The sequence below is a fragment of the Pseudoalteromonas sp. SWXJZ94C genome (assembly GCF_015864385.1).
Lineage (GTDB): Bacteria > Pseudomonadota > Gammaproteobacteria > Enterobacterales > Alteromonadaceae > Pseudoalteromonas.
Window position 1 is genome coordinate 1 of the sequence record NZ_JADYXF010000016.1, and the last position, 57,671, is coordinate 57,671.

Genomic DNA, 57,671 nt, shown 5'->3' on the forward strand with positions numbered 1-57,671 from the left:
AACTATCATTTTTTTGTCAAAATATGCACGAAGAGCGAACCCAAAAAGAGATAAAGAAAAAGGACGATTAAAATGCGGCCTGAATCCAATTATCTCTTAATGTCTAACCTATGAGCAACAGTTAAACAAGAAAGCCGCTAAAAAGCAGCTTTCTTGTTTAACTTAGTTATTACCTTATACACTGTGGTCTTGGCTCGAACTCGCTTGCTCTAAGTGGCAGCTGAATTACCTTACCGCATCCTGGCGGAGCTTGTTTACCCGTTTCTTCATTAACAAAAGCCCAGCGAATAGAAGGTGGTCGAGTATCAGCTATAGATTGCGGGTTAAGTGGCTTTAAATAACGAATATATGCTTCAAGCGCCCCTACACTCCCTGTTAGTCCTGTACTTTTGTTGTCATCTCTGCCTAACCAAGCCACTGTTACCGTATTTTGATCAAACCCTGCAAACCAGCTATCACGTAAATCATTACTAGTACCTGTTTTTCCAGCGAGTTGAATTGACGGAAAGTGTAAATTTAAACGCTTAGCAGTGCCGTCTTTCGTTACACGTTTCATGGCATATTTAGTCATGTAAACAGCACCTTTATCAAAACGTGGTTCTGACTTTACAGTATGTTTATAAAGAACTTTACCCACTGAGTCGGTTAATGCTGAAATAGCTGTAAGCTCTCTGTATTCACCGTCAGCAGCGATAGTGGTATATAACTGTGCAACTTCGTAACTCGACATTTCTAGAGCACCTAAAAGCAGCGAAGGATATTCATTTATCGCGCCTTTAGCACCTAAACCTTTTAATGTATTTGCTACTTGATCTACACCTACATCAAGCCCTAAATTTACTGCGGGAATGTTTATGCTACGGCTAAATGCTTTATAAAGCGGGATAGCACCTCGATACTGATGATCAAAGTTTTCTGGCTCCCATACTTTTCCCTCTTCATTCGTTACTTGTAATGGCGAGTCATCTAGTAACGTCGCTAAGTTATAATGAGGAAGTTGTAAAGCAGTTAAATATACTGAAGGCTTAACTAAAGAACCTATATTACGTTTTGTATCTAAAACGCGATTAAAACCAGAGTAACGAACATCACGCCCTGCGACTAATGCCGATACACCGCCTTTTTCTACATTAACAGAGATCATTGCCGCTTCTAGCTTTTCGGTTTTAGGTCTATTTTCTAAATACGGTAAGCTTTTTTCAATCGACTCTTCCATCGCCGTTTGTTTTTGCAAATCAAAATAAGTAAATACTCTTACACCTGCATCAAGTGTTTGCTGATCAGGTAATAACTTATTTAGCTCACGGTTTACTAACTCTAAATAACCTGGGTACGATTTTTGTAAACTTGCTTTCATTGGTGCAATATCGATAGGTCTATTTAACGATGCTCTATATTCTTTTGTATTTAATAGTTTATTTTCAACCATTAAACGAAGTACCAAGTCACGACGCTCCATAGTACGTTCTTTATAACGACGAGGATTGTAGTAAGACGGTCCTTTAACCATAGCCACCAGCAATGCTATTTGGTCGTATTCAAGTTCATCTATAGGTTTTGAAAAATAAAAATCAGAAGCTAAGCCCATACCATGTACGCCTTGGTTATAAGACTGACCAAGGTAGACTTCATTTAAGTAGGCTTCTAAAATTTGATCTTTTGAATAACGATAATCCAAAATAAGCGCTATAAAAGCCTCATTTACTTTTCGTAAAAGTGATCGCTCGCGCGTTAAATAAATATTTTTAGCTAATTGTTGCGTAAGTGTACTACCACCTTGAACGGTGCGCCCTGCACGTATATTGCTATAAAGTGCACGTAAAATAGAAAATACTGACACCCCGTGATGCTCATAAAAATTACGATCTTCTACAACAAGTAACGTATCTTTTAACATTGCAGGAAACTTATCAAGCGGCACAAACTCTCTATCTTGTTTTGAGTCGTTACCAATTCGCGCTATTTGTACGGGCTCTAATCTGGCGTTATTTAAGCGTCTACCAAATTTATCTTTTATGGTTGCTACTTTTTGTCCTGCAAAACGAAGTTCAATAACATGAGACTCCTCAAGCCCATCATAAAATTCAAAGTCACGACGATAAATTTTGATGCTATCAGCAGATTGAACAAATTGCCCTGTACGGCTTAGCTTATTTACCGACGTGTAATTTAATCGCTCAAGTTCCCATATTACTTCTTGGCTTGATAAAAACTGTCCTGGGTAAAACTCCATAGAACGCGCATAAACTTGTGCAGGTAATTGCCACTTATTGCCTTCAAATTGACGAGTGATTTTTGAGTCTAAATAAATGAAGTACATCGCCATCGCTATAATTACAGCTAAGCTAAACTTCCAAAACACAGACCATGTTTTTCTAACAAACGAGCGTTTAGCAACAACAGCAGTTGTTTTTTTAGCTTTTTTAGAAGCACCTTTTTGTGGCGTACTCGATGATTTACTCGCACGTTTAGTTGGAGACTTACTGGTAGGTGTTTTTTTATTATCAGCCATTTAAGTGTAATTTATTCCAAAGGTTATTTGCAAAGTGGATCTTAGCATATAGCCCATAACCCTAACACCTCAAAAGTTAACCTTCCCTGAAACCAAAAAAAGCCCTACCGAAGTAGAGCTTTGAGTGAACACACTATAAATTTACAAAACTATATTTTAGCCATTACGAACTGATACAAACTCAGGGTATGCTTCAATACCACAGTCATGTTGATCCATACCATTTAGCTCTTCTTCTTCTGTAACGCGTATTCCCACTGTTTTGTTAAGTACAGTCCAAACAATAAACGACGTGATAAAAACAAATCCAGTGATACAAAGAAGACCAATTAACTGAGTAACAAAGCTAGCTTCGCCATTGGTAAGTGGTACTAATATAATACCTAACGCACCACACGAACCATGAACAGAGATAGCGCCAACTGGATCATCAATTTTAATTTTATCGAGCGCTATAATACTAAATATAACAAGCGCACCGCCAAGTAAACCAAGTAAACAAGCCATTAACGGAGATGGTGATAATGGGTCTGCAGTTATAACAACTAAGCCTGCTAATGCACCATTTAAAACCATTGTTAAATCTGATTTACCCCAAAGTACTTTACATACGAACAGTGCTGAAATTGCACCCATTGCAGCAGCTGCATTGGTATTAAGCAGTATTTGACCAACCGCAGTTGCATTTTCTTTATCAGAAAGTAGTAATTGCGAACCACCGTTAAAACCAAACCAACCCATCCACAAAATAAATGTACCTAGCGTGGCAAGTGGTAAGTTAGAACCTGGAATAGGATATATTTCGCCATTTTTTCCGTATTTACCTTTACGAGCACCTAGAATTAGTACGCCAGCTAATGCTGCTGCTGCGCCTGCACCATGCACAATTGCTGAACCAGCAAAATCAACAAAACCCATTGTATGTAAAAACCCTCCACCCCATTTCCAGTAACCTTCAATTGGGTAAATAAATCCCGTAAGCACAACAGCAAAACCTAAGAAAGCCCATAGTTTCATACGTTCAGCAACAGCGCCCGATACAATCGACATAGCTGTAGCAACAAACACTACTTGGAAGAAAAAGTCAGACTCTAAAGAGTGACTAGCATCAGCCGCTTGCGTGCCAATTAAAGCGCCTATTGATGGAATAATCCCACCCTCTTCATTGCCTACATACATAATGTTGTAGCCAACAAGTAAAAACATCGTACAAGCGATTGAGTATAATGCGACATTTTTAGTTAAAATTTCTGCTGTGTTTTTAGAGCGAACTAAACCCGCTTCTAACATGGCAAAACCTGCCGCCATCCACATTACTAATATACCTGAGATTAAAAAATAAAAGGTATCGAGTGAAAATTTTAGTTCTATTATTGTATTTTCCATGATGCCTCCTTAAAGCGCTTCTTCGTCAAGTTCACCAGTACGAATACGAACAATTTGATCTAAGTCGTATACAAAAATTTTACCATCACCAATTTTACCCGTTGAAGCAATTTTAGTAATTGCTTCTACAACGCGTTGACAGTTTTCAGTACGTGTTGCAATTTCAAGTTTAATTTTAGGAATAAAATCAACCTGGTATTCTGCACCACGATATAACTCTGTATGACCTCGTTGACGGCCGAAACCTTTAACGTCGACTACAGTCATCCCCTCAATACCTAAATCAGCAAGTGCTTCTCGCACATCGTCTAATTTAAATGGTTTTATTATTGCACTAATCATTTTCATAGTGGCCCCCTTTGGACGCTTATTGTTATTCTGTTTGATAGATACAATCCAACCTTTGTGCCACTATTTTATATAAATTAAAAACAATAACTTAAGTTCAAAAGCAAAATAAAAGACAAAAAAAACGCACCATCTAGGTGCGTTAATTTAACAAGTTAGCTACATTGGTGCATTGAGTGTTTTATTCTTCTTTAAAAGCGACTAAAAACCTTAAATCAGACAACGCTTTGTTTTCTATACAATACAGTTACGACCTCTACTTTTAGCTTCATACAAAGCTGTATCGGCAACGCGCATTGCATCAGTAAGACTGGTATTTTGAAAATCTGCGACACCTATACTTGTTGTGATGGTTAATGGCTTATCTGTAATAGAAAAATCATAACTTGCCATTTTCTTTCTAAATGCTTCTAAATATTCACGCCCTCGGGCAAGCTCTATATCAGGTAAGATAATCGCAAACTCTTCACCGCCTACTCGTGCAACCGTAAAGTTTGAAAACGTAGAGCGCATTAATGAACCGACTTGTTTTAAAGCCTGATCGCCACCTTCATGCCCAAATGTGTCATTAATTTTTTTGAAAAAATCAATATCAAGCAATGCGAGCGTGTTTTTTTGATTTTTATTTTTTAATAGTTTTTCTGCATATTGATAAAAGTAACGGCGATTATAAAGCCCTGTTAAATGATCTCTAAAGGCACTTTCTTTTATGTCGGCTATTAAAGAAAGCTGCTCCATTGTTTGTAATACTCGACAATGAAACTCTTCATTCATAAATGGTTTTGTTAAAAAATCATTTGCACCATATTTAATAAATCGTGCAGACAAACCATGCTTGCCGGCACCTGATAAACCAATAATGGCCAAATCGTCGCGACCTCTAAAATTTCTCACTGCTTTAACAAGCTCAAAGCCATCCATTGTAGGCATTGCATAATCGGTCATTAATAATTTTATATCTGGATTAGCTTTTAATATATCAAGGGCTTGCTGACCGTCGTGAGCGTCTGTTACATCAAATAGCTGTTTTTGAAGCATTTGCTTCATCAAAGAACGGCTCAGCATTGAATCATCTGCTATAAGTGCCTTACAGCCTTGGTTTCTTAATAGCTGAGCAACTAGCTTAACGGCGTAATGATACGAATCACGATTATCTTTAATAACATAATCAACAACACCGAGTTCGAGCATTTGCTGGCGTTTATATTCATCAATTTTAGATGTTAGAACAACTGTTGGTATTTTTTTAGTTAAAGTGTACTGCGCAACTTCACCGTGTGGTGCATCGGGTAAAGTTAAATCAACTAAGGCGAGTGAATAATTATGTTTTTCAACATATGTTTTGCATTCAGCTAAGGACCATGCAAAATCAATTGCAACATCAAGGTACTGCGCAGTTAAGTGGCGTAGAACCTGTTGCACTACTTTACTGTCTTCTACCACTAATACTCTTTGCATAGACCTTCTCTTTACTTCTGATTAATTTTTATAGCCGTAACTACAAATAAAAAATAATAAAACTATATTTTTGCAGCTTTAAACTACAAAAAAGAGTAAATAAAACATCCGGTAAGTATTGTTGTAATGTGCTTTAAATATTAAAGCGTATTCCATTAGATTTATTGAATGAGCTTGTATACAAAAAAGATACAAACTAGGACGCAAATATACCGGATTTTTGTAATTAGCTAAATAAATAAACATAAAATAGTGTTAATAAGGTGCATTACACAGCTCTTTAACACTTATTATTTTTACTTAACCAGTATTATCGGCCACTAGTCTCAATACCTTTGTTATTTATCTCATTTTTATCTTTAATAGCGTATCAACAATAATAAGGATACTCCATGAAGCTTAGTCGTATTATCGGTTTACCGGTAACTGTTATTGCATTAATACTCAGCACTGCCTCATTTGCAGATAATCAACGTCGTATAGATGTTGATAGTAAAGTTGTAACTCAGCATAAAGCTAAAATAAATGGTCAGCGCTTTACTTATACTGTAGCGACTGGCACACAGCCTGTTTGGGATGATAAAGGGGATGCCGTAGCCACATTGCAATACACTTACTACACACGCGATAAGGTAGACGATAGAACAACTCGTCCATTATTAATTTCGTTTAATGGCGGACCTGGCTCAGCCTCTGTATGGATGCATCTTGCATATACGGGTCCTCGCGTATTAAAAATTGATGACGAAGGCTACCCTATTCAACCATATGGTGTAAAAGATAACCCTTACTCCGTACTCGATATCGCCGATATTGTGTATGTAAACCCCGTTAATACTGGTTACTCTCGTGTACTTGAAAACGATAAAGGTGAAATTTTATCTAAAGCAGAACAAAAGAAAATGTTTTTTGGTGTAAATGCCGATATTAAATACCTTGCAGAGTGGCTTAATACTTTTGTAAATAGAGCTGAGCGCTGGCGCTCTCCTAAATTCTTAATTGGCGAGAGCTACGGCACAACACGTGTATCTGGTCTTGCTCATGAGCTACAAAACAGTCAATGGATGTATATAAACGGTGTTGTACTTGTATCACCTACCGATATTGGTATTAAACGCGACGGCCCAATTAAAGCAGCTAACCGCCTACCTTACTTTGCAGCAACAGCTTGGTACCACAAAGCGCTTAAAGCCGACTTACAAGCCAAAGACCTAGATGAGTTATTACCTGAAGTAGAGCTGTTTACTGTAAACGAATTAATTCCAGCACTTGCTAAAGGTGGTTTTATTAATGCTGACGAAAAACGTCGAGTTATTACAAAGATGGCGCACTACGCTGGTTTATCAGAAAAGTTTGTTGAGCAAAATAACTTAGATATCCCTACTCAATTCTTTTGGAAAGAGTTGCTACGAGAACGAGGACAAACTGTTGGTCGTCTCGATTCTCGCTATTTAGGAATGGATAAACGCGATGCTGGAGAATCTCCTGACTACTGGGCAGAACTTACGTCTTGGTTACACTCATTCACACCTGCTATTAATCACTATTTACGCGAAGAGCTAAACTATAAAACAGATGTAAAATATAACTTATTTGGCAACGTACATCCGTGGGATAGAACTGGTAACAATACAGGTGAGAATTTACGCTTGGCAATGGCGCAAAACCCTTACTTAAACGTAATGATTCAGTCTGGCTATTTTGATGGCGCAACCAATTACTTTGACGCTAAATATACATTATGGCAATTAGATCCAAGCGGAAAAATGAAAGATCGTTTGAGTTTCAAAGGCTATAGAAGTGGACACATGATGTACCTTCGCCATGCCGATTTAGAAAGTTCTAATAACGACTTACGCGACTTTATTGAGCAAGCTTTACCAAAAGAAGGGCAAGCTGCAAAATACTAAAAAACACTCATAAAAAAATGGCTCTTTATGAGCCATTTTTTATGTGTGCTTTTCATGTCGCAAACAATAGCTTTTAAGTTGAGTTATTACATCGTTAAAACATAACTCTAAATCACTTATTATTTCGCTTTTAACAGCTTTCTTTTCTGCAAGCAATTCAACGTGCTCGCATAATTGGGCAAGTTTTAAAGCAGCGACTGATTTGGATGAAGACTTTAAACCATGCGCCTGAAACGCTAAGTCAGTGTAGTTTTCGCTTATCGCGTAAGCATTTATTAGTTTTACTTGCTCACCTGCTGTTTGTAAAAATGCGTTAAATATCATGCAGTGAATAGCTGGATCATCGCCTAACATCGCTTTTAATAGTGTAATATCTAATTGATCAAAGCTATCTGAAACTATATCTTTAATATCTTGTTTTTCTATACTTGTATTTACCAATGCTTTCGAGTGCTTCATTAGTAGCATCTTTAATTTAACAAGTTCTATTGGTTTTGTTAAAAAGTCATTCATCCCACTGTTATAACAATTATCTATATTACTTTTAGTAATATTTGCAGTAATTGCTATTATAATAAGTTCGTTAAAAGAGCTATGTTCACGTATTTTTTTTGCTAAGCCTAATCCGTCAAGTAAAGGCATTTGAATATCAGTTAATAAAATATCAAAGTTATTACTTTGCAGGATTTGCCACGCTTGTTCTCCATTACTTACAAAAGTAGAGCTAACTCCTAACATGGTTAGTTGTTGCTTTAAAACTTGTTGATTTGTTACCTGATCCTCAGCAACTAAAACTTCAAGAGTAGGCAATGTTACTGCATCTAAATTTTGCTTTGTTACTTCTGGTATTTGTGCTTGTGCAGGTAAATGCGCTTGTTCAAAACCATTAAAAGTTAAGGTAAAGCATGAGCCTTGTTCTTGCTTGCTGTGCACACTAAGCGAGCCTTGCATACGCTCTACTAACTCTTTGGTAATCACTAAGCCTATACCTGTGCCATTCACTTTGCTGGTTTCTGCGCCTAAACGGTCAAAGGGTTTAAATAAACGAGAAATATCATCAGGAGCAAAGCCACAACCTGTATCTATTACATCTATTTCACACTGCTTTGTACTTAAAACTCTGCAGTTAACATTAATGCTGCCATTTGGCTTATTGTATTTTATTGCATTAGACAGCAAGTTAAGCATTACTTGTTTAAATCGGCGTTGATCAATATAAATACTCAACCCCTCAAGTGCTTCAAAGCCTTGGGTTGTAAGTGTAATCGATTGCTCATTAACCAGTTCTGTTACTAATTCTACTGACTCTTCTAATATATTTTTAACTGGAACGTAAGAAAAATTAAATTGCATATTACCCGACTCAATCGAAGTTAAATCAAGCACATCGTCTATAAGTAATAATAAATGCTCACCTGCTTGGTAAATACTTTTCGCATTTTCTTTATGAACTTTATTTGCTTGTTCATCATACTCATATAATTGAGACAAACCTAAAATTGCATTTAGAGGTGTTCTTAATTCATGGCTCATACTTGCCATAAAATCAGACTTTGCCTTGCTTGCTGATTCAGCTTGTATACGCAATACATTTAGCTTTTGATGGTTATTAGCAACTTCATCAACCATGTTATTAAATGCACTAATAACACTGCCAACTTCGTTTTTTTGTTGTTTATTAATGTGGCAATCAAAATCACCTTTCGCTAGCTGTGCAAAAGCAAATTTAAGCGTTCTTAAAGGCGATGTAACCCTATAATCCACCAGCCAAGCTACACCAATAAAAACTATAACTAAAATTATAAATTGTATATATATTAGCGTGTAATGAAGCTTTGATGATTCATTTATTTCATTTGTAAAATTAACAACCAAGCTAATATTGGCAAGTGATTTATCTAAAAATTCAACCTGTTGAAATAACAACATATCACCATTCTCATTAGCCCCTACCCATGTTTCGAGAGGGTACAACTGGTTTCCTGTTTCAGAATCAACAATTTTTATGCTTTTCCAATTAGGACGGGTTTGCAACTGGCTGTCTATTTCTTCATAAAGCTCTGCATATTGCCTTGTTAATAATGGTGTAGTAAGCGAGGTAGATAATTGAACTAAAGAACGCTGAGCTGCTTTTGACAAACCATCATTTACCCAGCGTGCTTGTTCAGGTAATGCGTAAAATATAAAAAGAAAAGCCATTAGTAGCCCACAAAGCAATACCACAATAAAGCTTTGCGCTCTTAAGCTACGAAACCCTTTAATTTTCAACATAAAATGAGCGTAAGCCCCATTGGGTTAACTGTTGGTATTCAGCTAATGTTGCAATACTCGGCTTAATAATTGGGATCTCTTCAAGCAAATATTTAAATTCTGGATCTTGTCCAATACTTAAAATAGCCTGCTGTACTTTTAGCTGTATTGCAGGGTCAACCCTTGGATGAGCAACAATTGGATGACGGCTTATTTCACGTGTTTTATAAAGTATATCAAGCTTATTCTGTAAGTTTTCTGGTTGTTGCTTAAACGTCCCCATTACGCCACCGCCAGCCATAGTTGAGCGCAATGCTACATTTAAATAGACCGATGGATGGGTTTGAACATAAACCGGTTTAATAGTTATTCCATATAATAAAGCTAAGTCGGCTCTCATTAGTAATGAAGCACCTAATGCATTTGGTGCTGGAAATGCAATCTCAGCCCCTTCAAGTTGGCTTAACTTAGTAATACCGCTGTCTTTATTTACAACTAAAATACCTTGAAGTTTACGCCCTGCATCTTTTATTAACGGTAAATATCCTTGTTTTTCATGTGCTATAACACTATGCCAAGGATTCATATAAGCAAAATCGTATTCACCATTAGCAAAAGCTTGTTCAAATACAGGGATCGATTCAACCGTAATTAACTTAATCGTCACTCCGGTCTGTTTACTTACTTGTTTAAGCAAAGGCTGCCAAATTGCATTTAGCTTTTGTGGCTCATACTGTGGTACAACACCAAAGGTATACTCTTGAGCAAATAATAGTAAACTGTGCATTAAACATAATATAGCCACTAAATACTTCATTAAATCTCCAAATAATAGCGCGTAATTATTATTAGCTTAGTTAAATACTGAGAAACCCACCATAAAATTATTATTTATTCGGTATTTAACACTGACCAGCTTTAATAATAGGCGGTTTTGCTTGATATTCTTTGCTAATAAGTATGTTGCGTAAATTTACGAGGGTTTTATGAGTACTTTTAAGTCCCACTTTATTATTAAGCCATGTAGGAATAGAGCCGCCTGGTAAAGCATAAACCTGATAGGCAATATTTAAATCGTCACCTTGTTTGGTCAACAACCAGTGTGCATTTAAAGTAATAACCCTTACAACCCCTTTGGCACGAGGTAGCGAGTCGGCTCTAGCCTTAACTACTAACTGACTTTGAGTTGGTGTTAATTGTGAGTAGCAGGAATAAGTAATTACATCTCTATTAGCAACAGGCCAAGGAGAGTCAAAGTAACTATATACAAGGTTTTCGGATGGGCTTAAATGCTTAATAACATTTACTTTTGAGGCGTTTTCTATCCATTGGGGTGCGGTGTTTGTATCGCTAAGCAATTCTAAAAAATCATTAGCATTTACATTACTTACTGTAACTACCCCTCTTACTTCAAATGTATTATCACTGTGGCTTTGATAATACACACTTACTCCATCTTTGTTATTATACAATTGCCATTTTGGCTCAGAGTGAGCGTTAAAACATTGAACTAAAAATAAAATACTAATGCACCTTTGTAAAAAATTAACGTTACAAAAATGCATTGTTGTTATTGCCAATAAGGTTTTATATCAAAAGAAGCTAGTCGGCTTTGCTCCATAGCACTTATTAAATATTCAGATTTTTGATCAAGCCAAGATTGAATTTTTGCTAAATGTTCATCCTCTTGACCCGCACATAGTTGCTTTAAATACTCCAAAGTACTCAGCTCATACATACCATGAGAAATATCTAACCAAGGTAACCTAAACTCTAACCGTTCTTCTTTATCAAATAAAGTACCGAGGCAATTACCACTTAGTAGACTATTTTCAAGCTGCGAACGTAAATCAAGATAACCAACAACATCCATTGTTTGTTCTTTTGGTAATAGTTGATGTAAGTTTTTCCAGTCTTTATTAAAAAGTCTATTAGCAATTGACGATACAGGTTTCTCTGCAGCTTGAAGCTCTACTTGTCCCCAATCTTTACGCCATTGCTTATCAATCAACCAAGTTGTTAGTGACAGTAATAAGCGGTTATAACGTGCGCTATGAAACAATGCGTTAATATCATCAATACTCGGTTGTAGTTCTTTTAAATCGCCGATAACTTGCGCCAACGCGGGAGCTGCATTTATTTTTTTATAAAAAGCATGGCGTTTAGATGTATATGTTTTTAACTGAATTGCATTTTCTACCCATGCTAATTCACTTAATAGCCACTTAAGTTCTGTACGTAAATGATCTGTACTCTCTTTAGACACAATATCGTCGTATAACCAAAAAGTATGGCGGATTAAACTAATGCCATCGGTTACTCTTTTTAGTGTTTTTAAGCTCGGCTTGTCAAAATAGCATTGCTCATGTTTTTGCACAAAACGAATACCAAAGTTCATTGCTGCTGTTAACGCACTTTCTTGACTTGCGTTACTTGGCAATTGAACAAAGCCTATAGACTTGCTTGGTTTTAATGGTTTTTCATCTGCAAGGCGATAACCACGAGCAGCTTTAGAATATAATCCTAAACGAATACAGTTTTGGCTAACCAATAGGTCTGCAAAAGCAAACAACTCACTACGGCTTCCCTCAACAAGTTCAATTTCTAACTCGCTAATAATCTCAACTTTGCCCGCAGCTGCAACTTCACCTTTATCTAAAACAACTTCAATTTTGCCACCTGTTTCGGTTTCGATTAACCAAGTACGGCGAATAAAGTTAGTACTAAATATAGGATATAGGTTTTTAGAAACGCTACTCACCTGCATGCCATGCGGCCAAATATTGGCATTAAAAGCCATTAAATTAGGACGATTTGACTCAATAGGTAAATTGTACTCAGGTCGTTGATGCAAACCGCCAACAACTTCACCGGCAAGCTTTATAGTTTGCTCGCATTGGGTATCGGCACAACGTGTCCTAAAGCCAATATCAAGCGCTCTAAGCTCACGGCTTGGCGTATCATAATAAGCATTTTGTAAACTACGCGATGGCTTATTAATAACTGTTTTTGCAAATTGAGTAATTAATGAGGGGATCAGTGGAATAACGGCATCTGACACCAAAAACTTCAGTTCTATCTCAGTATCCATTCGGTTTGCGGATTACCTTTAAAATAAATAAGTGCTCAAAATAAACAAAGCGCATCCACAATGCAAATTTTTTAACCTTATTTATCCATCAAAACCAGAGCTGAGTTACAATATCAGTCTTGCTATTACGTTATTTAATCCATACTATCTAACTACTTATGTGAAATAAAAATCATGTTCATAACGGACGCAGTTAGATCAACAAGGTAGATAAATGCTAAAACATTGTTTATTAGGGCTACTTTTAACAGCCACCACATTTATGAGTTATGCAGAAGAAGCGCAAGTAACCAACTCATCTGATGCAAAAACCGCTTATATTATCGATAATTTATATACATTTATGCGCTCTGGTGCGAGTAAAAATTATCGACTACTCGGCTCTGTAGATGCTGGAACAAAGTTAACCTTGTTATCTGCTGAAGAAAACGGCTTTATTAAAATTAAAGATGATAAAGATCGAGAAGGTTGGATAGAATCTAAGTTTGTTACTAAAACAGCAGGATTACATCAGCAATATAAAACGCTTAGTAGCGAAATGAGCACGATGCAAGAAAACCTTCGCCAAGCTCAAATAGAACTTCCGCAACTGCAAGAACAAAATCAAACTTTAACTGATCAAAACTTACAATTATCTGATCAGATCACTAAATTAAAAACAACGCTTGAACAAGAGCGCACTCAAAAAGAAGCAGCAAGCTCTAAAGAGAAACGCCAATTGCTAACTTACGGTGGTGCTATCGCATTTTTGGGTCTGTTTTTAGGTATTATTTTAACAATAGTGTTGTCGCGTCGTAAACGCTACGAAGGTTGGGCGTAAAACTAAAAACGCTTAACACTAAAAACAAAGCCGCTTTAAAGCGGCTTTGTTTTATCTGTATTTTCATGAAGCTCGAGTTTAGGTGCACTCATTCCCTTCAATAATCGACCAAATATATCTGCGCCAGTAATAATGCGCTTCTCATCACTCCACACTAATACTACATCGTGATCAATTGCTCCATCAAACGATTTATCGAGTGAATGATTAGCACGTATTTTTAAAATAACTTCACTTAAACGCATAGTCTCATCGGCCACTATGATAGGTCGATGGCAGTAATGGTATGGATCAAACGTTTCTGGTTCAAACAATGCAGAACGTAAAAAACCATCAGCATCAACAACCAATAACGGCCAGCCATCTTCGTTAGTAATAATTACCCAGTTGTAACCCGACTTATGTAACTTACGTAAAAATTCATTATCAGCGGTTAAAGTAAGCTCTGGAAAAATAGGCAAATCAAGTTTGGTTGGTAACGATATAATGGAATCTGGGTCAATTACCTCCCCTTCTTTGGTTACGCTTATTTCATCTAAACTAAAAAAGTTAAGCGCACCTATACCCTCTACATGCTGAACATCAGCCTCTTCAGCCTCTATGTGTTTACGAATAATGCCTCTAAGCTCGCTTTCAGCAAAGTAGGTAATACCTTCTTTACCTAGCCATGCATCAAGTATTAAGGCTGTTGGCTTAGCCACTATATAAAACAGTATTTGATAAAACTTGATAAGTGGTGAGAGCATACTCGCCATTTTTAATGCATTACGCGAAAAATAAGCTTGTGGCGTTATTTCACCAATAATTGTAATTGCTATTGTTGAAAACAAAAACGAACTTGCGCCCATTAATACCGAATCAGAAAGAAGCGTAAGCAGTACGTTAATACCTACATTACCCCATAAAATAGTCGATAGTAAAAAGTTAGAATCGTTTCGAAGCGCCATCACTTTTATAGCTGCTTCGTTGCCTTTTGTGCTTTCCATTTCGAGCTGTAACCGGCTTAGCGAAAAAAACGCTAAGTTTAAGCCCGAAAATATTGCAGATTGTGAAATACACAACGCAATAGCACACCAAATCATGACTTCAAAGGTCATTATATTTTCCTGTTAAAAAGGCTTATAAAAGCAATAAACTGCCTAAACCTAAAAAGGTAACAAACCCAACAATATCAGTAACGGTCGTTAAAATAACCGAACCCGATAAGGCAGGATCAATTTTCATTTTGTCTAAAATAGACGGAATAACAACGCCAGCAAGTGATGCGGCTACTAAATTTAATAATATTGCAACGGTAATGGTAATACTGAGCATTAAGTCGTTAAACCATAAGAAAGTAAGCAAACCAATTACAAATGCCCACACTAACCCGTTAACAGCACCAACTCGTAACTCTTTTTTAAGCAACGCGCTACGGTTTGAATCTGTAACCTGACCTAACGCTAAACCACGCACAATAACGGTTAGTGTTTGGCTTCCTGCAATACCCCCCATAGAAGCAACTACAGGCATTAATACAGCCAGTGCTACAACTTGTTCTATAGTTGCACCAAACAAACCTATAAACCACGACGCTAAAAATGCCGTTGCCAAATTAATGCCTAACCATATGCCACGGTTTTTAGCACTTTTTCGCACACTTGCGAACAGGTCTTCGTCTTCTCTCAAACCACCGGCTTTAGCAGCAGCTTCATCTGCTATTTCTTGACGTAGTTCGTAAGCCGAGGCAATTGTTAATCGACCCAATAATTTGTTATCAGCATTAACCACTGGTAGCGCCATTTTTTCACTGTGGATCACCACTTCGGCGGCTTCATATAAATCGTCATCGGCATGCAACGATGAAAAGTCATGATTAGCCAATGTCATTAAGTTATCGCCATCACCCGCTTTAATTAAATCATTAACCGCAACCTCGCCTATTAAGCTGCCTTTACGGCTTACTAAATAAATGACCTCACTGTATTGCGGTAAACCTTTATGCAGTAACTTTTTAGCACCACCCGCAGTTAATTTTTCTGACACTTTTAAAAAGTCAAAACCTAACCAGTGACCAAGCTGCTCTGGCGGATATTGTTGAGCTAAATCGTATTGCTTAGTTTGTGCTTCATCGAGTTGTTTTTTTGCATATTCAACAAAACGTTCTGGTATAACTTCTTCAAGCTCTAGCAGTTCTTCTACGTTTACCTCGTCAAGAAGTTTAAATGCATCAACGTCTTCTAGTGTTTGCAATAACCATAAACAGCTATCTTCACTTAAATTAACGAAAATTTCGTGTTGCGTGTCTTCGTCAAGCAACTGCCAAATTTCAAGTCGTTGCTCTTTTGGAATTGCTTCAAAAAGTAAAGACAAATGCTCAGTAGAGAGCGTTAACTGTGCATCAGCTAATAATTTGTTTTTGCGCTCTGTTGTATCGCACTGCAGCAAATCATTTATAAGTTGTGGAAGTTGATCAACTGGATACTCAATCATCTTAAAGCCTTAAAAAATCATTATGTTATGTAAAGAGTGTACCTTAGCTATAAATAAATGCTGGTAATATTTACGGTTATAAAACATTAACTACTTATTTTTGCGCATTGTATGTGTAAAAAATAAAGAGCCCTAATGTTTATTTTAAATTTATAAAAAAGCAGAATAATGACCTATATTTTATAGTTCACAGCACTGAGGAATACTACAAATAGCGTACTTTAAAGCTGATATTAAAATAGCAGGCATAAAAAAAGCCCACGATAAAATGAACTCATGGGCTTTAAAAAACATGTTAAAAACTAAAGGCGCTCTGTAATACTGCGTACTATGTCAGAATTTAAAAACTGAGCAAAAATACCAGCCCCCCATGCGTAAGTTCTTTGTATTGGATAACCTTTAAATATCCAACGTTTACGAACATGATTAAAGCGTACTAAATAGTCTTGCTTAGCTTGTGGTAAAGGCTCTACTGAAAGCTTATTCCATGCTTTATAAACGCCCGACATATCAGTGCCACGCATAAACCGCTGCAACCATCTAGGAAAGCGCGCAAAGCTAATCGTTGACTGAAAATCTATAAAATAAGGTTTTCCATCAGTGCCACATAAAATATTTCCCATATTACGTAAATCTAAATGGACGATACCTTTGCGATGCATTTTTGCGACTTGACGCTCAAGTTCGCTAAAAAAATTAACTGGTAGGGTTTTATCTTCATGGATTAATGAACGCAGTGGCGTACCTTCAATGTAATCATAAGCGACCGCTATGGGTGATAAACGGCAAAAGTTATTTGCTACAGCATTTAAATCAGCTAAACGACTCAGACCTTTATATTCTTGATTAACCGAAATACGTGCAAACGATTTACGAATAAACCATGGACTTTGACTAAAGTCTTTAACAATCAAATCAAATTTGTCATCTTTATATCGATACACAATTGCATTAGCAAAACGTCCTTTATGAACAACGCTTAAATATTGTTGCTCAAATATATGCTTTGGAAACTTGTGTTGTAATTGTGCTAACAAATCGTTTTTAATCATAACAAACCCAACATAATAATAACTTTAATTGCCTAGGCAACTATATTACCAAAGTTGTATTTCACACACAATAATAGTGAGTAGTTAGCTTGCTAACTTTTTTATGTTAGATAGAACAATTCTGAATAAGAGACTACGATATAAAAGTTTAGGTTAAGCATCCAAGTTATTAATGGCTCTAAATAATAAGCCTGCAATCTGATCTTTTTCGTTATCAGTAAAACCATTCAGCGCTTGCTTATATACATCGTTTATTATTGGTAAAATTTCGGGGTACAACACTTTACCTTTTTCACTTAAGCATAAAATGGTAGAGCGTTTATCAAATTCACATTGTGTTTTGGCTATTAAACCTTTTTCAAGTAAACGATTGAGTAACCGACTCATTGCGCCACGGTCATAAACCATGTGTTCGCATAACTCAGCCAAAGTGCTAACGCTGCCTTTAGCAAGCAATACAACAACAATATATTGAGCGGACGTTAAATCCATAGGTGCTAACTTAAGGTCTATGTGTGCAACCAATCTAGAACGTAAAAACGACACCAGCCGCCCTAAATCTAGCTCAAGGTCTAATTCTTCATTATTACAGCTTTTGATTGAAGGTATTTTTGACATGTTCAACTCACTACTTAACATATTAATTTGCAAGCAATAGACTTTAGCTACAATAAAAAATTCAATAATTTTATAAAAAACAAAAATAAAAGCCGTAACAAAAAATGTTACGACTTAAATAATAAATTTAATTAAAGCTCTTTAAATTTTAAACTGACCTACTAAATTACCTAAACTTTCACCTCGTCCAGCTAAGTGTTCACTAACCGTCGATGTTGTTTTACTTGATATAGTAAGCTCATTTACAATTTCTTGTATAGCAAACACATTGCGGTTTATTTCTTCAGACACACTACTTTGCTCCATAGCCGCTGTCGCAATTTGCGTACTCATATCATTAATTGAAGTAACTGAGCTTGTTACTGCACCTAAACTTTCAGAAATTGCACGTGACGATTCAACCGAACGGTTACAACTATGCTGACTTGCTTGCATTGCATCAACTGCAGCCGTTACTAGGTTATGCAACTCGCTAAGCATTTCGCTTATTTCTAACGTACTTACTTGCGTTCTACTTGCTAAGCTTCTTACTTCGTCAGCAACTACAGCAAAGCCTCGACCTTGCTCACCTGCACGTGCAGCTTCAATTGCAGCATTAAGTGCCAATAGGTTAGTTTGCTCTGCAATCCCGCCAATTACACTCAATACGCTATTAATTTTTTTAGATTGATCGCTCAAAGAGTCAACTTGCTTAGCTGCAATGTTTATTTCACCCATTAGCTTTGAAACTTCGCTTAATGAAATATCAACACACTCTTGTGCTCTAGCAACATCTTGTGTTGCCGCTTGAGTAGATACTGCTACTTGAGTAGTATTTTGTGCGACTTCGTGTGAGGTTGCCGACATTTCGGTTATTGCTGTGGCAACTAAATCTGTTTCATGGTTATGGTTTAATAACTTTTCTTCTATTAACTGCGTTTGCGTATTAATATCGCTAGAGGCTGTTTTAACATCGTGCGTTACATCTACTACATTAGCAATAATGCCATGTAGCTTACTCACAAACATATTAAATGCTTCACCTAACTGACCAATTTCATCCTGAGTATGAATCTCTAAACGTTTAGTTAAATCGCCATCACCTTTAGCTATATCGTCAAGGCTTTGTACCATTCCTTGAATCGGTTTTACCATAGCATTAGCTGCAACAAGTGCACATATAACGGTTAACACAACCCAAAATAAAGCAATTAGCAATAAGGTTGTTACCTTGTCATTCATATGACCTTGCATTGTAGCTTGGTATTTATTCAACTCGACATCTATATCATCCATATAAGCACCCGTACCAATCATCCAATCGGTGCCTGGTATCATATCGGCATAACCCATTTTTTCGACTAAGCCAGTGGCATTTGGTTTTTGAAAGTGATAGTTAAATGCCCCGCCACCCTTACGTGCTTGATCAAGTAGCCCTACTATAATTTTTTTACCATTAGGGTCTGTCATTCCTATTTTATTTTGCCCTTCAATTTCATCACCAAGTAATGCATGAAAAACGCTAACCCCGTTAGTATCGTAAATAAAAAAGTAACCACCTTGCCCAAAAGTTAAATCCCTTAATGCATCTTTGGCATCTTGCTCTGAACCTTGTGCCAATTGATAGCGAACAATTTTAGTAGCAATTTCAACTTCTGTGCCTAGTAAAACTTGTTTGTCATTTATTAATTTAGTTTTGAATGAATTAAAATTTTGCTGTTGATTTTTTGATTCTAAATAGTACGAACTCAGCATCAAACTAATCAAAAGCAACATAAGTGGCAAAATAGCTAATAACAATAATTTGTTTTTTAAGCTTAAATTACTCATTATTTCTCCGAAATATAACAACGGTAAATTTGAACAGCAATGACATAAATATAACAAAAATCAATGAATTTTTGCCACCACTTATAATTGCCATAAAGGATACAATTTATATAACTACATTTTGCTTACATTGCTACATTAAAATATAAACATTGGTAATAAATTAAATATATATTAAAGCCAAATCATTGAATTAGCTAATTTTCACGTATTATAGTCGCGGCTAAAGTGTTTTAATACTTAAAACATTGCGACCTTAGTCTTAATTAAAGCTACACAGGCAACCCATTAATCCGATATAATTTACTAATATTGAATTGAAAACACTTTAATTTTTTTGATCTTTAGCAAGCAAACCTACGTATTGGCTACGTTTTACCTTTGGTAACTAATATACCACTAGGTATATACATTATTATTTGTCAATAAAAAAGCCATTAAAAACACAACAATTTAACAATTATAATGCAATAAAACACTTGAAAAATTATATGGTTTTTTATTTTTATTAACATATAATAGCACTATATTACTAATACGAATTACCTAGAATTAAAAGCGGAACAGACATCATTTTGAATCGTCTCCTTAAACAAAGTGAAATAAATAATTAATGAAGTATATTTTATATCTTGCGCTTTTAGTCTCTGCCCATGTGCTAGCAAAGCCAATAACTAATAATAGTATTGCCTTTTACTACTCTGAACCTATGCCCCTAGCTGAGATGACCTTTTACTCACGCGTTGTAGTACAACCCGAATCAGTAACCAAATATGAGCTAGATTGGTTTAAGCAACGAGATATTTCTGTTTATGCATATTTAAGTGTAGGTGAATCTTTTGATAAAAGGGAATCTTCTCTTAGTGTTAACCCTAACTGGAATAGTCATATTGCCGATCTAACATCAGAGCAATGGCAACAGCAGCTACAAAAAAATGCAGCTAGTTTACGAGACCGTGGTTTTAGCGGTTTATTTTTAGATACTCTCGATAGTTACCAGCTTTTAGATACAAAACATAATAAACAAGATCAAAAAGCCGGTTTAATATCGATTATCAAAAAATTATCAACAACATTTAATAAACATTTAATACTTAATCGCGGCTTTGAGCTACTACCGCAACTTAAGGGAGTCGCTACAGACTTAGTTGCCGAAGGTTTATATAGCCATTACAGTCCTGTAGACAACAGCTATAAATTAACAACTGAAAACGATCAAACATGGTTAAATTCACAATTGCGTACGGCGCAAAATTTAGGCTTTAAAGTACAGGTAATTGATTACGCAAAACCTGATAAACGTTTAGCTATGGCACAAAAAATAATAGCCGCAGGGTATGCACCTTGGGTAACCGATGGACACTTACAAACATGGGGTACATCAAGCATTAACCCTGTTCCTAGGCGCATATTAATACCGTACAACAGTAATATTAAACCTTTAATTTACACGACGGTACATTTAAAACTCGCAACTATGATTGAGTACTTAGGGTATATTCCTGATTATATTGATGTAGCTAAACGAGATTTACCAATAGTTGATCCGAGCCTACATGCTGGGATTATTTCATGGACTAATAGTGATGAGTTTTACACTCCAACTATTACCAATTGGCTGCAAAGCAACTTAGGTGTTGTGCCTGAGCTGATCATGGGTGAATTGCCACAGTCGACAAAATTGTTACTAAACTTAGGTATTGAAGCACTTAATATATTACCTGAAGGTCCCTATGAACTTAATTATTTTGCCCCGTGGTTAAAAGGTGAAGCAACAACACCTCCAGCAATAATAAAACCTTATTTACTTAAATTAGCACCTAATGCTAGCGCACTTATAAATATAAAAGCAGCTGATGATAGTATTATTGTTCAAAGTGCTAAAACAAAATACGGTGCCGTGGTTGTAGCCCCTTGGCTTATAGACACCTTACCAATGGAAGGAAGTAAATGGGTTATTGACCCCCGTACACTTTTAACTAAAGCAATGGAACTTCCTCCTATTTTAGTACCCGACACAACAACGCAAAGCGGTCGACGAATGCTAACACTGCATATTGATGGTGATGGATTTACAAGTGTTGCGCACTATACTGGTAAGCCATATTCTGCTGAAGTAATTCGCGATGAAATAATTAAACGTTACAAGCTTCCATTAACGGCATCCGTGATTCAGGCTGATATTGAAAAAAGTGGTTTGCATTCAAAGCAAAGCCCTAAGCTTGAACGTATTGCACGCAGTATTTTTAACTTACCTTATGTAGAAATTGCTTCACATACATATAGCCATCCTTATTTTTGGACTGCATTATCAGGCCTTCGAAAAGTAGATGAAAACGAAATTGATTATGGCTTTCATCTAGATGTACCGGGGTATGACACTATAAGCTTAAAAAAAGAAATTACAGATTCAATAAAGTACATTGATGAGAAGCTCACGCCAAAAAATAAAAAAACAGTCATGATGCTATGGTCTGGCGATGCAACGCCTGGACCTAAAGCACTTGAGCTAGCTCGTGATGCTGGTGTACTGAACGTTAATGGCGGTAATACTGATGTAAATGCCGATAACCCAAGCCTTACTCATGTATCGCCAATAGGTAGGCCAGAGCGCGATTTGTTATATCAAATCTATACTCCTATATTAAATGAAAATGTATATACAGATTTATGGCATGGACCCTTTTATGGCTTTAAGCGCTTAACTGAAACATTTGAGATCACAGAAAAGCCTTATAGATTAAAACCATATACTATTTATTTTCACTTTTACTCTGGTGAATTACCAGCAGGACTAGATGCTTTAAAACATAATATTGATTACGTGCAAGCAAGACCAAACACACCAGTACATTTAAGTCATTATGCTAAAATAGCAAAAGACTTTTATTTTTCAGCACTGGCCAAAAACAGTGACGGTGAATGGTTATTTAGTTCAAAATATATCCGTACTTTACGAATTCCTACTGATTTTGATATGCCAAATATTTCCCAAAGCCAAGGTGTATTAGGAGTAACTCAAAAAGGTGATTACGTTCATATTATTGATGACATAGCTCGGCTTAATTTTGATCATAGTAAAAGCACTAATAAACCGTATTTAGCTTCTGCAAATGTTGTTATTGATAATTGGCAAGTAAACGGTGCTGTTAGCTTTAAAGCTTGGGTACCTGCTTCGCTTGATTTAATAAATGCACGTTCTTGTCAGTTTATATCTAATCAAGGGACCCGATTTAAGGGCGTTACACGAGGTAAGTTAACTCATTTTGAAATACCAGCTGGCAACTTTTATGGCTATCTTAACTGCAATGGAGTCGCTCGATAATGAACACTAAAAAGCGTCCTCAGTTAATTTCTTTAAAAACAATATTAGCCGTATTGGCAGTAAGCTGTTTTGCACTATATGCGCTATTTCCTCACACTTTATTTATAGAAGATGACACTCTTTCACAAGATTACACTTTTGAAAAGTCGTACCTTAATGCTGCGCTAAACACCGACCCTAATAACGAAAAATTGCGTGCTAAATTAGTGGAGTTACATATAGAGCTGAGTGAATACTCAGAAGCAACAAGGGAGCTTGAAAAGCTTCCTAAGAGTGAAAAAAAGTCAGCACTTGAAATAAAGCTACTTTATTCTTTATGGTTAGCTAGTGGTGCAAAAAAAGATGACCATTTTGAAAACCTATCTCTAAAAATTGGCGCATTTAAACACTGGGATGAGCAAGTACTTACAATAGCTAAAGCAATTGGTTTAAATGCAAAAGTAGCGCAATATTATCAAAAAAATAATAAGCCGCTGCTTGCTGCTAATTACTGGTTAAGCGCGGGCGAACCAGCAAAAGCATTATTAATTTATAAAGCCAACATAAATGCTGATATTGCAGCAAAAGCAATTGAAACAGCACTTGGAGCTAATGACTCAGTGCAAGCATATGCATGGTGGAAAGCATACGGTGACCAAAAGGATGTTAAACGTACACTTTATTTAGCTAACTTAGCTGGTAATACCGAAGATGCGGCAAACGCAATTGAAGACTTATTAAAATTAGAACCAAATAGTACTCAGTACCTTACTCAAGCTATGCATTTGCGTTTAGCTAATGGGGATGCAAAAGGTGCTGAACAATTACTAGCAAAATTACTCGATAAAAATCCAAACGATAAAGAACTTCATTTACTTAATTGGAAAATTAAACGCTGGCAAAACAAACCAAAAGAAGCATTAAATGAGTTTAAATGGTTGATGGCTAATCATGCTGTAACACCTGCAATGCTTACCGATAGCGTAAATGATGCTACCGCTTTGTATTTATATCAAGATGCCAACGATATATACGCGTACAAAGCTCAAAATAGACAATTAAAAGGTAATGGCTTTGCTAAATGGATGCAAACGAATGAGTTTATTGGTAATGCTAAGCAAGAGCTAAATAACATAAACCGCTTTGAACAAATTAATGGTAAAAGTGCTCTGTCGCAATATTGGAAAGCAAAAGTATTACACGATACGGGTAACTTAAAAGATTTAAAAGCACTGTGGCCAAGCTACAAAGGACCTAAAGAAGAAAAAGATTTACTTTGGTTTGCGCGTGCTTTTTGGCTTGAAGATGACTTTAAAACGGCATTATCTATTTTAAAAAATAAACAGCAGAGCACCGACGGCGAGTTTTGGACTGCAAGAGTAGACATGGCACTTCGCGTTCAAGATAAAAAAGAAGAACTTTATGCATTTGAGCAACTAAAAGCGATTAGCACGTTAAGTGTTGGCGATATGCTTCATTATCAGCAATTAAAGTTTGAAGGCAATCCTAAAGGTTTACTTGATTATTTATGGAAACAATCGCCACTTCAATCTAGACAGATCATTAAAATTGCTCTGTTAAGTACACAAATAGATGATGCAGAATCGGTTGCTCGTGTTCATGGCGAGCTTGAAAAGCAACGTTACAATAAAGAACTTTACCCTGCGTGGTTAATTCTTTCAAACTGGTATCAAAATCAGAGTGATTTAAATGCGGCTTACACGACCTTAAATCGGGCTGCAAAATTAAGTGAATACAATCCAGATGTAGTGTTAGCACAAGGTTGGTTGGCATTACAAATGCACGACACGGTAATGATACAGCGTATTTTAGACAACTACTCGCAAGGCGAAACCAGTTATTCATGGTCGCAATTACTGGCCAGCTTATCTATTCATGAAAAATCTTATAACAGCGCCTACTTTTACCTGCGTAAATTGGCGATTGCCGATCCGAGCGATTTAACAACACTTGTAAATTTAGCCGATGTAATGCGATTGCTAGGTTATTATGCAAACGCTACCGAGCTTAATCATTACTTACTACAACATTTACCTAAAGATAAATATGCCTACAGGGGATTAATGATCCGCTGGGCTGGCGCTATGGCTATTCCTCATTTGATGCAGTTCAATTCAATGGATGAGCTTGCCCCTGATGCCATTGGTCAACCCGCTGCAAATTGGTGGCTAGCCAGAAGAGCGGCTCAAAAATTAGAACCGTGGCAAAAACTGCAACTGTATATGACTAATGGTGAATTTAATAAAATTAAGCAACTTATTGCTGAAAACACATTAACAGATGCAGACGAGTTAAACGCCCTACTCTATTTAAGGCAGCCTTACGCCACAATGCAACGTTGGTATGAAGAGCTGACCGAAGAGCCTGATGAATCACAATTAAGCCTAGTGCGTAATGCGCGTGCTTCGTACTTTAGAGCGCTTGAAATTAACTTATCACCAGAGGCTGGTTTAAATAGTAGCCAATACGACATTAATGTTTATTTTCCATATGCGAACGGTCAATGGAAGTTAAGCCTAAGTAACCAACAAAACTTTAATAACAACGGCTTATTGTTTGCCATTGAAGATAAAATAACGTGGGGTCGTTGGTATTTCGATGCAAAAATAGACTCTCATCAAGGCAGTTTAGCAAGTCGCCAAGGGTTTAGTTTAGACTCTCGTTACCAGTGGGATTCTCGTACGCAAGTTGGATTAAAGCTTGAGCACAACGTAGAAAACCGCCAGTCAGAGGCATTACTTAGCTTTGCGCAACTTGATAAAGCGACAGCCTACGTAAACTACAATATTGATGGCAGACAAAGTGTGCAACTATCAGCTGCGGCAATGTCTTTTTCACGACGTGATGATGGAAGTTCACTTATTAATGGACAAGAATATAACGCTCGGTATCAATACAGTATTTTAAAAGACAGACCAATTTGGACTGCTTATTTTAGTGCGCAATGGCAAGATTTTGAACGTATAAATGCGCTTTTAAATACCGGTAATGACATCCCATTAAATATAGATATTCAGCCTTTTAGACGCTTTGCTTTAGGGTCTTCTTTTGCATCAAATGGCTCGTTAGAACCTCCATATTTAGGTGAAAGCCCTTCATGGTTATTTGATATAAGCACCGGATATCAAACAATAAACGATGATATTGATGTGTCGGTTTCAAGTGGCGCTGGGTGGTCTATTTTAGGTGATGATTTATTTAAATTACAGCTGGGTTACCAAAGTAGTAATAAAGTAGGTAACTCAGATACACAATTACAATTAGGATATTACGTACATTTTTAATGTTAGGAGAGAATATGTTTCGCTTAGTTATACCATGTTTAGTTTTACTGCTATCGGCTTGTACTACAAGTAGAGTAGCTGATGATGTAGAGCTTAGTTCGTCAACAACAGTGGCTTTATTACCACTTGTAAATCATGCTCAGACACCGCTTGCAGGTGAACGCGCAGAAGATATTTTAGCCAGTATTTGGCAGCAAAATAAGTTACCAACGCTTATTCGTGCACCACGTAATAACAATAAAGAATTACCACCACTTGACGATCAATACCGTTTAGATAACGCAATGCAGTGGTTAAGCACTCAACAAGCTGATTATGTACTTAGCGGCAGTATCGAAGAGTGGCGTTATAAAGCAGGTCTTGATGGCGAACCAGTAGTTGCACTTACTTTATCACTAACCGTAAATGGGCAAACAACTCCAGTATGGACTGGCACTATTGCTAAAAGTGGTTGGGGTCGAGATAGTATTGCAGCAACTGCACAGGATGTAATTGCCGATTTAATTTCTTATATAGAGGTTAGTGAGTGAAAACACATTTCCTTCGTCCAAGAGAAGTTCCTGAGCTACAGATATGGGCTGAGGTATTTATATTTACCGCATTGGCTTTAGGGCTGCCTGTCCTGTTTAATGCTGAGGATCCCTTTTGGACGCAAGGTGGTTTTTCGTGGCCCGTATTAGGACCACTTTTAGTCGCTTTACGTTATGGTTTTTCAAAAGGCTTTATTAGCATATTAGTTTTGCTTGTTGGTCAGCTACTGCTTTTACAAGCGAATGTTTTAGCGTCTCAAAGCGAGTTTAATATTAACGCTATGATTGGCTATATTATTGTAATTATGATTACCGGTGAATTTAGAGATGTATGGGAGCGGACTAATCAGCAACAAAGTATTCAATTAGAATATGTGTCTGATAGGTTAGAAACTTTTACGCGCCAGTATCACTTAATCAGCTCTTCACACGACCGTATAGAACAAATGCTCGCAGGTCATACGCTCAGCTTAAGAGAGTCATTACAAGCAGTAAGAACTTCAATTGGTAAACTAAAAGAAAGACGCCTAGATAGTGCCGCCGACGTAATTATTAATTTATTTTTAGAGTATGGTGCATTAGAAAAAGCGGGATTATACAAAGTTGAAAAAAATAAAATTTTAGAATCCCCTCTTGCTGTTATTGGTAAAATGAATCCGCCGGTAACATCAGACCCTTTAGTAATAGCGATGTTTGAAGAAAAAGAACTTGTGTCAGTTAAAGACTCTAAAGCTTCTTTAGGTATAAGCAATTATCACATAGCAATTCCACTTATTGATGTGAACGATAATATTTACGCTGCTATTTTAGTTGAAAAAATACAGTTTTTTGCACTCAAAGATAACACCCTGACTTTACTTGCTGTTATGGCTGGGCATATTGGTGACTTATTACGCCATGAAATAACCAACCCAGTAATGAATATTGAAGAAACACCTTACTTTACTCAACAAGTAAAACGTGCAAATAAAGAAGCCAAACGTTACAACATTGCTTCTCATTTATTAAAAATTAAAGCAAATAAAATTAGTGAAGAATCTCGTCAACTTATGGACTATTTGACCGAAGCTCGTCGAGGTTTAGATGTTTACTTATACGATAATGAAAAACAAACGTTACTCCTACTCATGCCGATGACTGATGAGTTAGAGAAAAGTGGTTTTATTGCTCGCGTAGATAGCTGGAGCAAGGAACGTACAGGTAAAAACTTAGCCGAGTTAGAGATAATTATAGAACAGCAAATGGCGCTTCCTATTAGTAACGACAATATAAAGAGACTGGTAGCACTTTCATGATAAGAATAATTATTGCGGCTATATGTGGGTGTATATGTGAGTATTTTGCTTTAATAGAAATTCTTGATACACCTGATTGGCTCATTGCTATTTTATTGCATGCATTAGCAAGTCTATTTTTTACTTTTGTTAGTTATATTTTGTTTCCTTTAAAGTATAAAACCACACTCGTTAGCAGTGCCTTATTGTTGTTTTTATTATTATTTACACTCCCTGTTTTTGGTATTATTGGTGTTGTATTTGCTCTTACTTTTGCTTTGTGTAAACCAATTAAAAATGATGAAATTGAAATTGAAGAACATCAAATCCCAGAACTCCCGTTCGAAGCAAGAGTCGTTTCAGCTAATCCAACCTATTCAATTGGTGGTTTAAAAGCGATTTTAAAATATGCCAGCGAACCCAACAAACGCTTGAGTGCTGTAATGGCTGCTCGTCATATGAGTGATATAAAGGCGATTCCTATTTTAAAGCTCGCTCTTAAAGACTTAGAAGATGATATTCGTTTATTGGCCTACTCAACACTTGATGGCAAAGAAACCAAGCTGAATGAAAAAATAGGCTTATACCAACAAGAAATAGCCATAATTACACAACAGCCAAAATTAAGTAATTTACAACAACAACTTGCTGAACTGTATTGGGAATTAAGTTATTTAGGGTTAGCACAAGGTGCTCTACGTACATACGTACTAGAAAAAGCCGAAGCATTATCGCTTGAAAGCATTAAGTATGTAAAAAAGCCAGCTACCTTTGTTTTTTTAGGTCGCCTTTGTTTATCACTAGGTAAATATGAGCAAGCGCTTGAGCATTTAACAAAAGCAACCGAGCTTGGTATGGCACGTCGCCATGTTTTACCATATAAAGCCGAAGTTGCTTTTTGTATGAACAAACTAGATGACTGTAAGCGTTATTTAGAAGAACTTCCTGAGCAAGCTAAAGGGAGCGAATTACGTCATTTACAGGAGTATTGGAATGCCTAAAACAAGCGCCGATATATTACTGGTTTTAGAGGGCACCTACCCTTATGTACGTGGCGGAGTGTCGAGCTGGGTTCATCAAATTATTGAAGGTTTACCTCATTATACTTTTGAGCTTATCTTTTTAGGTGGTGCATCAGAGCATTATGGTGAAATTCAATATACTTTACCTAAAAACGCAACAAAACTACATGTTCATTATTTGGTTGAAAACGATACCTCCGAAATAAAAGCCAAGCATGGTATTAAATATAAAAAAGAACTCTTTGAATTTTGGCAGCAATTACAAAACTATTTTCGTGATTGTAAAGATCCAATTCCAACAGAGCTCCTTAAGTTTGCCTTTGAAAACCTTGCTAAAAAAGAAGGTATAAACGAAGCTGACTTTTTGTATAGTGAGTCATCATGGCAAGTGCTTTCAAAGTATTACTTAACTTATTGTGATGAATCATCGTTTATCGACTTTTTCTGGTCATATCGCAACTTGTATAAACCACTATTTAAAATAGCCGAAATTGCTCGCGGCTTACCAAGTGTTAAACTTATTCACTCAATATCAACTGGCTATGCAGGGCTTTTAGGCGCAGGTGCTAGTGTAATAAGTAATACCCCGTTTTTATTAACCGAACATGGAATTTATACCAAAGAGCGTAAAATAGATCTTATTCAAGCTAGTTGGATTAAAGACTCTGAACAGCGTTTGGGTAAAAATTTAAATACCGAAATGGGCTTTATACGCCGTATGTGGATCAGCTTTTTTGAACAAATTGGTCAAACAACTTATCAAGAAGCCGATAAAATAATTTCTTTATACGACGGAAACCGACAACGACAAATTACAGATGGTGCTACACCAGAGAAAGCATTTGTTGTTCCCAATGGTATTAAAACGTCTCGCTTTACAGATGCACTTGCACAGCGCTCAGACGAAATTCCGCAAACAGTGGGATTAATTGGTCGCGTAGTGCCTATAAAAGATATAAAAACCTTCATACGTGCAATTAAAGAAGTACAGTCTAATATGCCAAACATAGAAGGCTGGATTATAGGTCCTTATGAAGAAGACCCGCAATATTATAAAGAATGCCAATTACTTGTAGGCAGTTTAGATTTAGAAAATAACGTCAAATTTTTAGGCATGCAAGATATAACTAAAGTACTCCCTAAGTTGGGTCTGGTTGCACTAACGTCTATTTCTGAAGCTCAACCCTTAGTACTGCTAGAAGCAATGGCTGCAGGCGTTCCTGTGCTTGCAAGTGATGTGGGCTCATGTCGAGAAATAATAGAAGGCTCCACCGATGAAGATAAAGCATTGGGTAAAGCCGGTGAAGTTGTATCAATAGCCTCATCTAGCGAAACAGCATTACAAATATCAAATATGCTGATGGACAATGAAAAATGGCGTGAATACCAGGCAAGCGGTCTTAAACGCGTACAAACATTTTATGATGAGAGTCATATGTTTACACGATACGACACTCTTTATAAGGATACAATGTCATGGCCGGAATAGGTTTTGAGATACGTAAAATTCTCAAAAAGAATACCCTGCTTTCAGTATTTGAAGCATATGGTTATGCAGGATTAATAGGTTCTGGTCCTTGGTTATTATCTATAGTCGCTTTAATGCTTATTGGTATTTTAAGTTTAGGCGTAGTGCTGCCAAAAGTACTGATCATTCAATTTTTAACGCTTGTTACCTACATGATGGCAGCATCACTTATTTTAACCGGTGGTTTGCAATTAATGCTCACCCGCTTTATTGCTGATTTATTTTTTAAAAAAGAAGAAGCCAAAGTTCTACCAAACTTACTTGGCGCTCAACTAATTACCACCATAGGTGCGCTACTTGTTGGTTTAGCTGTTTGGCCTTTTTTACCAATACCTGTGGTTACTAAAATAATTATTTTAGGTGCCTTTATTAGCTTATGTAATCAATGGCTTGGTGCAATATTTTTATCTGGAATGAAAGAGTATAGGTTAATTTTAATTACCATGTTAAGCGGATACGCTTTTATGGTATTGCTGGCTTACCTACTCAGAGACTGGCAATTAGACGGGTTGTTTTTTGCTTTTTTTGCCGGTGAAGCACTACTCTTTTTTAGCTTTTTATTTATGATTATTAGGCGCTACCCAGGCGAAAAACTTATAAGCTTTGATTTTTTACATAATAAAAACGTGTATTACAGCCTATTTTTCTGTGGGTTATTTTATAACATTGGTGTGTGGGCTGATAAAATTATTTTTTGGTATTCACCAAGTACATCTATTCAAATTATTGGCACACTTAGAGCAAGTCCTATTTACGACTTACCAATATTTTTAGCCTATCTGTCTATTATCCCTGGCATGGCTGTATTTTTAGTGAAAATGGAAACCGATTTTGTTGAGCAATACGACCGTTTTTACACAGCAATACGCGGCGGCTCATCACTCGAAGAAATTTACCTTTTAAAAGACAATATGATTCAAACTGCTCGTGGCGGCATATACGATATTTTTAAAATTCAGGGTATTACCGTCGCTTGTTTATTATTGTGGGGAGAGCAAATACTCACCTTTATCGGAATTGACCCAAACTATAAAACGCTTCTATTTATTGACGTTGTTGGTGTAGGCGTGCAAGTAATATTTTTATCTATTTTAAATATTTTATTTTACCTCGATAAACGTTTTACGGTATTAGTATTAGCGGGCATATTTTTAGTCGTTAATGTTGTACTTACCTATATCTCAGTTGCTCTTGGACCACAGTTTTATGGATATGGTTTTGCTTTGGCGACCATTGTAAGCTCAGTAATTGGTTTGTTTTGGCTATCGAGACAATTTGAAAGCTTAGAATACGAAACCTTTATGTTGCAATAACATATTGTAAAGGCTGCACTTTGCAGCCTTTATCATTAAGCTAGAAAATCTAGTAACCCACGTTCAAATCGACTGAGGTATTTTGTTTTACGAGGTAATTTAAAATTTTCGCGCCAATGAGTTTGTTCTAATTCATTTTTCTTACAAAGCTCAATAACGTCTGGATGAATATAAGAGTTTCGAGCAATTGTTGGCGTATTACCAAGTCTTGATGACACCTCATCAAGCATTGCTTTTAATGTAATACCGCCTTTAGCTTCATATATCTCTTTAAAAGCAACGACACTTGCGCACCATGTTCTAAAATGTTTTGCACTAAACTCATTCCCCATTATATTTTGAATGTATTGATTTATCTCAGTAGAAGTAACATTAGAACGTTCACCCTCTTCTATATATTGAAATAAGTGTTGCCCAGGTAAGTCTTGCAGCTCTTTAATAACACTACTCAGTACTTTATCTGTAATATTTACTTCCCTTTCTTTACCTGATTTTGCACGATATTTTAATCTAATATTTTTACCGGTTAACTTTGCGTGCCTTGCTCTTAGAGTTGTGGCTCCAAAAGTTTTATTTTGTTTCACGTTACGTTCATTGCCCACTCGTAGTGCACCTAAATCCATTAACCTAACAACAGCAGCTAAAGTACATTCATAATCAAGCTCATCACCTTGGAGTGCCTCATTTAGTTGAGATCTAAGTAATGGCAGTTTATATCCAAACACACTACACGCTTCATACTTTTTAGCATCTTGTTGCTGTGTAAATAACGGATGATACCGGTATTGCTTTCGCCCTTTACTATCGTAACCGGTTGCTAAAATATGGCCATTTTCTTCAGGGCAGAACCATACACTTTTATAAGCGGGTGGAAATGCGAGCCCATTTAAGCGTTCAATAATCTCCTTATTTTTGAGCTCTTTTCCGATAGGATCGAAGTACTGCCAATGCTTATTTTTTTGTCTTCGGGTAATCCCAGGTAAACTATCATCAACATAAATTAACTCCATCTCTCTCCCCTGTATTAAAAAGTACATTTCACAACGTAGAATGTATCACCTTAAAATAACCTTAAACTGAACGACTTTATTGATATACAATGAAAAGTTGAGCAAAAAAATAAAAATACTTCCGTGTATTGGTTATTATAAATACGCTCATATTCCCCTTAAATGGGCATGCTGTTTAAAAAGGAGCATTCAATGGCTTTTGATTATGGTTCGATTGATCTTGGACTAAAAAACCCCTTCAAACTTGAAGGTAAAGTAACTGCACTAAGAGGGCTTATTGAGTCTATTGTAGGTATTAGCATACTTGTTATTGCTGCTGGCTCTGTGAAAGAAGATACAACCGCTGGTTGGATTTTAATGGTTTTTGGCATGCTTATTTTAGCATTTGGTATTCGCTCTCTATCTGCTGGTATTTATGCAACTCTTAAATATTTTGTAGGCAGAAATCACCCTACTTCTCTTGCTTATAATTTTAGTAAATCACAAATATCGACAGCCAAAGAAGAAGAAAAAGAAGTCGCTTATACAGCACAATCGCTCGAAGAAATGCTGGTTGGTCGTAAAAATAGTACATTTAAAGAACCTAATGGCTTTTTATCACGCTTACTTCACAGCTTAATCCCTAAGTTATTATTTTTACCTTACCCTATTCGTAATGTTGCTCAGCGTTTATTTGGCTCATGGGTAAGTACATTGGTTGCACTTATTGCTTATGGGCTTGTTGCATTTGTATCTTTATCTGGTTTTACCGGTGAAGCTGGCGAATTAGCATTTCCTGTTTACAGCGGTATATTAATGTTTTACGTGCTTTTTTCGTGGCGCTCTACTGGTAAACCTATTTCCCGAAATGCTGAAAAAAACATTGAAGCACTTGGTACAGGCGCACTTGCTAAAATTATTTCTTTGTCTTTTATTTTACCAATTGCGATTGGTCTTTCTATGTCTTGGTTAATGAAAGAGCAACGTATTAGTAAGCAAGAAGTTGATAGTTGGCTTGAGCAGTTGCCTAGTCTTCATGCTGGAATATACTTAATTGCAATTATTGTATTAGCAACTTTAAGCTGCGCTCTTGCTTTTATTATGATTAAAGCGCGTTTAAATTCAGTTACCCCTTCAGCTGAAGTATCAGAGCTACGTGAAAACTGGCAAGAGTCTGTTCATCCTGACGAAATTTTTATAAATCTTGATAACTTAGTAATGGCTAACCGTCGCTACAAAGAAGTGCCAAACAGAGTTTATCGAGAGTTGGACCCTAAATTACAAGAGCAGATTGAAGGTAAAGGTGGTTTTAAAGGTGAAATGATCCAAGAAATTCAACCTAAACTGCACTCTATGGATTTAGGTAAAAACTTCACGTTTGCCAGATTACTTGCTTTAATAAGTGGTAACTTACTTCATATTATAGTGCTAACTTTTACTGTGCTTTTAGCATATTCGCTTATTAATGTTTATCATTATATGGATGCTGCAAATATTAATAGCTTTAAACAAGCATTTAGTAACCAGCATATTGTCCAATTTAGTGACCTATTAATGACAAGCTTTCACTTATTACTAGTAGGCATACTTATCAAAGCATTTGCGCAATTACTTACGAACACTGCCCACTTGTTTTTTGCCGAAATGCAATTTGAATCACTGCTAGTGTACTTTAAATGCGAAGGTACCTTTACTGAGTCTAAAATATCAACCGGTACGGGTATTCACGATAGCACCCGCTCAGAAAACACCTTAGTACGTAGTAGCATAACGCCTTGGATTATCGTTTCTCGTGTTATCTCAACTACTTTTGCCGCTACTGGTATGAAAAACCTTGAGCACCCTCGCCATATAATGGAAATGCATAAAGACGAAGGTCAATTACAAGCAATCAAAAAAGATGTTATCGCATTTTTGAAAGACCGCGAATCTATCGCCTCAATCACCAGTGAGCGTGATTTAGGTAATGCGTCACAAATACATCAATTAAACCAGCAAACGCGCGCTATGCCTTCTCAGCAAGCTATAGCTAAAGATGACGAAGAAGCTGCCGGATATTTAAGACAAGAAGAAAACTTATCTTCTGAGCCTAAGGCTTAATTAACCTTCTTATAAATGCCACCTTGTTAAATTAGGTGGCATTTTTTTATCCTTTATTAACCTCTATTCAATACCTTTTAACTTTATTACCTCTTTTATACTCAACAACATGATTAATATTGAATTAGTCCACAAAGCCCTTGCTTTATGTGCCAAAACACAAATAATGAAGCATTAACCATCGGGTAAGAATGAGGACAATGAGCTATATACTAACCACCCAATGTGCTGATGATGTAGGCTTAATAGCTAAAATCACAGGGCTTTGTCATAAAAACAATTTAAACATTACGCGTAACAATGAGTTTGTAGATAAAGACGCACAGCGATTTTTTATGCGTACAGAGCTTACAGGTAAGCCACAAAGCGACTTTTTAGATCAACTACGCGCATTGTTACCACAAGGCGCTAAACTTGCACTACATTGCGGCGCAAAAACTAAAGTGGTTTTACTTGCAACTAAAGAAGCACATTGTTTAGGTGGTATGCTGTTAAAGCAATTTGAACAAACTCTTAATATTGAAGTGTTAGCTGTAATTGCTAACTATGCTGATTTAGAGCCTTTAGCCAAAGGGTTTGATGTGCCGTTTCATGTTGTATCGCACGAAGGACTCACTCGCAGCGAGCACGATCAAAAAGTAGGTGATTTAATTGCCAGTTATAACCCCGACATTATTGGTTTAGCTAAATACATGCGTATTTTAAGCCCTGAATTTGTGGGTCGCTTTGAAGGTAAAATAATTAATATTCACCACTCATTTTTACCTGCATTCATTGGAGCTAAGCCTTATCATCAAGCATTTGAACGCGGCGTAAAAATTATTGGCGCTACCGCTCACTTTGTTAATAATGAACTTGATGAAGGACCTATTATTTTGCAAGATGTGACTAACGTTACGCATGCAAATACTGCCGAAATGATGGCTAAGATGGGTAAAGACGTAGAAAAAACAGTGTTTTGTAAAGCGTTGCAACTTGCTTCAGAACACAAACTATTTATTAATGGTAATAAAACAGTCGTCTTTAGTTAAATATTTATGTTTAGCTGAGCATTACACATTAAATTTAAGCATTAAAAAAGAGGCTTCTGCCTCTTTTTTAATGCTTAAATTTAGCTTACGTTTGCTCGATAGGTTCTAATTTTAATTTAGCGGCAATAAGTACAGCTTGCGTGCGGTTGTATACACCCAGTTTTCTAAAAATAGCGGTAATATGTGCTTTTATAGTCGCTTCTGAAATGTGCAATTCATACGCTATCTGTTTATTGAGTAAGCCTTCGTGTAAATACTGTAAAACACGATACTGCTGAGGCGTAAGAGAGGCAACTTGCGCTGCAATTTCTCTGTCTTCACTTTCAATTTCAGCTACTTTATTTTTTAATTCTACAGGTAGCCAAGTATCGCCTTCAAGTATTTGGTTAATAGCATTGGCTATATCATCGGATGAAGATGACTTAGGAATAAAACCCATAGCCCCATAACCCATTACTTTAGATACAATATTAGCATCTTCGCTGCCCGAAACGACGGCAATTGGTAAACTTGGATATTCTTCACGGATACGAATAAGACCATACAAATCACCATTACCGGGCATGTGGAGGTCTAGCAGTAAAATATCAAGATCTTCTTGCTCGCTTAGCACCTGCAATGTGCTGTCAAAATCTGATGATTCAAAAACCTCTAAACCTTCAAACTTTACGCTCAATGCGCCCTTTAGTGCTTCACGAAATAACGGATGGTCGTCCGCTATCAAAAACTGACTCATGGTTTACTCCTAAAAAATTCGGCTGGTACTTATTCCTAAGCAACAGCCGATATACTACGTTTAGAATCAACTTATAATCAAGCTTTTAACGCGAATTTAACGATTTAATCGATTATCAATAAGTTCATCAACGACCGACGGGTCAGCAAGCGTTGACGTATCACCTAACTGTTGGTGCTCATTTGCTGCAATCTTACGTAAAATACGACGCATAATCTTACCTGAACGCGTTTTAGGCAGTCCTGGTGACCATTGAATCATGTCTGGAGATGCGATTGGGCTTAATTGCTTACGTACCCAATTACGTACCTCTTTAGTTAGCTCATCGCTTACTGTTACACCTTCATTTGGCGTAATATAAACATAAATGCCCTGACCTTTAATATCGTGTGGGTAACCCACTACAGCAGCCTCAGCAACAGCTTCATGCGACACAAGTGCACTTTCTATTTCAGCAGTACCTAATCGGTGTCCTGATACGTTTAGTACGTCATCAACACGCCCTGTGATCCAGTAATAACCATCTTCGTCACGACGACAACCATCACCCGTAAAATACACACCTGGGTACGCACTAAAGTAAGTTTGTTCAAAACGGTCATGATCGTTATAAACCGTACGAGCTTGCGATGGCCAGCTATCTAAAATAACTAAGTTACCATCTACTGCGCCTTCAAGAGTAGTCCCTTCTGCGTCATATAATGCTGGAGCAATACCAAAAAATGGATGCGTTGCAGAACCTGGTTTGGTATCAGTTGCACCAGGTAAAGGCGTTATCATTATGCCACCAGTTTCTGTTTGCCACCACGTATCAACAATCGGACAGTTCGATTTACCAATACTTTCGTAATACCACGTCCAAGCTTCTGGATTAATTGGTTCACCTACTGAACCTAAAATACGTAAACTATCGCGATTAGATGATGCAATAGGCTCATCGCCTTTAGCCATCAGTGCACGTATTGCAGTAGGAGCTGTATATAAAATAGTAACGCCATGTTTATCAACTATTTCACCCATTCGACCTGCGGTTGGATATGTTGGTACACCTTCAAATACAACTTGTGTACAACCATTAACCAGTGGTCCGTATGCAATATAACTATGACCCGTGATCCAACCTACATCGGCACTACACCAATATACGTCATCATCTTTTAAATCAAATACGTATTCGTGAGTCATCGAAGCGTAAACTAAATAACCGCCAGTTGTGTGTACAACACCTTTTGGCTGACCTGTAGAGCCTGACGTATATAAAATAAACAGTGGGTCTTCGGCATTCATTGGTTCTGGTTCACATTGCGCTGGTAAATCAGCAACTAAATCATGCCACCAAATATCGTGATCATGCCAATCAACTTCGCCACCCGTTAACTGATGTACAATAACGTGCTCAATAGTTGTTACCGAATCTTGTAATACAGCTTCATCAACATTTGCTTTTAATGGAACGCAATTACCTGCTCTGCGCCCTTCATCTGAAGTAATAACAACCTTAGCACCCGAATCTCTAATCCGATCGGCAATAGCTGAAGGTGAAAAACCACCAAATACAACAGAATGAATAGCACCAATACGTGCACATGCTTGCATTGCATAAATGGCTTGTGGGGTCATTGGCATATAAATAGCGACGCGATCCCCTTTTTTAACACCTAATTTTTTTAAGCCGTTAGCAAACTTAGCTACTTCATCATGCAATTGCTGATAAGTAATGTTTTCACTTTGAGATGGATCATCACCTTCCCAAATAAGCGCTGTTTTATCTGCCTTCGTTTTTAAATGACGGTCAATACAATTGTACGATGCATTAAGATAGCCATCCTCAAACCATTTAATGCTGATGTGACCTTTGTCAAATGACGTGTTTTTAACAATTGAATATGGTGTAGACCAATCTAGACGTTTACCATGCTCACCCCAAAAACTTTCAGGGTCATTAATTGATTGTTGGTACATCGTATTGTATTTATTTTTATCAACGAGTGTTGCGTCTTTAATGTGCGCAGGAACAGGATAGATACTTTGTGACATCTTAGTCTCCATTTAAATTACTTGCCTTAGGCTCCTATCAAGGATTACTCAGCAGTGATTTATTAAGTATTAGACCTTAGTTGTACACCCCTTCAAATTACCATTTTGTAGTTTATAATCCCTCTGCGCTCAATAGTTTTACATAAAAAATACAAGGCGTTAAATATAAGTGAACACTAACTACTCTATACCTAAACCTTAGTCTTATAGACCAATAGGTAATTGAGTAAATATCATACATATTTAACAGTATTCCTACTGCATAAGTTAATTATTTTATATTAGTAATATCTAATTGTTTTATTTAACTAATGAAAACAAAATGTATATTGAGCAATAAAAATCAGTAAGCTTCTATTTATTCGTAAATAATGCTCGTAGCAAGCAACACAAATATACGAATAAAAAAGTAACAAACAACAAGTAGCCTAAATAAAGGACACCACAATGAAATTTACCCCGTTAAAAACACTTGCAGCAAGCGCTGTTATTTGTGCTCTTTCAAGCACAGCATATGCAGCCACAGCAGCTAAAATTGGTGATACAGAATTCACTTACGGTGGATATATTAAACTCGACTCTATGTGGAGTGATTATTCAGCAGGTGCTCCTGATGGTTCAAACGTAGGTCGTGATTTTTATGTGCCAAGCACACTAACTGTTGGCGACGATAACAGCTCTGATGCTGTATTTGATATGCATGCACGTGAATCTCGCTTTAACTTTGGTACAGCCACAGTAATGGATAATGGTAAAACCGTTAATACTAAAATTGAGATTGATTTTTTAGCTTCTGCTGCAGGCGGTAACGAACGTGTTTCAAATTCATATGCACCGCGTATTCGCCACGCCTATGTAACATACGATGGCTGGTTATTTGGTCAAACATGGTCAAATTTTCAAAATGTAGGTGCGCTTGCTGAAACACTTGATTTTGTAGGTCCAGCTGAAGGCACTGTATTTATTCGCCAATCTCAAATTAAATATACTACAGGCGCATGGTCTTTCTCATTAGAAAACCCAGAAAGCACAATAACGACTGCTGGCGGAACACGTGTTGCGACTGATGATGCATCACTACCTGATTTTACAGCACGTTACACACATAAAGCTGATTGGGGTAACATTGTTGTTGCAGCACTAGCTCGTCAACTTACTTATAAAGTAGGCGGAATTGATGCTGACGAAACATCGTTCGGTGTGAGTGCATCAGGTAAAGTAAACGTTGGCGAAGACAACATTAAATTTATGCTTACCCAAGGTAAAGGCTTAGGTCGTTACGTAGGTTTAAATGTGGCACATGGTGCGGTACTTAATGGCGATGACTTAGATGCAATCGACTCTACATCTGGTTTTGTCGCTTACCAACATAAATGGACAAGTAAATGGCGCTCAACGTTCCTATACTCGTTCTTCTCTGCTGACAACAACACTGATTTACTTTCAATTTCTGGCGATCCGACTGAATCGAGCCAAAGCTACAGTGCCAACATTTTATATTCTCCAGTTAAACGTTTAACGTTTGGCGCTGAACTAAAACATGCTGAGCGTGAAACTGAAAGTGGCGTTGATGGCGACTTAGACCGTTTACAATTCTCTGTTAAATACTCTTTTTAATTAGCTAAAAATCTAATTACTTCCTTAAGCGACCTCGGTCGCTTTTTTTATAACTCTATTTAAATTTTTCTATTCGCTTAATAAAGATCTTAATTTTATACCTATAAATTTATTGTACGTCGCTAAAATCCTATAAAACAGCATGATTATGAGTAATAGCGATAAAGCTAAATTGCAAATAAATACAATTTAAATTGAGTTATACACTTCATTCAAGTCTATTGAAAAATCTTACCGTACCCTAAAATTTTATACTTATTTAATCTAAGTCTCTAATCTTGTCTAATTGTCTATTTACAGAAAAATTAAAAGAAAATTAAAAATAGTAATGCATCGCCAACACCATAAAAAATTCAAATAAAGCCCAGCAACCCATAGCCCACTTTATAAACAATATCGAATAATACTATTAACAGATTATTCTATCCCCATTAGTTAGATGCAAATACGCTTGTAAATGATAATAGTTTTTGTTTGAGTTTGTTAATTCTAAATAGTAGAATATGGCTATTATTTAAATAAACTCAAATAATATTAAATATTAATTAAGGGAAAACATGAAACTCAATCGCACTTTTGCACTTTCTTCATTAGTTTTAGCCATGGGTTTTTCAGCTCAAGCACAAGAAACATCAACTAAAAATATAGTTGAAAATAACAATGAACAAATGGAAGAAATATTAATAGTAGGTGTACGTCAAGATCGAGTTAGCCAAGGTGCTACCGGTTTAACTATGGAGCTTAACGAAACACCACAATCTATTAGTGTAATTGGCGCAGAGCAACTTCAAAACTTTGCAGCAAATAGTATTAATGACGCATTGAAAATGGCCACGGGTATTACTGTAGAACAAGGTGAAACTAACCGCACACGATACACGTCTCGTGGTTTTGATATTAAAAGTACTCAAGTTGATGGTGTTGGTCTACCTAATAACTGGGGTCTTGTTACTGGTGCTATGGAAAGCTACGGTTATGAAAAAATAGAAGTTATTCGTGGTGCAAATGGGCAATTAACAGGCGTTGGTAATGCAGCTGGTACTATTAATTATGTTCGAAAACGCCCAACAAATGAGAATGAAGGTGAAGTAGGTATTTCTGTAGGTACTTATGGTTTAAAGCGCTTACAAGCTGATTATTCATTTTTGTTAACAGATTCTGGTAGTTGGGCTGCACGTGTTGTTGGTGCTGCAGAAGGTTCTGATTCATACCTTGATGGTTTAGAAAACGATCGTACTTACTTCTCTGCTGTAGTTGATGGACAACTTACTGGTAATTCAACACTTTCATTTGGTGCTTCACATCAAGATGCGAATACAGATGGAACCATGTGGGGAGGATTACCACTTTCATATGCCGATGGCACACAAGCAGAATGGGATGTAAGTACAAGTACAACCCAAGAGTGGACTAAATGGGATACTCTTAATACCACAGCTTTTATTGAATATACTTATGTATTCGATAATAACTGGGAAATTAAAACAACTTATAATTACCAAGACTCAGAAGATCAAAGTAAATTACTTTACCTTTATGACGCTTATGGAATGTTTGATAGTGAAACTAATTTAGGTTTAGTCAGTATTCCTGGACGATATGATACAGAATTCTCAGCTGATTTATTTGATATAACAGCTAAAGGTGAGTACAGCTTGTTTGGCCAAGAGCATGAGTTAATGCTTGGTGGTAGTATTTCACAAAGTACATCTTACTCTTTTACTAACTCTTACGATGCAGCAACAACTGAAGCTTATGGTTTAGCGCCTGCTTTTCCATACGCATTAGATGCGATTGCTGAGCCTATTTGGGGTGAACGAACTAAGTATGCTGATATTGATGTTACTTTGAAGCGTTTTTTTGGTTCTACTAAATTAAACCTAACAAGTGACTTATTTGTTATTGCGGGATTTAACGCTATCGATTATGAGCGCACAGGCTTTAGCCAAGGCGTTGATATAGATAATGATGAAAGTGAGGTAAGCCCTTACCTTGCAACAACGTATGCAATTAATGATGATGTTAATGTATATGTAAGCTATTCCGATATTTATCAGCCACAAGAGCAATACGATTACGATGGTAAATTTTTAGATCCAAGTAAAGGTGTTAATTACGAAGTTGGAGTGAAAACTCAATGGTTTGATGATCAACTACTTGCAACCTTTGCCGTATTTAGTGCAAAACAAGATAATATTGCAACTTATGCAGGGCTAAACGCATCTGGATTTACTTACTATAAAGGAGCTGATCAAGATACCCAAGGCTTTGAATTAGAATTAACCGGACACATAACTGATGATCTAAATGCTGTATTTGCATATACATACTTAGATATAAATGATGACGCAGGCGACAGTTCTCATGAATGGGAACCTGAAAATGTTGTTAATTTTTCATTAGATTATACGCTGCCTCAGCTACCTGAGTTTCAGTTTGGTTTAGCCGGTAAATGGCAATCAAAAACAGAAAATATAGCCAGCAATGTTAAGCAGGATTCTTATTTACTTATGAACGCATTTGCTCGATGGGATGCTAGCGAAGACTTATCAATTCAAGCTAACATTGATAACATTACAGATGAAAAACATATTACTAGCTTAGCCAATGTTGGTTTTTATGGCTCTCCTATTAGCGGTAAAGTTAGCTTAACTTATCGCTTTTAAAGTTCTATTTTAATTAGGTCGCATTCTTTAACTATTAGGGCGTGTTTATCTTTGGTGGTTAAATTTTCAGCAACATGTTTGGTTTTTAGGCAAGGCAGAGCCTATATAGTGTGGTTATTCCTCATAAATAGCCGATAACGCAGCATAAATATCAAACATGCGCTGCCATTTGGGTTCTTTCTAGGGACGATTAACTCTTTGTTGCCTACATGGATGTAGGTAAGGGGCGTGAGCAGGACGCGGAAGCTTTGCTCGATTTTTACTTAGTCCACTAGGTTACAAATCTCACGCCGCGATTTAACCGCCCCTAGATTGAACAAATTTTAATCCACAAAGATCAACACGCCCTAAAGAATGCTTTTATCTGATTAAAACGTATAGCGTATGATCGCTCTGCTCTTCATTTAGTATAGTAATTACTAATACAGTGCCTACTCATGCGCGATGTAACCGTAGATTTTTATAGGTTAAATTAAAAAACGACACATTTTTAATGTGTCGTTTTTATTTTATCTAACCTGAACTCTGGTTAAGAGATTTACTAACGTATTGAATCATAGTGGTATTTAAATTTATTTTCTCTAGCCAGAGATTTTCAGTGGAAACAAGGCGAATTTACGCGTCAATAGCTGGCCTATTGCAAGTAAATTCAACGCAGTTAGCGCTGAAAATAGCTGCTCGAGATAGATTTATTATCCAGAGCTCAGGTTATCTACTTTAAGTTTTTAATAACAAAAAAACGCTAATCATTACTGATTAACGCTTTTTAAAGCTCGGGTCAAATCAAGCTTAAAAACTCATTTTGAGGCTGTTAAAGATCAGCGTCATCGCCTAACTTATCTTCACCATCATCTGGTTCAATAGTTGCTTTTAATAAAAGCATTTCGCGTAACTTGCCTTCAATCTCATCTGCAATTTCTGGGTTTTCTTTCAAAAACTTAATTGAGTTAGATTTACCTTGACCAACCTTGTTGCCACAGTAGCTATACCAAGCACCTGCTTTTTCAACAATTTTATGCTTAACGCCTAGGTCAATTAGCTCGCCTTGCTTAGAAATACCTTCACCATACATGATGATAAATTCAGCTTGTTTAAACGGCGGCGCTACTTTGTTTTTAACAATTTTAACGCGAGTTTCGTTACCAACAACTTCATCGCCTTCTTTAACAGAACCAATACGACGAATATCAATACGTACCGATGCGTAAAACTTAAGTGCATTACCCCCCGTTGTTGTTTCTGGGTTACCAAACATAACACCAATTTTCATGCGGATTTGGTTAATGAAAATACATAACGTGTTAGAGCGTTTAATGTTACCAGTAAGCTTACGTAATGCTTGCGACATTAAACGGGCTTGTAAGCCCATGTGCGAGTCGCCCATGTCGCCTTCAATTTCAGCTTTTGGTGTTAGTGCAGCAACCGAGTCAATTACAACAACATCTACTGCGCTTGAGCGTACTAACATGTCACAAATTTCTAGTGCTTGCTCACCGGTATCTGGTTGAGATACAAATAATTCATCTATATTTACACCCAATTTTTGGGCATATACTGGATCTAGAGCATGCTCAGCATCAATAAAGGCACATGTTTTGCCTTCTTTTTGTGCTTCTGCGATAACTTGTAAAGTAAGCGTTGTTTTACCAGATGACTCAGGTCCGTATACTTCAACAATACGTCCCATAGGTAAACCACCTATGCCTAAAGCAATATCAATACCTAATGAGCCTGTAGATACAGATTCAATGTTTAACGCTTTGTTATCACCCAATTTCATAATTGAGCCTTTACCAAATTGACGTTCAATTTGTGATAGTGCTGCGTCCAACGCTTTTTGTTTGTTATCGTTCATTTTGTTCTCCAAATCCGGCTAATGCAAACAAGTATACTGTATGAAATCACAGTATCAAGCTAATTTTATTATTTTATCTCATTTATTACACTTTTTAATGCAAATACAATAGCTTGCAGCCTTACTTGAGCCCTGTCGCCGGTAAATATTTGTTTATAGGTCAGTACTTTGTCATTAATTTGTATGCCAAACCACACAAGTCCCACTGGTTTACCTTCAGTTGCCCCGCCAGGTCCTGCAATACCCGATACAGCTATAGATATATTTGCGTTTGTTGCCTTAATTGCACCTAGTGCCATTTCACGTACTGTCTGCTCGCTCACAGCACCAAATTGCGCTAATGTACTGGCACTTACATTTAGTAAGTCTTGCTTTGCTTGGTTGCTGTAAGTTACAAATGCGCGGTCAATATAAGCAGAGCTTCCGGGCGTATCTGTAAGTGCATAACTCACTCCGCCACCAGTACATGATTCAGCACTAGTGATCCATAAGCATTTATCCGTTAAAATAGCGCCTAATTGCGCAGCAAGTGTTTTAATCTCTTGATGTAATTCCATATTCAGCCTTTGGGTAAATACATGTCGTTTGATCTTTATGCACCACACACTATAAAACAACAAACCCCTATGATGCAGCAGTATCTAAAAATAAAATCAGAGCATCGCGATATTTTATTGTTTTATCGTATGGGCGATTTTTACGAACTCTTTTTTGACGACGCAAAACGCGCCGCTCAACTACTCGATATTTCGCAAACTCATCGCGGTAAAGCTGGCGGCGATCCTATCCCTATGGCTGGCGTGCCTTATCATGCGGTAGAAAACTACTTAGCACGCTTAGTTCAAATGGGTGAATCAGTTGCTATTTGTGAACAAGTTGGTGACCCTGCAACTAGTAAAGGTCCTGTCGATCGTAAAGTTGTTCGTATTGTAACGCCAGGTACTATTTCAGATGAAGCCTTGCTACAAGAACGACAAGACAATCTACTTACCAGCGTTTGGCAAAGTAAAAAAGGTCTATACGGTATTGCGTACCTCGATATTAACTCTGGTCGTTTTAACGTTGTAGAGGTTAACACCGACGAAGCCTTTAGCTCAACTATTCAGCGCTTAGCTCCGGCAGAACTTCTGTATAGCGAAAGCTTTGAAAATTTTCATCTAATTGAACATATAAAAGGCGCTCGCCGCCGCCCTGAGTGGGAGTTCGATTTAGACACCGCGCAACACTTATTATGTGAGCAATTTGGCACTAAAGATTTAGTTGGTTTTGGGGTCGATAAAGCCCATAGTGCGCTTGTTGCTGCAGGTTGCCTAATGCAGTACGTAAAAGATACACAACGTATTGCATTACCACATATTCGTGCAATTACACTTGAGCACAACGAACACGCTGTTATTTTAGATGCCGCAACCCGTAAAAATTTAGAACTTACCGTTAATCTATCAGGTGGTTTTGAAAACACACTTGCCCAAGTGCTTGATAAAACAGCAACACCTATGGGCTCTCGTTTACTTAAGCGCCGTATTCATACACCTGTACGTAATAAAGACGAGCTAAATTCACGCTTAAATGCAATTAGCGCTATTTTAGATGTACAGCTGTGCGGTGAATTACACGAATCATTAAAAGAGATTGGTGATGTAGAGCGAGTTATTGCACGCCTAGCTTTATGCACAGCTCGCCCGCGCGATTTAACTCGCCTTCGCAGTGCATTACAAGCACTTGCGCCACTACACACTTTGTTAGGTGATGCTAACGATCCTCGTATTACGGGTATTATCAAGCACTCGCCTGAGCTCCCTGATTTACAAGAATTATTAGAACGTGCGGTTATAGAAAATCCACCAGTACTAATTCGTGACGGTGGCGTTATTGCCCCAGGTTACAACAGTGAGCTTGATGAATGGCGTAACTTAAGTAAAGGTGCAACCGATGTACTTGATCAACTAGAGTTACGTGAACGCGAACGCACAGGTATTAGTACGCTTAAAATTGGTTATAACCGCGTACATGGCTTTTTTATTGAAGTAAGCCGCGCCAATGCCCACTTAGTGCCAGCCGACTATATTCGTCGCCAAACGCTTAAAAATAACGAACGTTATATTATTCCTGAGCTTAAAGAGCACGAAGATAAAGTACTTGGCAGCCAATCAAAAGCACTTGCACTTGAAAAGCAACTATACGAAGAGTTGTTTAGATTTATTGCTCCACATATTGAACAGCTGCAAATGATGGCAGCAGCATTAGCTGACTTAGACGTGTTAAACAATTTAGCTGAGCGTGCATTTGCATTAAATTATGCAAAACCAGAACTGTGCGATAACGACAATATAAGCATTAAGCAAGGTCGTCACCCCGTTGTTGAACAAGTAATGAAAGAACCGTTTATTGCCAACCCTGTTGAGTTAAACAGCCAGCGTAAAATGCTCATTATTACGGGTCCAAATATGGGTGGTAAATCAACTTATATGCGCCAAACAGCACTTATTGTACTAATGGCTCACATTGGCAGTTACGTACCTGCAGACAGCGCTAAAATAGGTAATATTGATCGCATATTTACACGTATAGGTGCAAGTGATGATTTAGCATCAGGTCGTTCAACCTTCATGGTAGAAATGACCGAAACAGCGACTATTTTAAATAATGCCACAGCGCAGTCTTTGGTATTAATGGATGAAATTGGTCGCGGTACAAGTACCTACGATGGGCTCTCGCTTGCATATGCAACAGCCGATCATTTAGCGTCAAAAATATCAGCTAAAACATTGTTTGCTACACACTACTTTGAGTTAACAGAGCTTGCAGAGCAAACCACTGGTCTTGTAAATGTACATCTTGATGCAATAGAACATAACGATACAATCGCCTTTATGCACACAGTACTTGATGGCGCAGCAAGTAAAAGCTTTGGCTTGCAGGTAGCTGCTCTTGCGGGTGTGCCAAAAGCTGTTATTGCACAAGCGAAACAAAAACTTAAGTTACTCGAAAATCATCAAAGCGTTACTGCACCAAATACAGAGCAACAAGCATTTACCTTTAATAACGAAGCTGCACAAAGTACACCTTCAGAAGTAGAAGAGCAGTTAAGCGCTATCGACCCTGATAATTTATCGCCACGCCAAGCGCACGATTTGTTATATAAGTTAAAAGCACTGCTTTAAATTTGCTTTATTTATACCAATCTACTTATATATAGGATTTATTTAATTCGTTAAATTGTTCAAATATTTATGCAGGTTGGTATTTAAGCATAAAAAAAGCCGAAGAATAAATTCTTCGGCTTTTTAACACACATAGTCTATTAAGTAATTTGCACAGTTATTAAAACTGGTTAAATAAGCTATCTGTACTTAAACCTTCTTGCTGCAAAATGTCTTTTAAACGACGTAATGCTTCAACTTGAATTTGTCTTACACGCTCACGAGTTAAACCGATTTCACGTCCTACATCTTCAAGTGTTGATGGCTCATAGCCAAGTAATCCAAATCGGCGTGCTAACACTTCGCGCTGCTTAGGATTTAACTCACCTAACCAATCTACAATGTGTTTGTTGATATCATTGTTTTGCACTTCGCCTTCAGGGCCCGCACTCTTTTCATCTGGGATGATATCAAGCAGTACACTGTCGTTTTCACCACCAATAGGCATATCTACAGATGCTATTCTTTCGTTAAGACGCAGCATTTTTGTCACATCTTCAACGGGTCTGTCTAGACTAGCTGCAATTTCTTCAGCAGTTGGTTCATGATCGAGTTTTTGAGTCAGCTCACGAGCTGTTCGCAAATAAACGTTAAGCTCTTTAACAACATGAATAGGTAAGCGAATAGTACGAGTTTGATTCATAATGGCACGTTCAATTGTCTGACGTATCCACCATGTGGCGTAAGTAGAAAACCTAAAGCCGCGCTCTGGGTCAAACTTTTCAACCGCACGGATTAAACCAAGGTTACCTTCTTCAATTAAATCAAGTAGAGCGAGTCCACGATTGTTGTAACGTCGTGCAATTTTAACAACTAAACGTAAGTTGCTCTCAATCATTCGTTTGCGTGATGCTTCGCAACCTTTTAGAGATTTACGAGCAAAAAACACTTCTTCTTCTGCACTTAATAATGGAGAAAAACCAATTTCGCCAAGATAAAGTTGGGTCGCATCTAAATTTTTAGTGACTTCGTCTTTGGCAAATATATCTTCGTCATCTACTTTTTCAAGTAACGGTGTAGCTTCTTCAATGGCGGTATCATCGAACTTATCTTCATTCATGATGTTTTTATTAAGTTTTGCTGCGCTAGCCATAGGCCCTCTCCCGAGCAATTATCGATTCCTAGCTAGGGTAGGTATTTAGCAGGATTAACAGCTTTTCCTCGGTAGCGTATTTCAAAACGAAGTGCCGTGACCAAAGATTCAGAGTTACCTATTTCTGCTATTTTTTGTCCTACCTTAACTTCCTGCTTTTCTTTAACAAGTAATTTCGAGTTATGTGCGTAAGCACTTAGGTAATCATCATTATGTTTCAATATTATTAAACTACCATAACCACGAAGAGCATTACCCGCATACACCACCGTTCCTTGTGCTGCGGCTAAGACGGAAGCCCCTTTTTTATTAGTAATCTGCAAGCCTTTGTACCCGTTTTCCTTATTAGAAAAGCGTTTAGTAATTTTACCCTTTGCAGGCCAAAACCACTTTACCTTACTGCTCGACAAATGCTCTGTATTACTAACTTTGTTACTGGCTTGTTTCTGAACATACTCTCGTTTTTTTGGAGGATCAAGCTCTTTCTTTAATTTTATGTTATTTTTTTGTTTGTTTTTTATAGACTTTTTACTCGAATTCGTATATTTTTCATCCCTTTTTATTTTTTTAGTCTGGGCTAGTAGAGATATACTCTGTCCTGGAAATATTGTATAAGGTACTGGTATTTCGTTATTTTTTGCAAGAAGTCTAAAATCTTGACCCGCACTAAAGGCAATTGAATATAAAGTATCGCCTTTTTGCACTTTATAATGGCTGCCTGTTATGTTAATTTTATGTTTAAACTCATTAACATTATTATTTAGGCTACTGACAGGTGCAGGAACGTGACGAGACGAGCAAGCAAAGAGAAAAATACTAATAAATAAAGCAACATAACACCTTAATTGTTTATTCATCGTACTTAGCGCCTTTTGTTAATAAAGTTGTTTTTATAAAGCTTAACGCAATAAAAAGTATGCAACGACAATTAATGCAACTAATCCCCAGCCAAGTATTTCAATATACTGACGTAATTTTTTCTCCATTTTTGCTCCACCCCATTTCATTAAGGCTGAAACTAAAAAGAACCGTGCACCACGCCCAATAGCTGATGCTATTAAAAAAGGCAAAAACGCCATTTGTAAAACGCCTGCACCAATCGTGAATACTTTATAAGGGATCGGTGAAAAACCAGCTAAAAACACCACCCAAACACCATAATCTTTAAACCAATTTAATGCGATATCAAACTTTTCCTGCCAATGCATTTGTGCAATAAGCGGCTCTACAACAGGTTCAAATAGCCAAAAGCCGAGTAAATAACCAACTATCCCCCCAACAACAGACGCTACAGTGGCAAAGCTGGCAAAACGCCATGCTTTTTTAGGTTGCGCAAGCGACATAGGCGCCAGCATTACATCGGGCGGTATCGGAAAAAAAACTGACTCAGCAAAGCTCATTGCAGCTAAATAACGCTCCGCATGACGGTGTTTTGCCCATACAAGGGCCATATCGTATAACTTAGTAAACAACTTCAAAATGAATTCCTATTCAATATCACCAGGTACCAATGGTACAAACCTTACTGGTGCAATAATATGCTCTTTATAATTATCGCCTTTGCGAATAACCATTATTAATTTTTGATCAATCTCGCCTATTGGTGCTAATAGCACGCCACCATCAGCAAGCTGAGCAAGTAAATCTTGTGGAAGCTTAGAGGCCGCAGCAGTCACTATTATGCCATCAAATGGAGCTTGTGATTGCCAGCCTTGCCAACCATCACCATGCTTCATGGCTACATTGTATAAATCGAGTTTTTGTAACCTTCGCTTAGCCTGCCATTGGAGTGCTTTAATACGCTCCACCGAATAAACTTTAGAAAAAGTTTTAGCTAATATCGCTGTTTGATATCCAGAGCCAGTACCAATCTCAAGGACTTTATCGCGTACACCAGCAAGGCGTAATAGCTCGGTCATACGGGCGACAATATAAGGTTGAGAAATGGTTTGTCCTTGCCCTATAGGTAGAGCTGTATTTTCATAAGCTTTGTGTTTTAGCACATCGTCTACAAAAACATGACGCGGAATATCAGCAATAGCACCGAGCACTTGAGTATCTTCAACGCCTTCGCGCTTTAGTAAATCAGATAACGCTTTAGCACTGCGGGTATAATTAGCGAGCACGATTTATCTCCAAATCGGCAAGCCAGTCTCCCACCGCTTTTAAACTGTCTTTAGCAGTCATATCAACGCTTAATGGGGTAACCGATGCATAACCATTATTGATTGCATAAAAGTCAGTACCCTCACCTGCATCGCTTTCTGTACCTAGCGATCCATACCAATAAATATCACGACCCCACGGATCGGTTTGCTTAGTCATGGTTTCGGCTTTATGACGAGCGCCTAAACGTGTTACTTGCACCCCTTTTAATTCACTTAATGGAATATCGGGCACATTAATATTTATGATTTGATCTTTAGGAAGCGGATGCGAAGCCAATCCTTTAATAATGTTTACCGTAACAGCTGCAGCTGTTTCAAAGTGCTCACCTTTATGTGAGCAAAGTGATACCGCAATTGCAGGTAAGCCCAAATGGCGTCCTTCAGTCGCAGCGGCAACGGTGCCAGAATAAAGTGTATCATCGCCCAAATTAGCGCCATGATTAATACCCGCAACAACTAGGTCTGGTTTTTCATCAACCAACTGATTTACACCTAAATGTACGCAATCTGTAGGCGTGCCATTAACAGACATAAAACCATTTTCGAGTTTTGTAGCTCGCAGCGGGTTCATTAACGTTAAAGAATTACTTGCGCCACTACAATTACGATCAGGCGCAACCAAAGTCACTTCTGCAATTTGTATCAATGCTTGGTATAAAACGGCAATACCTTTAGCGTTTACGCCATCATCGTTACTTAACAGTATCTTCATTTATGCCATCATCCTTTTCTTTTCGCTCTCGAGGGCTAGCATCTTTATAATCCACCAGCTCACGTAATAATGCGGTTGCAAAGCACCCTTTAGGCAAACCAAAACTCAGTTTTAAACTAGTTTCATCTATGGTCTCAACCGTTAAGTTCTGAGGAATTAAACGCAGCATTCTTCGCTCATTTTTAAGACCTAACTCACCTAAGCCATCACACCATGTTTGATAAGGTTCGAGCCATATTTTTTCTTGTTCGGTTAAGCCTTTTTCACTTTTACCAACCATAGGTGCCGACATCATAATATCGCCAGACGCTAATCGCTCTATGTTTTCATCGTTAATAGCATCTTCAAAAAATGCATTACTGCCGCTAAGCATAAACACTTCACGGTGCATCGTTTTAGCTAAACCATGTTCGGCTACACGTAAATTTACTATTTGATTAAATACATGCGAGCGCGCCGCTGAAATAATAATACCGCGCAGCTTTTTATCGCGAATACGCTCACCGGCAAACATTTTCTCAGCCATTACTAAGTTATGACCGCCATGTCCAAAACGCTGCTCACCAAAATAATTAGGTACACCTGCGCGTACTGCGTTAATACGGCATAAAATATCAAGCGGCTCGGTCACGTTACGAAGCGTAATAGTAAATTTATTACCTTTGTGGCAACCCGTACGTAATTTACGGTCGTGGCGCTGTTGCGACACAATAAAAATACTCTCACTATTTAAATCGCTAAAATCGATAGGCTTTTTAATCGGTACTTTTACGCTAAACCACTGCGAGCAAACACCGTGGCGATCTTTCATGCCTGCGTAACTTACGTCTCGCGGTGAAACACCTGCACGCTGGGCAATTAGCTTTGCAACATATTGCGTGTTTTCGCCCTTTTTAACTACCTGCAAACACACGTGTTCGCCGCTGCCGGTAAATTCTATACCAAGGTCTTCATCAACCATAAAATCTTCGGCAGTGGTTTTAAAATCTGCTTTAGAAAGCGGTGCACCGTATAAATAATTTAAATTGCTCATGCGTTTTTTGTACTCGCAAGCTCTTTATTCATAATAACCACTGCATGGCTCGAAATACCTTCTTTACGCCCTTCAAAGCCTAGCTTTTCGGTTGTAGTTGCTTTAACGTTAATTTGCGAAAGGTCACAATTTAAATCGCAGGCTAAATTAGCGCGCATAGCTTGAATGTGTGGCAGCATTTTTGGTGCTTGAGCAACAATAGTTACATCGCCATTACCAAGTACATAACCTTGCTCTTTAGCTAAGCTCACAACATGGCGAAGTAAAATACGACTGTCGATGTTTTCATACTCGCTTGCCGTATCTGGAAAGTGCTTACCAATATCGCCCATAGCTAGCGAGCCTAAAATAGCATCACATAATGCATGAATAGCGACATCGCCATCTGAGTGCGCTAAAAAGCCTTGTGGATAATCTATTTTTTCACCACAAATAGTTAACGGACCTTCGCCGCCAAATTTATGTACGTCAAAACCATGACCAATTCGTATCATAATGCACTCTCGTTTTGTTGTTTATGTAATAAAAACCCAGCCAAGTCTAAATCCTCTGGCGTGGTTATTTTAATATTATCGCTGCGACCTGCTACAAGCTTTACTGGTTTACCTGCCCACTCTATTGCGCTTGCTTCATCAGTAATAGTTGCACCACTTGATAATGCGCTTTGCAGTGCATTTTTAAGCTCGTCATATTTAAATAATTGCGGGGTAAGTGCTTGCCATAAATCATCTCGTGGCACGGTTTGATCTATATGAGTGTCACCACGTTTTATAGTGTCTTTTACTTTGCTAGCTAAAATACCGCCCTCATCAACACTTATACATTCATTAATTAATCGCTCTATATCAGTAATATTAACTAATGGGCGCGCAGCATCATGCACCAATACCCATGTTGGTGGATTAGGTGCTAAAAAAAGTAAACTATTGAGAACTGAATCAGCACGCTCTTTACCGCCACGGGCACGAACAATACGTGTATCAGTAAAAGAAAGCGCTTCAAAATATGGGTCGCTGTCACTAACAGCAACAACAATAGTGTTTAACTGAGGTAATTGAGAAAGTTTAGCTAAGGTATGTTCTAAAATGGTTTTACCGGCTAATTGTATATATTGCTTAGGGGCATTGTGTTGCATTCTACTGCCAACACCCGCTGCGGGTACAATTGCAGCAATGGTCTGTTTATTTGCCATATTGTTTGCCCGGTAAAACACGAATAAATGTTTCGTCCGGTTTAATCATTCCTAGCTCGTTACGTGCACGCTCTTCAATACCTTCTTTGCCAACTTTTAAATCTTCAATATCAGCAGTTAATACTTTATTTCGTTTAATAAGCTTTTCATTAGTTTGTTGATGCGACGCTACAGCACTTTTTAGTCGTGTGTAGTCTTGTACGCCATTGTGACCAAACCATAATCTATACTGCACAAACAGTGCTAAGCAAAGTAGGCCAGCCTGAAAATATCGCATTTAACACTCCTTATTTTAAATTTATAATTACCACAACCAAACAATTAGGCTAAAGGACGTTTTATATTACGCCAGTTTATATTGCCAGCTAATAGCATTTCTCGTAGCGATAAAACTCGCGGTATACAACGCTTTGAAAATTGCCACTGATGCCCACAACACGCAGCTGCTAGGCTCACTTTATTAGGCTTAATTAATTGCACATTTTTTTGATCTAACCCATTGCCAAAAAAGTCAAACCAACCAAGCTCATTGCAATGCAACTTATTGTCGCTTACTTGATCAATACTGTCTATTCTAAGACGAGTTTGGTCGTGCTCTTTGAGTAAAACCGGTACTATTAGCCCAACTTTGGCATACTTTTGATAAAAAAGTTCATTAGCCTGATCATTAACATCGGGTGGTGTCGGTTTTTGCTTTTCAAGCCATGTGCCGTTTTGCGCATCAAGCGTAAAAGGAGAGCGACTATTAGCAACTAAAGTAGCTGCTCGCTCAACATAATAAGGTAAACTTTTTAATTGGCGGCGTAGCTTATCAGCATTAGGCTCTGCAACTAATCGTTGAACCTCACGCTGATAAAATGCATTACACAACTGTGCATACAACACTTTTTGTGCATCAGTTTGCCAAATTTCTACTTGCTGCTGAGCACCAAGTGACTGATTTTTAGCGACCAATAGCTGTACTCAAAAATATTTAGGTAAATGTTTTATAACACAATAACGAACATTTTTTAAGCACCGCGTATTAATTTAAGCGCTAGGTTTTTCACCTAACTTGGCATTACCCGACTCTAAAAATTGCACAACCGTATTTCGTTTTTTACCAATTAACAAACTACCATCAGCTAAAAACATAAAGTTTTGCCAATTGCGTTTAAATACATCAAAGGTTGTTTCAATAATATTATCGCGAGCCATACAAAAATAAACGGTGGTATTAGCTTCCCAACCTAAAAAAGTTAAAATAGCTTCTGGTGGCAACGCATCACCATTTTCCCACGCATCTTCCCAATTAACTTCTTGGCTAAAGCTTTTATCTTGTCCGCACCAATCGGTGTCGTCAAAAAAATCTGGGTGATCAAACTCACGGCTCACCATCGTTGTCCAAAGGACAGCAGCGCGTTCATGGCTCATTGGTTTAATGTTTGCAGCATCTTCGTCTGAAACAGGAATGTCTTTGTGGCGAAAAACCCACGCTTTTTTGTAATCATCTAAAGAAATATAGTTCATAGTGTCGGCAAATTAGTTAGCATTAAAAGTGCAAAGCCAAATTATACAAGAGATCAAAACATGACTACAGCAATAAAACCACTTTCACTCAAACCAGGCATATACCAACACTACAAAGGGCCGCAATACAAAGTTGTTCATGTTGCCACCCATAGCGAAACCGAGGAGCAGCTTGTGATTTATCAAGCGCTATATGGTGAATTTGGTATGTGGGCGCGCCCACTTAGTATGTTTTTAGAAACTGTTGAAAAAGAAGGTGAGGTCATACAGCGTTTTGCCTACCTTGGACCTGCCGTTTAACTATGGCATTATAACAAAATAACTTACTCCTCAGACCAGACAAGGGTACACCGTGCAATTTAATTCAACTGACAATTACATAGCAAGTAGCGCGCTTAAACAAGCTGTAAATGCTGCCATTATGCTCGAAAAACCACTTTTAATTAAAGGCGAACCTGGCACAGGTAAAACTATGCTGGCTGAGGAGTTGGCTAAAAGCCTAGATACCACGCTTATTCAGTGGCACATAAAATCGACCACTAAAGCGCAGCAAGGTTTATACGAGTACGACGCGGTTTCGCGCCTGCGCGACAGCCAATTAGGTGACGAACGTGTACACAATATTGGCAACTACATCGTTAAAGGTAAGCTTTGGCAGGCATTTACATATGCAGAGCTTAACGGCAAACGCCCAGTACTACTCATTGATGAAATAGATAAAGCCGATATAGAGTTCCCAAACGACTTACTACTTGAGCTTGATAAAATGGAGTTTCATGTTTATGAAACTAACGAGCGCATTGTCGCAAAAGAGCGCCCTATTGTGATCATCACTTCCAATAATGAAAAAGAATTGCCGGACGCATTTTTACGCCGCTGCTTTTTTCATTATATTGATTTTCCTAGCAGCGATGAAATGCAGCAAATTATTGACGTACACTACCCTAACGTTAAACAGGATTTAGTACGCCAAGCACTTGAGGTATTTTTTAACCTGCGCGAAGCAAACGGCCTTAAAAAGAAACCATCTACCAGCGAATTACTCGACTGGCTTAAATTACTAATGGCAGAAGACATAGACGCAAAAACACTGCACGATAAAGCTAAAAAAGGCGGTTTAATGCCCATGTTTGGCGCATTACTCAAAAATGAGCAAGACATCAGCCTAATCGAAAAGCTCGCGTTTATGAGCCGTCGCTAGGGCCTGTTGACCTTTCAGGATTAAAATTTGTTCTAACTAGGGACGATTTAATCGTGGCGCGAGGTTTGTAGCCTAGTGGGCTAAGTAAAAGCCGAGCAACAAAGAATTAATCGTCCCTAGGACGAACCTTCAGGCAGCGCGTGTTTGGTATTTATGCTGTGTTATCGCCTATTTATGGGGAATAACCACACTACATAGGCTCTGCTTTGCCTAAATACCAAACACACTGCTGCAAATTTAACCTCGAAAGATAAACAGGCCCTAATATGTTAGTACAGTTTTTTTTCACGCTACTTAAATACCGTTTACCGGTAAGCCTGCGCGAGTTACTCGACTTAATTAACGCCTTAAAAAAAGGTGTTATATTTGCCGACGTAGACGCCTTTTACCATTTAGCACGCACCATAATGGTAAAAGACGAAACGCACTTTGACCGATTTGACAAAGCCTTTAGCGACTATTTTAGTGGTATTGCTGACCTCGATTTGCTCGAGAGCTTAAAGCAACAGCACAACTTACCTGAAGAC

Annotated in this window: 46 protein-coding genes (1 of these 46 running past the window's edge); 17 read left to right on the forward strand and 29 right to left on the reverse strand. The window is 37.5% G+C overall.

The genetic code is table 11. The features are described 5' to 3' along the window. Nucleotides 1-169: 169 nt before the first annotated feature. The 4 genes from mrcB to I6F65_RS08625 all read right to left on the reverse strand — a co-directional run bounded on the left by mrcB (nucleotide 170) and on the right by I6F65_RS08625 (nucleotide 5,704). Nucleotides 170-2,512 (reverse strand): penicillin-binding protein 1B, encoded by a 2,343-nt coding sequence (gene mrcB, locus I6F65_RS08610; protein ID WP_166110531.1) that lies wholly within the window; start codon nucleotides 2,510-2,512, stop codon nucleotides 170-172. Between the two features lie 156 nt (nucleotides 2,513-2,668). Next, nucleotides 2,669-3,898 carry an ammonium transporter gene (locus I6F65_RS08615; protein WP_166110534.1) on the reverse strand — a complete coding sequence of 410 codons (1,230 nt, stop codon included), beginning with the start codon at nucleotides 3,896-3,898 and terminating at the stop codon, nucleotides 2,669-2,671. 9 nt (nucleotides 3,899-3,907) lie between these two features. Further along, nucleotides 3,908-4,246: a P-II family nitrogen regulator gene (locus tag I6F65_RS08620; RefSeq protein ID WP_024611922.1), complete on the reverse strand. Its 339-nt coding sequence runs from the start codon at nucleotides 4,244-4,246 to the stop codon at nucleotides 3,908-3,910. A gap of 234 nt (nucleotides 4,247-4,480) precedes the next feature. Continuing rightward, on the reverse strand, nucleotides 4,481-5,704 hold the full coding sequence (locus tag I6F65_RS08625) for a response regulator (protein WP_024611921.1): 1,224 nt from the start codon (nucleotides 5,702-5,704) through the stop codon (nucleotides 4,481-4,483). 392 nt (nucleotides 5,705-6,096) lie between these two features. Between I6F65_RS08625 and I6F65_RS08630 the strand changes: the two genes are divergently transcribed. After that, nucleotides 6,097-7,614, forward strand: a complete 1,518-nt coding sequence (locus tag I6F65_RS08630) for a S10 family peptidase (protein WP_166110536.1) — start codon at nucleotides 6,097-6,099, stop codon at nucleotides 7,612-7,614. A gap of 39 nt (nucleotides 7,615-7,653) precedes the next feature. On the opposite strand, the gene I6F65_RS08635 is transcribed toward I6F65_RS08630, so the two are convergent. From I6F65_RS08635 to I6F65_RS08650, 4 genes are all read right to left on the reverse strand, one after another. Next, nucleotides 7,654-9,885 carry an ATP-binding protein gene (locus I6F65_RS08635; RefSeq protein WP_197112466.1) on the reverse strand — a complete coding sequence of 744 codons (2,232 nt, stop codon included), beginning with the start codon at nucleotides 9,883-9,885 and terminating at the stop codon, nucleotides 7,654-7,656. Next, nucleotides 9,872-10,681 (reverse strand): phosphate/phosphite/phosphonate ABC transporter substrate-binding protein, encoded by an 810-nt coding sequence (locus tag I6F65_RS08640; protein ID WP_166110542.1) that lies wholly within the window; start codon nucleotides 10,679-10,681, stop codon nucleotides 9,872-9,874. The genes I6F65_RS08635 and I6F65_RS08640 overlap by 14 nt, the downstream gene beginning before the upstream one ends. 85 nt (nucleotides 10,682-10,766) lie before the next feature. Beyond that, nucleotides 10,767-11,429: an START domain-containing protein gene (locus tag I6F65_RS08645; RefSeq protein ID WP_166110545.1), complete on the reverse strand. Its 663-nt coding sequence runs from the start codon at nucleotides 11,427-11,429 to the stop codon at nucleotides 10,767-10,769. Nucleotides 11,430-11,434: 5 nt separating this feature from the next. Beyond that, the gene (locus tag I6F65_RS08650; protein WP_166110549.1) at nucleotides 11,435-12,955 is read right to left on the reverse strand and encodes a CYTH and CHAD domain-containing protein; all 1,521 of its coding nucleotides are present in this window, start codon (nucleotides 12,953-12,955) and stop codon (nucleotides 11,435-11,437) included. Between the two features lie 214 nt (nucleotides 12,956-13,169). On the opposite strand from I6F65_RS08650, the gene I6F65_RS08655 reads away from it, so the two are divergent. Further along, entirely contained in the window at nucleotides 13,170-13,775 is a 606-nt protein-coding gene (locus I6F65_RS08655) for a TIGR04211 family SH3 domain-containing protein (protein ID WP_024611915.1), read from the forward strand. A gap of 35 nt (nucleotides 13,776-13,810) precedes the next feature. On the opposite strand, the gene I6F65_RS08660 is transcribed toward I6F65_RS08655, so the two are convergent. From I6F65_RS08660 to I6F65_RS08680, 5 genes are all read right to left on the reverse strand, one after another. After that, entirely contained in the window at nucleotides 13,811-14,872 is a 1,062-nt protein-coding gene (locus I6F65_RS08660) for a DUF21 domain-containing protein (RefSeq protein WP_166110552.1), read from the reverse strand. 22 nt (nucleotides 14,873-14,894) lie between these two features. Then, nucleotides 14,895-16,247 (reverse strand): magnesium transporter, encoded by a 1,353-nt coding sequence (locus I6F65_RS08665; RefSeq protein WP_166110555.1) that lies wholly within the window; start codon nucleotides 16,245-16,247, stop codon nucleotides 14,895-14,897. Between the two features lie 302 nt (nucleotides 16,248-16,549). Then, nucleotides 16,550-17,299: a serine/threonine protein kinase gene (locus I6F65_RS08670; protein ID WP_024610605.1), complete on the reverse strand. Its 750-nt coding sequence runs from the start codon at nucleotides 17,297-17,299 to the stop codon at nucleotides 16,550-16,552. A gap of 153 nt (nucleotides 17,300-17,452) precedes the next feature. Further along, nucleotides 17,453-17,917 carry a MarR family winged helix-turn-helix transcriptional regulator gene (locus I6F65_RS08675; protein WP_197112468.1) on the reverse strand — a complete coding sequence of 155 codons (465 nt, stop codon included), beginning with the start codon at nucleotides 17,915-17,917 and terminating at the stop codon, nucleotides 17,453-17,455. Nucleotides 17,918-18,058: 141 nt separating this feature from the next. Continuing rightward, a complete protein-coding gene (locus I6F65_RS08680; RefSeq protein ID WP_166110564.1) occupies nucleotides 18,059-19,726 on the reverse strand; it encodes a methyl-accepting chemotaxis protein in 1,668 nt (555 codons plus the stop codon). A 613-nt stretch (nucleotides 19,727-20,339) separates the two neighbouring features. Between I6F65_RS08680 and I6F65_RS08685 the strand changes: the two genes are divergently transcribed. The 7 genes from I6F65_RS08685 to pelG are packed head-to-tail and all read left to right on the forward strand — an operon-like array spanning nucleotide 20,340 to nucleotide 32,002. Next, entirely contained in the window at nucleotides 20,340-23,051 is a 2,712-nt protein-coding gene (locus tag I6F65_RS08685; protein ID WP_166110567.1) for an endo alpha-1,4 polygalactosaminidase, read from the forward strand. Then, nucleotides 23,051-26,335, forward strand: a complete 3,285-nt coding sequence (locus I6F65_RS08690; RefSeq protein ID WP_197112470.1) for a tetratricopeptide repeat protein — start codon at nucleotides 23,051-23,053, stop codon at nucleotides 26,333-26,335. The genes I6F65_RS08685 and I6F65_RS08690 overlap by 1 nt, the downstream gene beginning before the upstream one ends. Before the next feature lie 14 nt (nucleotides 26,336-26,349). Continuing rightward, complete coding sequence (locus I6F65_RS08695; protein WP_024610610.1) at nucleotides 26,350-26,865, forward strand: hypothetical protein; 516 nt, start codon at nucleotides 26,350-26,352, stop codon at nucleotides 26,863-26,865. After that, nucleotides 26,862-28,160 carry a PelD GGDEF domain-containing protein gene (locus I6F65_RS22045; RefSeq protein ID WP_197112472.1) on the forward strand — a complete coding sequence of 433 codons (1,299 nt, stop codon included), beginning with the start codon at nucleotides 26,862-26,864 and terminating at the stop codon, nucleotides 28,158-28,160. Before I6F65_RS08695 ends, I6F65_RS22045 begins: the two co-directional genes overlap by 4 nt. Beyond that, nucleotides 28,157-29,140, forward strand: a complete 984-nt coding sequence (locus I6F65_RS08705) for a lipopolysaccharide assembly protein LapB (RefSeq protein ID WP_024610612.1) — start codon at nucleotides 28,157-28,159, stop codon at nucleotides 29,138-29,140. Before I6F65_RS22045 ends, I6F65_RS08705 begins: the two co-directional genes overlap by 4 nt. Then, entirely contained in the window at nucleotides 29,133-30,650 is a 1,518-nt protein-coding gene (gene pelF / locus I6F65_RS08710) for a GT4 family glycosyltransferase PelF (protein ID WP_197112474.1), read from the forward strand. Before I6F65_RS08705 ends, pelF begins: the two co-directional genes overlap by 8 nt. Beyond that, a complete protein-coding gene (gene pelG, locus I6F65_RS08715; protein WP_024610614.1) occupies nucleotides 30,638-32,002 on the forward strand; it encodes an exopolysaccharide Pel transporter PelG in 1,365 nt (454 codons plus the stop codon). The genes pelF and pelG overlap by 13 nt, the downstream gene beginning before the upstream one ends. 35 nt (nucleotides 32,003-32,037) lie before the next feature. Here pelG and I6F65_RS08720 read toward each other — a convergent pair whose 3' ends face one another. Next, nucleotides 32,038-33,012: a DNA topoisomerase IB gene (locus tag I6F65_RS08720; RefSeq protein ID WP_197112475.1), complete on the reverse strand. Its 975-nt coding sequence runs from the start codon at nucleotides 33,010-33,012 to the stop codon at nucleotides 32,038-32,040. Between the two features lie 192 nt (nucleotides 33,013-33,204). Between I6F65_RS08720 and I6F65_RS08725 the strand changes: the two genes are divergently transcribed. Continuing rightward, nucleotides 33,205-35,091, forward strand: coding sequence for a hypothetical protein (locus I6F65_RS08725; RefSeq protein WP_197112476.1), 1,887 nt, complete (start codon nucleotides 33,205-33,207; stop codon nucleotides 35,089-35,091). 200 nt (nucleotides 35,092-35,291) lie between these two features. Continuing rightward, the gene (purU, locus tag I6F65_RS08730) at nucleotides 35,292-36,122 is read left to right on the forward strand and encodes a formyltetrahydrofolate deformylase (RefSeq protein ID WP_197112477.1); all 831 of its coding nucleotides are present in this window, start codon (nucleotides 35,292-35,294) and stop codon (nucleotides 36,120-36,122) included. Nucleotides 36,123-36,207: 85 nt separating this feature from the next. On the opposite strand, the gene I6F65_RS08735 is transcribed toward purU, so the two are convergent. Together I6F65_RS08735 and acs are read right to left on the reverse strand one after the other, a co-directional pair. Next, nucleotides 36,208-36,858 (reverse strand): response regulator transcription factor, encoded by a 651-nt coding sequence (locus I6F65_RS08735; RefSeq protein WP_024610662.1) that lies wholly within the window; start codon nucleotides 36,856-36,858, stop codon nucleotides 36,208-36,210. A 96-nt stretch (nucleotides 36,859-36,954) separates the two neighbouring features. Further along, the gene (gene acs / locus I6F65_RS08740; RefSeq protein WP_166110582.1) at nucleotides 36,955-38,895 is read right to left on the reverse strand and encodes an acetate--CoA ligase; all 1,941 of its coding nucleotides are present in this window, start codon (nucleotides 38,893-38,895) and stop codon (nucleotides 36,955-36,957) included. 447 nt (nucleotides 38,896-39,342) lie between these two features. On the opposite strand from acs, the gene I6F65_RS08745 reads away from it, so the two are divergent. Both I6F65_RS08745 and I6F65_RS08750 read left to right on the forward strand, forming a co-directional pair. Next, the gene (locus tag I6F65_RS08745; RefSeq protein ID WP_024610660.1) at nucleotides 39,343-40,512 is read left to right on the forward strand and encodes a DcaP family trimeric outer membrane transporter; all 1,170 of its coding nucleotides are present in this window, start codon (nucleotides 39,343-39,345) and stop codon (nucleotides 40,510-40,512) included. A gap of 557 nt (nucleotides 40,513-41,069) precedes the next feature. Continuing rightward, nucleotides 41,070-43,178 (forward strand): TonB-dependent siderophore receptor, encoded by a 2,109-nt coding sequence (locus I6F65_RS08750; RefSeq protein WP_024610659.1) that lies wholly within the window; start codon nucleotides 41,070-41,072, stop codon nucleotides 43,176-43,178. A gap of 811 nt (nucleotides 43,179-43,989) precedes the next feature. Here the strand turns inward: I6F65_RS08750 and recA are convergent. Together recA and I6F65_RS08760 are read right to left on the reverse strand one after the other, a co-directional pair. Further along, a complete protein-coding gene (gene recA / locus I6F65_RS08755; protein WP_024591486.1) occupies nucleotides 43,990-45,033 on the reverse strand; it encodes a recombinase RecA in 1,044 nt (347 codons plus the stop codon). A 68-nt stretch (nucleotides 45,034-45,101) separates the two neighbouring features. Beyond that, a complete protein-coding gene (locus I6F65_RS08760; RefSeq protein WP_024610512.1) occupies nucleotides 45,102-45,590 on the reverse strand; it encodes a CinA family protein in 489 nt (162 codons plus the stop codon). Nucleotides 45,591-45,611: 21 nt separating this feature from the next. Here I6F65_RS08760 and mutS point away from each other — a divergent pair, with 21 nt between their 5' ends. Beyond that, complete coding sequence (mutS, locus tag I6F65_RS08765; protein WP_024610513.1) at nucleotides 45,612-48,197, forward strand: DNA mismatch repair protein MutS; 2,586 nt, start codon at nucleotides 45,612-45,614, stop codon at nucleotides 48,195-48,197. 160 nt (nucleotides 48,198-48,357) lie between these two features. On the opposite strand, the gene rpoS is transcribed toward mutS, so the two are convergent. The 11 genes from rpoS to I6F65_RS08820 form a co-directional block, all read right to left on the reverse strand. Further along, nucleotides 48,358-49,329 carry an RNA polymerase sigma factor RpoS gene (gene rpoS, locus I6F65_RS08770; RefSeq protein WP_024610514.1) on the reverse strand — a complete coding sequence of 324 codons (972 nt, stop codon included), beginning with the start codon at nucleotides 49,327-49,329 and terminating at the stop codon, nucleotides 48,358-48,360. 32 nt (nucleotides 49,330-49,361) lie between these two features. Further along, entirely contained in the window at nucleotides 49,362-50,186 is an 825-nt protein-coding gene (locus I6F65_RS08775; RefSeq protein ID WP_166110594.1) for a peptidoglycan DD-metalloendopeptidase family protein, read from the reverse strand. 42 nt (nucleotides 50,187-50,228) lie between these two features. Next, entirely contained in the window at nucleotides 50,229-50,807 is a 579-nt protein-coding gene (locus tag I6F65_RS08780; RefSeq protein ID WP_166110597.1) for a YqaA family protein, read from the reverse strand. Nucleotides 50,808-50,816: 9 nt separating this feature from the next. Next, nucleotides 50,817-51,455 (reverse strand): protein-L-isoaspartate(D-aspartate) O-methyltransferase, encoded by a 639-nt coding sequence (locus I6F65_RS08785; protein ID WP_024610517.1) that lies wholly within the window; start codon nucleotides 51,453-51,455, stop codon nucleotides 50,817-50,819. Continuing rightward, a complete protein-coding gene (gene surE, locus I6F65_RS08790; protein ID WP_024610518.1) occupies nucleotides 51,445-52,209 on the reverse strand; it encodes a 5'/3'-nucleotidase SurE in 765 nt (254 codons plus the stop codon). Before surE ends, I6F65_RS08785 begins: the two co-directional genes overlap by 11 nt. Beyond that, entirely contained in the window at nucleotides 52,190-53,242 is a 1,053-nt protein-coding gene (truD, locus tag I6F65_RS08795; protein WP_024610519.1) for a tRNA pseudouridine(13) synthase TruD, read from the reverse strand. Before truD ends, surE begins: the two co-directional genes overlap by 20 nt. Beyond that, the gene (ispF, locus tag I6F65_RS08800) at nucleotides 53,239-53,736 is read right to left on the reverse strand and encodes a 2-C-methyl-D-erythritol 2,4-cyclodiphosphate synthase (RefSeq protein ID WP_166110600.1); all 498 of its coding nucleotides are present in this window, start codon (nucleotides 53,734-53,736) and stop codon (nucleotides 53,239-53,241) included. The genes truD and ispF overlap by 4 nt, the downstream gene beginning before the upstream one ends. Beyond that, nucleotides 53,733-54,434 carry a 2-C-methyl-D-erythritol 4-phosphate cytidylyltransferase gene (gene ispD, locus I6F65_RS08805; RefSeq protein ID WP_166110604.1) on the reverse strand — a complete coding sequence of 234 codons (702 nt, stop codon included), beginning with the start codon at nucleotides 54,432-54,434 and terminating at the stop codon, nucleotides 53,733-53,735. The genes ispF and ispD overlap by 4 nt, the downstream gene beginning before the upstream one ends. After that, nucleotides 54,424-54,711, reverse strand: coding sequence for a cell division protein FtsB (gene ftsB / locus I6F65_RS08810; protein ID WP_166110607.1), 288 nt, complete (start codon nucleotides 54,709-54,711; stop codon nucleotides 54,424-54,426). The genes ispD and ftsB overlap by 11 nt, the downstream gene beginning before the upstream one ends. A gap of 44 nt (nucleotides 54,712-54,755) precedes the next feature. Then, nucleotides 54,756-55,388, reverse strand: a complete 633-nt coding sequence (locus tag I6F65_RS08815; protein ID WP_024610523.1) for a hypothetical protein — start codon at nucleotides 55,386-55,388, stop codon at nucleotides 54,756-54,758. A 75-nt stretch (nucleotides 55,389-55,463) separates the two neighbouring features. Beyond that, complete coding sequence (locus I6F65_RS08820) at nucleotides 55,464-55,943, reverse strand: DUF2947 domain-containing protein (RefSeq protein WP_024610524.1); 480 nt, start codon at nucleotides 55,941-55,943, stop codon at nucleotides 55,464-55,466. A 60-nt stretch (nucleotides 55,944-56,003) separates the two neighbouring features. On the opposite strand from I6F65_RS08820, the gene I6F65_RS08825 reads away from it, so the two are divergent. The 3 genes from I6F65_RS08825 to I6F65_RS08835 form a co-directional block, all read left to right on the forward strand. Next, the gene (locus I6F65_RS08825; RefSeq protein WP_024594065.1) at nucleotides 56,004-56,243 is read left to right on the forward strand and encodes a DUF1653 domain-containing protein; all 240 of its coding nucleotides are present in this window, start codon (nucleotides 56,004-56,006) and stop codon (nucleotides 56,241-56,243) included. A 52-nt stretch (nucleotides 56,244-56,295) separates the two neighbouring features. After that, the gene (locus tag I6F65_RS08830; RefSeq protein ID WP_010554437.1) at nucleotides 56,296-57,144 is read left to right on the forward strand and encodes a MoxR family ATPase; all 849 of its coding nucleotides are present in this window, start codon (nucleotides 56,296-56,298) and stop codon (nucleotides 57,142-57,144) included. Between the two features lie 266 nt (nucleotides 57,145-57,410). Beyond that, nucleotides 57,411-57,671, forward strand: partial view of a VWA domain-containing protein gene (locus tag I6F65_RS08835; RefSeq protein ID WP_197112478.1) — the 5' end (the start) only. It continues 927 nt past the right edge of the window; the window shows 261 of its 1,188 coding nt (coding positions 1-261); its start codon is at nucleotides 57,411-57,413; the stop codon falls past the right edge of the window.

Excerpts from the sequence above, each read along its gene's own strand:
- mrcB (WP_166110531.1), bottom strand. The coding sequence starts at position 2,512 with ATGGCTGATAATAAAAAAACACCTACCAGTAAGTCTCCAACTAAACGT.
- I6F65_RS08615 (WP_166110534.1), bottom strand. The coding sequence starts at position 3,898 with ATGGAAAATACAATAATAGAACTAAAATTTTCACTCGATACCTTTTAT.
- I6F65_RS08620 (WP_024611922.1), bottom strand. The coding sequence starts at position 4,246 with ATGAAAATGATTAGTGCAATAATAAAACCATTTAAATTAGACGATGTG.
- I6F65_RS08625 (WP_024611921.1), bottom strand. The coding sequence starts at position 5,704 with ATGCAAAGAGTATTAGTGGTAGAAGACAGTAAAGTAGTGCAACAGGTT.
- I6F65_RS08630 (WP_166110536.1), top strand. The coding sequence starts at position 6,097 with ATGAAGCTTAGTCGTATTATCGGTTTACCGGTAACTGTTATTGCATTA.
- I6F65_RS08635 (WP_197112466.1), bottom strand. The coding sequence starts at position 9,885 with ATGTTGAAAATTAAAGGGTTTCGTAGCTTAAGAGCGCAAAGCTTTATT.
- I6F65_RS08640 (WP_166110542.1), bottom strand. The coding sequence starts at position 10,681 with ATGAAGTATTTAGTGGCTATATTATGTTTAATGCACAGTTTACTATTA.
- I6F65_RS08645 (WP_166110545.1), bottom strand. The coding sequence starts at position 11,429 with ATGCATTTTTGTAACGTTAATTTTTTACAAAGGTGCATTAGTATTTTA.
- I6F65_RS08650 (WP_166110549.1), bottom strand. The coding sequence starts at position 12,955 with ATGGATACTGAGATAGAACTGAAGTTTTTGGTGTCAGATGCCGTTATT.
- I6F65_RS08655 (WP_024611915.1), top strand. The coding sequence starts at position 13,170 with ATGCTAAAACATTGTTTATTAGGGCTACTTTTAACAGCCACCACATTT.
- I6F65_RS08660 (WP_166110552.1), bottom strand. The coding sequence starts at position 14,872 with ATGACCTTTGAAGTCATGATTTGGTGTGCTATTGCGTTGTGTATTTCA.
- I6F65_RS08665 (WP_166110555.1), bottom strand. The coding sequence starts at position 16,247 with ATGATTGAGTATCCAGTTGATCAACTTCCACAACTTATAAATGATTTG.
- I6F65_RS08670 (WP_024610605.1), bottom strand. The coding sequence starts at position 17,299 with ATGATTAAAAACGATTTGTTAGCACAATTACAACACAAGTTTCCAAAG.
- I6F65_RS08675 (WP_197112468.1), bottom strand. The coding sequence starts at position 17,917 with ATGTCAAAAATACCTTCAATCAAAAGCTGTAATAATGAAGAATTAGAC.
- I6F65_RS08680 (WP_166110564.1), bottom strand. The coding sequence starts at position 19,726 with ATGAGTAATTTAAGCTTAAAAAACAAATTATTGTTATTAGCTATTTTG.
- I6F65_RS08685 (WP_166110567.1), top strand. The coding sequence starts at position 20,340 with ATGAAGTATATTTTATATCTTGCGCTTTTAGTCTCTGCCCATGTGCTA.
- I6F65_RS08690 (WP_197112470.1), top strand. The coding sequence starts at position 23,051 with ATGAACACTAAAAAGCGTCCTCAGTTAATTTCTTTAAAAACAATATTA.
- I6F65_RS08695 (WP_024610610.1), top strand. The coding sequence starts at position 26,350 with ATGTTTCGCTTAGTTATACCATGTTTAGTTTTACTGCTATCGGCTTGT.
- I6F65_RS08705 (WP_024610612.1), top strand. The coding sequence starts at position 28,157 with ATGATAAGAATAATTATTGCGGCTATATGTGGGTGTATATGTGAGTAT.
- pelF (WP_197112474.1), top strand. The coding sequence starts at position 29,133 with ATGCCTAAAACAAGCGCCGATATATTACTGGTTTTAGAGGGCACCTAC.
- pelG (WP_024610614.1), top strand. The coding sequence starts at position 30,638 with ATGGCCGGAATAGGTTTTGAGATACGTAAAATTCTCAAAAAGAATACC.
- I6F65_RS08720 (WP_197112475.1), bottom strand. The coding sequence starts at position 33,012 with ATGGAGTTAATTTATGTTGATGATAGTTTACCTGGGATTACCCGAAGA.
- I6F65_RS08725 (WP_197112476.1), top strand. The coding sequence starts at position 33,205 with ATGGCTTTTGATTATGGTTCGATTGATCTTGGACTAAAAAACCCCTTC.
- purU (WP_197112477.1), top strand. The coding sequence starts at position 35,292 with ATGAGCTATATACTAACCACCCAATGTGCTGATGATGTAGGCTTAATA.
- I6F65_RS08735 (WP_024610662.1), bottom strand. The coding sequence starts at position 36,858 with ATGAGTCAGTTTTTGATAGCGGACGACCATCCGTTATTTCGTGAAGCA.
- acs (WP_166110582.1), bottom strand. The coding sequence starts at position 38,895 with ATGTCACAAAGTATCTATCCTGTTCCTGCGCACATTAAAGACGCAACA.
- I6F65_RS08745 (WP_024610660.1), top strand. The coding sequence starts at position 39,343 with ATGAAATTTACCCCGTTAAAAACACTTGCAGCAAGCGCTGTTATTTGT.
- I6F65_RS08750 (WP_024610659.1), top strand. The coding sequence starts at position 41,070 with ATGAAACTCAATCGCACTTTTGCACTTTCTTCATTAGTTTTAGCCATG.
- recA (WP_024591486.1), bottom strand. The coding sequence starts at position 45,033 with ATGAACGATAACAAACAAAAAGCGTTGGACGCAGCACTATCACAAATT.
- I6F65_RS08760 (WP_024610512.1), bottom strand. The coding sequence starts at position 45,590 with ATGGAATTACATCAAGAGATTAAAACACTTGCTGCGCAATTAGGCGCT.
- mutS (WP_024610513.1), top strand. The coding sequence starts at position 45,612 with ATGTCGTTTGATCTTTATGCACCACACACTATAAAACAACAAACCCCT.
- rpoS (WP_024610514.1), bottom strand. The coding sequence starts at position 49,329 with ATGGCTAGCGCAGCAAAACTTAATAAAAACATCATGAATGAAGATAAG.
- I6F65_RS08775 (WP_166110594.1), bottom strand. The coding sequence starts at position 50,186 with ATGAATAAACAATTAAGGTGTTATGTTGCTTTATTTATTAGTATTTTT.
- surE (WP_024610518.1), bottom strand. The coding sequence starts at position 52,209 with ATGAAGATACTGTTAAGTAACGATGATGGCGTAAACGCTAAAGGTATT.
- truD (WP_024610519.1), bottom strand. The coding sequence starts at position 53,242 with ATGAGCAATTTAAATTATTTATACGGTGCACCGCTTTCTAAAGCAGAT.
- ispF (WP_166110600.1), bottom strand. The coding sequence starts at position 53,736 with ATGATACGAATTGGTCATGGTTTTGACGTACATAAATTTGGCGGCGAA.
- ispD (WP_166110604.1), bottom strand. The coding sequence starts at position 54,434 with ATGGCAAATAAACAGACCATTGCTGCAATTGTACCCGCAGCGGGTGTT.
- ftsB (WP_166110607.1), bottom strand. The coding sequence starts at position 54,711 with ATGCGATATTTTCAGGCTGGCCTACTTTGCTTAGCACTGTTTGTGCAG.
- I6F65_RS08820 (WP_024610524.1), bottom strand. The coding sequence starts at position 55,943 with ATGAACTATATTTCTTTAGATGATTACAAAAAAGCGTGGGTTTTTCGC.
- I6F65_RS08825 (WP_024594065.1), top strand. The coding sequence starts at position 56,004 with ATGACTACAGCAATAAAACCACTTTCACTCAAACCAGGCATATACCAA.